The sequence below is a fragment of the Phytopseudomonas daroniae genome, assembly GCF_004327275.1.
GTDB classification, from domain to species: Bacteria; Pseudomonadota; Gammaproteobacteria; order Pseudomonadales; family Pseudomonadaceae; genus Aquipseudomonas; species Aquipseudomonas daroniae.
Genome location: NZ_QJUJ01000009.1, coordinates 1 through 56199, shown reverse-complemented (window position 1 = coordinate 56199; position 56199 = coordinate 1). Strand labels below are relative to the sequence as shown.

54 protein-coding genes and 2 tRNA genes (1 of these 56 only partly in view) are annotated in these 56199 nt (G+C 62.7%); 31 read left to right on the top strand and 25 right to left on the bottom strand.

Annotated features, from left to right (window positions below; translation table 11 throughout):
• The 5 genes from DNK10_RS19405 to DNK10_RS19385 all read left to right on the top strand — a co-directional run.
• A protein-coding gene (locus DNK10_RS19405; protein ID WP_131192692.1) for an FAD binding domain-containing protein crosses the window boundary here: on the top strand, window positions 1–55 show its end. 773 nt of this gene lie to the left of the window's left edge; only the last 55 of its 828 coding nucleotides appear in the window; its start codon lies off the left edge, out of view; it ends in the stop codon at window positions 53–55.
• Window positions 39–557: a (2Fe-2S)-binding protein gene (locus DNK10_RS19400; RefSeq protein WP_131192691.1), complete on the top strand. Its 519-nt coding sequence runs from the start codon at window positions 39–41 to the stop codon at window positions 555–557. The genes DNK10_RS19405 and DNK10_RS19400 overlap by 17 nt, the downstream gene beginning before the upstream one ends.
• Window positions 550–2079, top strand: coding sequence for an AMP-binding protein (locus tag DNK10_RS19395; RefSeq protein ID WP_131192690.1), 1530 nt, complete (start codon window positions 550–552; stop codon window positions 2077–2079). The genes DNK10_RS19400 and DNK10_RS19395 overlap by 8 nt, the downstream gene beginning before the upstream one ends.
• A 26-nt stretch (window positions 2080–2105) precedes the next feature.
• Complete coding sequence (locus DNK10_RS19390) at window positions 2106–2912, top strand: enoyl-CoA hydratase/isomerase family protein (RefSeq protein WP_131192689.1); 807 nt, start codon at window positions 2106–2108, stop codon at window positions 2910–2912.
• 82 nt (window positions 2913–2994) lie between these two features.
• Window positions 2995–4224, top strand: a complete 1230-nt coding sequence (locus DNK10_RS19385) for a benzoate/H(+) symporter BenE family transporter (RefSeq protein ID WP_131180453.1) — start codon at window positions 2995–2997, stop codon at window positions 4222–4224.
• Between the two features lie 23 nt (window positions 4225–4247).
• On the opposite strand, the gene DNK10_RS19380 is transcribed toward DNK10_RS19385, so the two are convergent.
• Window positions 4248–5027, bottom strand: a complete 780-nt coding sequence (locus tag DNK10_RS19380) for an alpha/beta fold hydrolase (RefSeq protein WP_131192688.1) — start codon at window positions 5025–5027, stop codon at window positions 4248–4250.
• Window positions 5028–5108: 81 nt separating this feature from the next.
• Between DNK10_RS19380 and DNK10_RS19375 the strand changes: the two genes are divergently transcribed.
• From DNK10_RS19375 to DNK10_RS19365, 3 genes are read left to right on the top strand one after another with little or no spacing between them, the layout of a single operon-like run.
• Complete coding sequence (locus DNK10_RS19375; RefSeq protein WP_131192687.1) at window positions 5109–6077, top strand: XdhC family protein; 969 nt, start codon at window positions 5109–5111, stop codon at window positions 6075–6077.
• Window positions 6067–6666 (top strand): nucleotidyltransferase family protein, encoded by a 600-nt coding sequence (locus DNK10_RS19370; RefSeq protein ID WP_131192804.1) that lies wholly within the window; start codon window positions 6067–6069, stop codon window positions 6664–6666. Before DNK10_RS19375 ends, DNK10_RS19370 begins: the two co-directional genes overlap by 11 nt.
• Window positions 6667–6722: 56 nt before the next feature.
• Window positions 6723–7586 carry an AraC family transcriptional regulator gene (locus DNK10_RS19365; RefSeq protein ID WP_131180457.1) on the top strand — a complete coding sequence of 288 codons (864 nt, stop codon included), beginning with the start codon at window positions 6723–6725 and terminating at the stop codon, window positions 7584–7586.
• A 109-nt stretch (window positions 7587–7695) separates the two neighbouring features.
• Here the strand turns inward: DNK10_RS19365 and DNK10_RS19360 are convergent, their stop codons facing one another.
• On the bottom strand, window positions 7696–8652 hold the full coding sequence (locus DNK10_RS19360; protein ID WP_131192686.1) for a N5-glutamine methyltransferase family protein: 957 nt from the start codon (window positions 8650–8652) through the stop codon (window positions 7696–7698).
• Window positions 8653–8668: 16 nt separating this feature from the next.
• A complete protein-coding gene (locus DNK10_RS19355; protein ID WP_131192685.1) occupies window positions 8669–10045 on the bottom strand; it encodes an iron-containing redox enzyme family protein in 1377 nt (458 codons plus the stop codon).
• Window positions 10046–10328: 283 nt separating this feature from the next.
• Between DNK10_RS19355 and DNK10_RS19350 the strand changes: the two genes are divergently transcribed.
• The 3 genes from DNK10_RS19350 (at window position 10329) to DNK10_RS19340 (ending at window position 13822) form a co-directional block, all read left to right on the top strand.
• Window positions 10329–11462, top strand: coding sequence for a carboxylate-amine ligase (locus DNK10_RS19350; RefSeq protein ID WP_131192684.1), 1134 nt, complete (start codon window positions 10329–10331; stop codon window positions 11460–11462).
• A gap of 260 nt (window positions 11463–11722) precedes the next feature.
• Complete coding sequence (locus DNK10_RS19345; RefSeq protein WP_131192683.1) at window positions 11723–12163, top strand: DNA methylase; 441 nt, start codon at window positions 11723–11725, stop codon at window positions 12161–12163.
• Between the two features lie 84 nt (window positions 12164–12247).
• A complete protein-coding gene (locus tag DNK10_RS19340) occupies window positions 12248–13822 on the top strand; it encodes an FAD-dependent oxidoreductase (protein ID WP_131192682.1) in 1575 nt (524 codons plus the stop codon).
• Between the two features lie 63 nt (window positions 13823–13885).
• Here the strand turns inward: DNK10_RS19340 and DNK10_RS19335 are convergent, their stop codons facing one another.
• Entirely contained in the window at window positions 13886–14761 is an 876-nt protein-coding gene (locus DNK10_RS19335; protein ID WP_131192681.1) for an SDR family oxidoreductase, read from the bottom strand.
• 101 nt (window positions 14762–14862) lie between these two features.
• Here DNK10_RS19335 and DNK10_RS19330 point away from each other — a divergent pair, with 101 nt between their 5' ends.
• Window positions 14863–15714 (top strand): helix-turn-helix transcriptional regulator, encoded by an 852-nt coding sequence (locus tag DNK10_RS19330; protein ID WP_131192680.1) that lies wholly within the window; start codon window positions 14863–14865, stop codon window positions 15712–15714.
• Between the two features lie 121 nt (window positions 15715–15835).
• On the opposite strand, the gene DNK10_RS19325 is transcribed toward DNK10_RS19330, so the two are convergent.
• The gene (locus tag DNK10_RS19325) at window positions 15836–16072 is read right to left on the bottom strand and encodes a hypothetical protein (RefSeq protein WP_131192679.1); all 237 of its coding nucleotides are present in this window, start codon (window positions 16070–16072) and stop codon (window positions 15836–15838) included.
• Between the two features lie 493 nt (window positions 16073–16565).
• Here DNK10_RS19325 and DNK10_RS19320 point away from each other — a divergent pair, with 493 nt between their 5' ends.
• The 9 genes from DNK10_RS19320 to DNK10_RS19280 all read left to right on the top strand — a co-directional run bounded on the left by DNK10_RS19320 (window position 16566) and on the right by DNK10_RS19280 (window position 22835).
• Window positions 16566–16841: a hypothetical protein gene (locus DNK10_RS19320; RefSeq protein ID WP_131192678.1), complete on the top strand. Its 276-nt coding sequence runs from the start codon at window positions 16566–16568 to the stop codon at window positions 16839–16841.
• On the top strand, window positions 16834–17112 hold the full coding sequence (locus DNK10_RS19315; protein ID WP_131192677.1) for a LasR-specific antiactivator QslA: 279 nt from the start codon (window positions 16834–16836) through the stop codon (window positions 17110–17112). Before DNK10_RS19320 ends, DNK10_RS19315 begins: the two co-directional genes overlap by 8 nt.
• A gap of 76 nt (window positions 17113–17188) precedes the next feature.
• On the top strand, window positions 17189–17557 hold the full coding sequence (gene hxsD, locus DNK10_RS19310) for a His-Xaa-Ser system protein HxsD (RefSeq protein ID WP_341869468.1): 369 nt from the start codon (window positions 17189–17191) through the stop codon (window positions 17555–17557).
• Between the two features lies 1 nt (window position 17558).
• A complete protein-coding gene (hxsB, locus tag DNK10_RS19305) occupies window positions 17559–19049 on the top strand; it encodes a His-Xaa-Ser system radical SAM maturase HxsB (RefSeq protein ID WP_131192675.1) in 1491 nt (496 codons plus the stop codon).
• A 2-nt stretch (window positions 19050–19051) separates the two neighbouring features.
• Window positions 19052–20281, top strand: a complete 1230-nt coding sequence (gene hxsC, locus DNK10_RS19300; protein ID WP_131192674.1) for a His-Xaa-Ser system radical SAM maturase HxsC — start codon at window positions 19052–19054, stop codon at window positions 20279–20281.
• Window positions 20278–20901 carry a His-Xaa-Ser repeat protein HxsA gene (hxsA, locus tag DNK10_RS19295; RefSeq protein WP_131192673.1) on the top strand — a complete coding sequence of 208 codons (624 nt, stop codon included), beginning with the start codon at window positions 20278–20280 and terminating at the stop codon, window positions 20899–20901. The genes hxsC and hxsA overlap by 4 nt, the downstream gene beginning before the upstream one ends.
• A 116-nt stretch (window positions 20902–21017) precedes the next feature.
• Window positions 21018–21320, top strand: a complete 303-nt coding sequence (locus tag DNK10_RS26415) for a DUF1654 domain-containing protein (protein ID WP_425273870.1) — start codon at window positions 21018–21020, stop codon at window positions 21318–21320.
• A gap of 174 nt (window positions 21321–21494) precedes the next feature.
• Window positions 21495–22250 (top strand): hypothetical protein, encoded by a 756-nt coding sequence (locus tag DNK10_RS19285; RefSeq protein ID WP_131192672.1) that lies wholly within the window; start codon window positions 21495–21497, stop codon window positions 22248–22250.
• Between the two features lie 93 nt (window positions 22251–22343).
• The gene (locus tag DNK10_RS19280) at window positions 22344–22835 is read left to right on the top strand and encodes a transposase domain-containing protein (RefSeq protein WP_131192671.1); all 492 of its coding nucleotides are present in this window, start codon (window positions 22344–22346) and stop codon (window positions 22833–22835) included.
• Window positions 22836–22942: 107 nt separating this feature from the next.
• Here DNK10_RS19280 and DNK10_RS19275 read toward each other — a convergent pair.
• The 13 genes from DNK10_RS19275 to DNK10_RS19215 form a co-directional block, all read right to left on the bottom strand.
• Window positions 22943–23019 (bottom strand) — tRNA-Pro (locus DNK10_RS19275).
• Between the two features lie 91 nt (window positions 23020–23110).
• Window positions 23111–23467 carry a MerR family transcriptional regulator gene (locus tag DNK10_RS19270; RefSeq protein ID WP_084303926.1) on the bottom strand — a complete coding sequence of 119 codons (357 nt, stop codon included), beginning with the start codon at window positions 23465–23467 and terminating at the stop codon, window positions 23111–23113.
• Window positions 23448–23750 (bottom strand): integration host factor subunit alpha, encoded by a 303-nt coding sequence (ihfA, locus tag DNK10_RS19265; protein WP_013791841.1) that lies wholly within the window; start codon window positions 23748–23750, stop codon window positions 23448–23450. Before ihfA ends, DNK10_RS19270 begins: the two co-directional genes overlap by 20 nt.
• A gap of 3 nt (window positions 23751–23753) precedes the next feature.
• Window positions 23754–26132 (bottom strand): phenylalanine--tRNA ligase subunit beta, encoded by a 2379-nt coding sequence (gene pheT, locus DNK10_RS19260; RefSeq protein ID WP_131192670.1) that lies wholly within the window; start codon window positions 26130–26132, stop codon window positions 23754–23756.
• A gap of 46 nt (window positions 26133–26178) precedes the next feature.
• Window positions 26179–27195, bottom strand: coding sequence for a phenylalanine--tRNA ligase subunit alpha (pheS, locus tag DNK10_RS19255; RefSeq protein ID WP_070883499.1), 1017 nt, complete (start codon window positions 27193–27195; stop codon window positions 26179–26181).
• A 97-nt stretch (window positions 27196–27292) separates the two neighbouring features.
• Window positions 27293–27649 carry a 50S ribosomal protein L20 gene (gene rplT / locus DNK10_RS19250; protein ID WP_003461224.1) on the bottom strand — a complete coding sequence of 119 codons (357 nt, stop codon included), beginning with the start codon at window positions 27647–27649 and terminating at the stop codon, window positions 27293–27295.
• Between the two features lie 27 nt (window positions 27650–27676).
• Window positions 27677–27871 (bottom strand): 50S ribosomal protein L35, encoded by a 195-nt coding sequence (gene rpmI / locus DNK10_RS19245; protein WP_042552869.1) that lies wholly within the window; start codon window positions 27869–27871, stop codon window positions 27677–27679.
• Window positions 27872–27931: 60 nt separating this feature from the next.
• Complete coding sequence (gene infC / locus DNK10_RS19240; protein WP_207390023.1) at window positions 27932–28483, bottom strand: translation initiation factor IF-3; 552 nt, start codon at window positions 28481–28483, stop codon at window positions 27932–27934.
• On the bottom strand, window positions 28483–30405 hold the full coding sequence (gene thrS, locus DNK10_RS19235) for a threonine--tRNA ligase (RefSeq protein WP_131180493.1): 1923 nt from the start codon (window positions 30403–30405) through the stop codon (window positions 28483–28485). The genes infC and thrS overlap by 1 nt, the downstream gene beginning before the upstream one ends.
• Window positions 30406–30700: 295 nt before the next feature.
• A tRNA-Val gene (locus DNK10_RS19230) sits at window positions 30701–30777 on the bottom strand.
• A 329-nt stretch (window positions 30778–31106) separates the two neighbouring features.
• The gene (locus tag DNK10_RS19225; RefSeq protein WP_131180494.1) at window positions 31107–32066 is read right to left on the bottom strand and encodes a PA2778 family cysteine peptidase; all 960 of its coding nucleotides are present in this window, start codon (window positions 32064–32066) and stop codon (window positions 31107–31109) included.
• The gene (locus DNK10_RS19220; protein WP_131180495.1) at window positions 32051–32452 is read right to left on the bottom strand and encodes a PA2779 family protein; all 402 of its coding nucleotides are present in this window, start codon (window positions 32450–32452) and stop codon (window positions 32051–32053) included. Before DNK10_RS19220 ends, DNK10_RS19225 begins: the two co-directional genes overlap by 16 nt.
• 194 nt (window positions 32453–32646) lie before the next feature.
• Complete coding sequence (locus DNK10_RS19215) at window positions 32647–33540, bottom strand: LysR family transcriptional regulator (protein WP_131180496.1); 894 nt, start codon at window positions 33538–33540, stop codon at window positions 32647–32649.
• A gap of 158 nt (window positions 33541–33698) precedes the next feature.
• On the opposite strand from DNK10_RS19215, the gene dkgB reads away from it, so the two are divergent.
• Window positions 33699–34502 carry a 2,5-didehydrogluconate reductase DkgB gene (gene dkgB / locus DNK10_RS19210; protein ID WP_131180497.1) on the top strand — a complete coding sequence of 268 codons (804 nt, stop codon included), beginning with the start codon at window positions 33699–33701 and terminating at the stop codon, window positions 34500–34502.
• On the opposite strand, the gene arfB is transcribed toward dkgB, so the two are convergent.
• The gene (gene arfB, locus DNK10_RS19205) at window positions 34499–34912 is read right to left on the bottom strand and encodes an alternative ribosome rescue aminoacyl-tRNA hydrolase ArfB (RefSeq protein ID WP_042552863.1); all 414 of its coding nucleotides are present in this window, start codon (window positions 34910–34912) and stop codon (window positions 34499–34501) included. The two genes, dkgB and arfB, sit on opposite strands and share 4 nt — an antisense overlap.
• 148 nt (window positions 34913–35060) lie before the next feature.
• On the opposite strand from arfB, the gene DNK10_RS19200 reads away from it, so the two are divergent.
• Window positions 35061–36194 (top strand): metal-dependent hydrolase, encoded by a 1134-nt coding sequence (locus tag DNK10_RS19200; protein ID WP_131180498.1) that lies wholly within the window; start codon window positions 35061–35063, stop codon window positions 36192–36194.
• A gap of 155 nt (window positions 36195–36349) precedes the next feature.
• Here DNK10_RS19200 and DNK10_RS19195 read toward each other — a convergent pair whose 3' ends face one another.
• The 6 genes from DNK10_RS19195 to hppD form a co-directional block, all read right to left on the bottom strand.
• Window positions 36350–38305, bottom strand: a complete 1956-nt coding sequence (locus DNK10_RS19195) for a methyl-accepting chemotaxis protein (protein WP_131180499.1) — start codon at window positions 38303–38305, stop codon at window positions 36350–36352.
• Between the two features lie 282 nt (window positions 38306–38587).
• Window positions 38588–39976, bottom strand: coding sequence for an amino acid permease (locus tag DNK10_RS19190; RefSeq protein WP_131192669.1), 1389 nt, complete (start codon window positions 39974–39976; stop codon window positions 38588–38590).
• Window positions 39977–40080: 104 nt separating this feature from the next.
• Window positions 40081–40731 (bottom strand): maleylacetoacetate isomerase, encoded by a 651-nt coding sequence (maiA, locus tag DNK10_RS19185; RefSeq protein WP_131192668.1) that lies wholly within the window; start codon window positions 40729–40731, stop codon window positions 40081–40083.
• Between the two features lie 123 nt (window positions 40732–40854).
• Window positions 40855–41835 (bottom strand): fumarylacetoacetate hydrolase family protein, encoded by a 981-nt coding sequence (locus DNK10_RS19180; RefSeq protein ID WP_131192667.1) that lies wholly within the window; start codon window positions 41833–41835, stop codon window positions 40855–40857.
• Window positions 41835–42974 carry a homogentisate 1,2-dioxygenase gene (locus tag DNK10_RS19175; protein ID WP_131180503.1) on the bottom strand — a complete coding sequence of 380 codons (1140 nt, stop codon included), beginning with the start codon at window positions 42972–42974 and terminating at the stop codon, window positions 41835–41837. Before DNK10_RS19175 ends, DNK10_RS19180 begins: the two co-directional genes overlap by 1 nt.
• A gap of 3 nt (window positions 42975–42977) precedes the next feature.
• The gene (hppD, locus tag DNK10_RS19170) at window positions 42978–44072 is read right to left on the bottom strand and encodes a 4-hydroxyphenylpyruvate dioxygenase (protein ID WP_131180504.1); all 1095 of its coding nucleotides are present in this window, start codon (window positions 44070–44072) and stop codon (window positions 42978–42980) included.
• 298 nt (window positions 44073–44370) lie between these two features.
• On the opposite strand from hppD, the gene DNK10_RS19165 reads away from it, so the two are divergent.
• The 8 genes from DNK10_RS19165 to DNK10_RS19130 all read left to right on the top strand — a co-directional run.
• Window positions 44371–44973: a hypothetical protein gene (locus DNK10_RS19165; RefSeq protein ID WP_131180505.1), complete on the top strand. Its 603-nt coding sequence runs from the start codon at window positions 44371–44373 to the stop codon at window positions 44971–44973.
• Window positions 44974–45092: 119 nt separating this feature from the next.
• Window positions 45093–45869 carry an efflux RND transporter periplasmic adaptor subunit gene (locus DNK10_RS19160; protein ID WP_131180506.1) on the top strand — a complete coding sequence of 259 codons (777 nt, stop codon included), beginning with the start codon at window positions 45093–45095 and terminating at the stop codon, window positions 45867–45869.
• Complete coding sequence (locus DNK10_RS19155; protein ID WP_131180507.1) at window positions 45866–47185, top strand: efflux RND transporter periplasmic adaptor subunit; 1320 nt, start codon at window positions 45866–45868, stop codon at window positions 47183–47185. The genes DNK10_RS19160 and DNK10_RS19155 overlap by 4 nt, the downstream gene beginning before the upstream one ends.
• 1 nt (window position 47186) lies before the next feature.
• On the top strand, window positions 47187–49283 hold the full coding sequence (locus DNK10_RS19150) for a site-2 protease family protein (RefSeq protein WP_131180508.1): 2097 nt from the start codon (window positions 47187–47189) through the stop codon (window positions 49281–49283).
• Window positions 49284–49600: 317 nt separating this feature from the next.
• Window positions 49601–50128: a GNAT family N-acetyltransferase gene (locus DNK10_RS19145; RefSeq protein WP_131180509.1), complete on the top strand. Its 528-nt coding sequence runs from the start codon at window positions 49601–49603 to the stop codon at window positions 50126–50128.
• 9 nt (window positions 50129–50137) lie between these two features.
• On the top strand, window positions 50138–50485 hold the full coding sequence (locus DNK10_RS19140; RefSeq protein WP_131174587.1) for a DUF6916 family protein: 348 nt from the start codon (window positions 50138–50140) through the stop codon (window positions 50483–50485).
• Window positions 50482–51099 carry a phage tail protein gene (locus tag DNK10_RS19135; RefSeq protein WP_131192666.1) on the top strand — a complete coding sequence of 206 codons (618 nt, stop codon included), beginning with the start codon at window positions 50482–50484 and terminating at the stop codon, window positions 51097–51099. The genes DNK10_RS19140 and DNK10_RS19135 overlap by 4 nt, the downstream gene beginning before the upstream one ends.
• Window positions 51100–51160: 61 nt before the next feature.
• Window positions 51161–56199 (top strand): DUF4347 domain-containing protein (locus DNK10_RS19130; RefSeq protein WP_131192665.1); only part of this gene is annotated, 5039 nt, incomplete at its 3' end.

Here is a 56199-nt window from a genome sequence, read left to right as displayed (position 1 = left end):
ACGCGAACTGGGTCGACAATTGATCGAAGGAGAACCACATGCTCGCGCGAGCTGACCAGACCGTTCCGATCCGCCTGACGCTCAACGGCCACCCACGTGAGGCTGTCGCTCGGACACGCACGCAACTCTGCGACTTCCTGCGCCACGACCTCGGGGCGACCGGCGTTCATGTCGGCTGCGAACACGGCGTTTGTGGCGCCTGCACCGTACTGGTGGACGGCGTAGCGAGCCGGTCGTGCCTGATGCTCGCGGTACAGGCGCAGGGCAAACGGATCGACACGGTCGAGTCCCTCGCCCGCGACGAGGTAATGAACGATCTGCAGCAGGCCTTCAGCCGCCATCACGCCTTGCAATGCGGCTTCTGCACGGCCGGCATCCTGATGTCCTGCGTCGAATTCCTCGAGCGCGTAGCGCTGCCGGACGAAGGCCAGGTTCGCGACATGCTCTCGGGCCACCTGTGCCGATGCACCGGCTACACCGGCATCGTGCAGGCGATCCTCGAGGTAGCCCACCAACGACAACAACAAATGGCCCCTTTGGAGAACGCTCATGTTTGATCTGGGACGCAGTTTTCTCGCCGCCGTCGAACGGCGCCCGCACGCCCTGGCGATCAGTGACGGCGACGTCAGGAAGACCTACGAAGATTGGTTCGCGGATATTCAGCGCGCCGCACATGGGCTGGAAAAGCGCGGTCTGCAGAAAGGCGATCACCTTCTGGTGTGCATGCAGAACCGCTGGCAGATGGCAACGCTGCACTGGGCCTGCCAGTTCAGCGGAATCATCATGACCCCACTGAACTGGCGGGCTACCGCGGATGATATGGCCTGGTGCCTGGCGGATTCGGAAGCACGCGCCATTGCCCACGATGACGTCTCTCGGGAGGCCATCGAAGCATGCCGGATCAGTGGGCTATCCTGCATCACCACCGGAGCCCCCGTCGGCGACCAGGCGATCGCTTTCGACGAGCTGTGTGCCGAGGCACCGGCCAGCACCATCCTGCGTGCCGGTGCAGAAGACTGGTCGCTGATGCTTTATACCTCCGGCACGACCAACCGGCCCAAGGGGGTTCCACGACGCCACCGCGCCGAACGTGCCGCGGCAGTCGCGCATGTCGCGCAAAACCTCTATGGCCACGATGAATGCACCCTGGGCGTCATGCCGCTCTACCACACCATGGGTGTGCGCTCGTTGCTGTCGATGGCGCTGCTGGACGGCCACTTCGTCTGCATACCCAAGTTCGACGTCGAAGCCACGCTGGATGCCATCGAGCGGGAAAAGGTCACCGACCTCTATCTGGTGCCCACCCTCTATCACATGCTCATCGAACACCCCGCCTTCAACCGCGAACGTGTCGCCAGTGTGCGCAAGATCGGCTTTGCCGGAGCACCGATGAGCGATGGCCTGCTGCAACGGGTGGAGGCCGCCTTCAAGCCGGAACTGTTCGTCAACCACTATGGCAGTTCGGAGATCTACACCTTCACCATCGACCAGCAGGCAACCCGCAAACCCGGTTCGTCCGGCCGCTGTGCCTTGAACCAGCGCATTCGCGTGGTACCCGTGGACGCGGACTCGCCCAGCCAACAACTGCGCCCCCACGAGGAAGGCCAGATCATCGCCGACCTCTCCAGCGACGAAGCCTTCGAGGGTTACTGGAAGCGCCCGGAAGCCACCGAAAAGTCGCTGCGCAACGGCTGGTATTTCACCGGCGATACCGGATTTTTCGACGAGGACGGCGACCTGTTCGTGACCGGGCGGGTCGACGATCTGATCATCACCGGCGGCGAGAACGTCAGCCCGGCGGAGATTGAAAACGTCCTCTCCCTACACCCGGACGTAGAGGAAGTCGTGGTGGTCGGCCTGCCTGATGAGCAATGGGGCAAGTTGATCAGCGCCTTCATCAAGGCCCGTCGGCCCATCGGCGAAGCTGACCTGGACGCCCACTGCATCGCCTCAGGCCTCGCCCGCTTCAAGCGTCCTCGTCGCTACGAGTTCATCGAGCAGATACCCAAATCCCCTGTCGGCAAGGTGCTGCGCCGGGTACTGGTGGCCGACTACGGCACGCTGAAGGCCGCCAGCTGAATTTCCTATCCCAGAAGGATCCGACCATGAACGATACACAATCCATCGAGCAGTATCTGAAAACGCCATTCGACGGCTTTAGCGTCGAGCTGGATCTCGGCCACGAACGGGCCGACATTGTCCTCGCGCGGCCACCGTTCAACGTCATCGCCATGGCTCAGCGCGACGTGCTGAAAACGGTTTTCGAAGCTCTGGACGCGCATCCAGGCGTCCGCGTGATCGTCCTGCGCGCCCAGGGCGAGCATTTTTCCAGCGGCGGCGACATCAAGGGCTTCCTCGAGGCCTCGCCTGAGCATGTATCGAAACTGGCCTGGAACGTCGCCGCGCCGGTACGTTGCAGCAAGCCGGTGATCGCCGCCAACCGCGGCTATACCTTCGGCGTCGGCTTCGAACTGTCCCTCGCCTGCGACTTCCGCATCGCGTCGGAAACCACGCGCTACGCCCTGCCGGAACAGAATCTCGGGCAGATTCCCGGCTCAGGGGGCTCGGCCCGCCTGCAGAAAATGATCGGCATCACCCGCACCAAACACATCGTCATGCGCGCCAAGCGAATCACCGGGCAGCAGGCCTACGACTGGGGTTTCGCCACCGAATGCGTCGCAGACAGCGAGCTGGAAGGTGCCGTGGCACAACTGGTGGATGAGCTGCGCCGTTTTTCGCCACTGGCTCAGCGCACCGCCAAGAAATTGATCAACGACAACGAAGACGCACCGCTGACAGTCGCCATCGAAATGGAAGGCCACTGCTACAGCCGGCTGCGCAGTTCCAACGATTTCCGCGAAGGCGTCGAGGCATTCCACGGCAAGCGCACCGCCGTGTTCAAGGGCGACTGATCAGCAAAGAAGCATTTCTGCGGGCGTTCGCGCCCGCCTGCACCGCAAAACAACGACAACAGCACAGCGGAGTAACTTCTAAATGAGCAGCGAAACCCACAGCCGTCCGTTGCCGCCCGCCGGCACAGCGACAGAACGTTATCCCATGAGCCAGGTGTTCAGCCTGAAAGCTGTCAGTGCCGGCACGGTCGCCGCGCTGTTCGGCTGCACCGGCCCCGCCCTGGTCGTCATCAATGCGGCGGAAGCCGGTCAACTGAGCAACGGTCAAACCGTCGCCTGGCTGTTCGCCATCTACGTACTCGGCGGGCTGATCAGCCTGTACATGGCCCTGCGCTACCGACAGCCGATCTGCGGCGCCTATTCCATTCCCGGTGCCGCCATCCTGATCTCCGCGCTGGGCGGAATGAACTTCGCCGACGCGACTGGCGCCTTCATCATGGCCGGTGCGCTGGTACTGCTGCTGGGTGTGACCGGCGTGATCGGCAAGCTGATGCGATGGCTGCCGATCCCCATCGTGATGGCGATGATCGCCGGCGCGATGATCCGCTTCGCCACCGGTGCCGTGGACTCCGTATCCGCCGCCCCACTGATGGCCGGCGCCGCGGCGCTCGCGTTCTTCCTGGCAATGCGCTTCACCCGCCGCATTCCACCGGTACTGGCGGCCGTGGTCGTCGGCCTGGTGATGGCCCTGGCGATGGGAATGGTAACGCCGAAGGATGTCGATATCGCCTTCGTGATGCCCGCCTTCACCATGCCGCACTTTACCTTCGATGCTTTCCTCGCCATTTCGATTCCGCTGGCCGCGCTCGTCATCGGTGCCGAGAACGCCCAAGCCACCGGCGTACTGATAGCGGAGAAGTACGATCCCCCGGTCAACGCCATGACCGTGATCAGCGGGCTCGGCGGAATGCTTGCCGGTCTGCTCGGCGGCCATAACGCGAACATCGCCGGGCCGATGACCGCCATCTGCTCCAGCGACCAGGCCGGAGACAACCCGCGCACCCGCTATGGCGCCACGCTGGTCAACGGCACCCTGTTTGCGCTGTTCGGCCTTTTCGCCGGCATCGCCGTTCCCTTCATCACCGCCCTGCCCAAGGAGCTGATCCTGGTGGTAGCCGGCCTGGCCATGCTGGGGGTTCTACTCACCTCGCTGCAGCAGGCGTTCCAGAAAGGATCGGCCTGCCAGATCGGCGCCTTCGTTGCCCTGGCCGTGGCGATGAGCAACCTTTCCCTGCTCGGGGTGAGCGCGCCATTCTGGGCATTGGTCATAGGCGTAGCCGTCTCCTGGCTGCTGGGCGAGATGGATCGTTGAACCACACCGGCCGGCGCAACGCCTCAGTCGACGGCCAGGCGCCGAAGGAACGCCTGGATCAGTCGCAGCGTTTCCTCACGGGCCTGGTTCTGCGGAAAATGGCGACAATGCTCCAGGAGCACGGTCGTCGCGCTGGGCGACTCTCTTGCGATAATCGCCAACTGCTCCGCCGTCGCGTATTCGTCCTCACGCCCCTGCACCGCCAGCAGGGGCACTTCGATGGCAGGCAACTCGGCGAACAGGTTCCAGTCGCGAAAGTCGTCCCGCAGCCAGGTTTCGCTCCAGCCGCGCAGGGCACCGTCGAGATTGTCGCCGTGATACTCGGCAAGACGGTCGCGCAGGTCACCGCGCCGGAACGCCTCGACGGCCCGGCGAATTCCCACCAGGCAAAGCGCCTCCACGCTGACATGCCCCGCCAGGGAAACGATGCCGCGAACACGCGGATCCCGGCGGGCGCCGTAAGCCATGGCGATCGACCCGCCGTCACTGTGGCCGATCAGGATCACGGAGCCGCTGGTCAGCCTGTCGAGCACCTGCTTCAGTTCCTCAGGCCCTTCGACGCTCAGGTAATCCCGTGGGCGCGGCAACGCCACCGGGCTGGATCGTCCGTAGCCGATCCGGCTATAGGCCAACACCGCACAGCCCGTAACGCTGGCCAGCGCAGCCGGGAAGTCCTTCCACATATCCACGCAGCCAAGCCCTTCATGCAGCAGAACCAGGGTGGGCTTATGGCGATCCAAACCTGGCAGCAGGTGGTACTCCAGACGCTTCGAATCGAGATCCAGATACTGACGATCCAGCATGCTTCGACGACTCCTGAACTCACGAGTCGCGCAGCCTAACTGAAATTGAAGGGGCCTGGCGCAAGGTTCCGAGGAAAACTCATGCGACACCTTGACCTGAAGGTGCTCGACCAGGCGCTGCAATGGGCGCGCGATGGTCACGAGCTCTGGTTGTGCACGGTTCTCTCGACCTACGGCTCTGCGCCGCGCGCGCCGGGCGCGATGCTCGTGGCACTGGGCGATGGCTCCTTCGTCGGCTCGCTGTCCGGCGGCTGTGTCGAAGAAGCGTTTCTCGACACCCTCAAAGAAGGCGGCCTGCGTGCCACTACCCAGGTCGTCCGCTACGGCGAAAGCAATGAGGATCGACACCGTCTCAAGCTGCCCTGCGGCGGTATCCTCCAGGTGCTGGTTGAGCGCAGGTCGGCAGAGCACGAATGGATCGAGCATCTCGAATTGCTGCAGGCAACACTCCTCGGCCAGCGACGGTTGTGCCGCGAGGTCGATTTCAGCAGCGGCGAAATACGCTTGCGGGAAGACGATCAGGGCGGCGAGCGAGTCGAGGTGCATGACGAGGTCGCCTACATCCGCATCGGCCCTGCACTCCGCTTGATTCTCGCGGGCCTGTCGCCGGTCGCCGAATATTGCGCCAGCTTCGCTCGCGCCGTCGGCTGCGAGGTGATCGCCTGCGATCCGCGAGAAGAGATGCAGGAGGTGGTATTGGAGGGCGTGGAAATGCAACGCGTGCTGCCGTCGCTGTACATCGCCGCAGGCGGCTGCCACGAAGCCACCGCGGTGGTTGCCCTCACCCACGACCCGAAGATCGACGACCTGGCGGTAATGGAAGCGGTGCGCACACCGGCCTTCTACATCGGCGCGATGGGCTCGCGGCAAACGTCGGCCAGGCGTGCCGAACGGCTGGCCCGCGTCGGAGGCCTCGGCGAGGCGCAGATCGCCCGCATCCACATGCCTATCGGCCTGAACCTGGGTAGCAAGTCTCCCGCGGAAATCGCACTAGCCGTCGTTGCGGACGTCCTGCGTGTCTATCATGGCAAGTCGCGCGATGAGCTCTGAGGCGAAAGCCAGTGATGTTCACGCCCTGATTCTTGCCGCCGGGCAGAGCCGGCGCTTCGGTGCGGACAAACGCCTCGCCCGGCTCGCCGATGGGCGAACGGTGCTGCAAGCCAGCCTCGCCAATGCCCTGGAGGCCTTCGACCGGGTAAGCGTGGTAATCCGCGAAGACGATGACATCGCCACGCTCGATCTACCGGCCGCCGTCGAGCCGATCCGCACCCCACGCGCTGCACGCGGGATGGGCGCAAGCCTCGCCGACGGCGTCATGGCGATCAGGCAATACCCTTGCAAGGCATTCGCCATCCTGCTCGGCGACATGCCCTGGATTCCGGTGGTGTTGATGAAACGACTCGCGGGCCAAGCAGAGGCGGATCGGATCCTGCTGCCCGTCCATGGTAACCGTACCGGCCATCCGGTGATCTTCGGTCATGCCTTTGCCGACGCCCTCACCCGCCTCGACGGCGACCAGGGCGCGCGAGCCGTGCTGGTCGAGCACGGCGGCCGCTGCCGACGATTGGAAGTGGGTGAACCCGGCGTCCTCCGCGATGTCGACCACCCAGAAGATGTACAAAATGTGCGACCGGATTAGAATCGGGTCTATAAAAACAAGTGGATTCCCATACCGAGGAATCCGTGGAGGTCGTGATGTCCAGCGCGCAACGCGTATTCCATGGCGCTTTCGGCAGGGTCGCCCTGCTGAACATGGATCGTTCGCTGGTGCTGCATACCCATTCCGAATGCCATGTGCTGATCAAGGCGGCCGGGGCGGACACCTTCTTCAACGTGAACGGCCGGCAAGTCCCCCTGACTGACCGCACGGCCGTACTGGTCAATGCCTGGGAACCGCATTATTACGACTTCCAGCCGGGTGCCGAACATACCCAGATCCTCGCGCTGTACATCGAACCCGCCTGGCTCGCCAGCGCTCAGCGCTCCCTTGCCCTGAGCGGCCACCCGAAATTCTTCGCCCAACCCTGCATCGACCTCAGTCGGGACAATCGACGGCTTGCCGACCAGTTGATAGCGGAAGCCTACGGCGTTGGCCTGGTTCCTCGGGAGCATCTGGAGTTCCTGCTGTTCGACTTCCTCATCGAGCTCATCGAGCGCTTTTCCCAGTGGCGCCACCTCTGGCGCATCGGCGCAGGGGACATCATTCCCGATGCCCGTATCCGCCGGGGCAAGGACTACCTGCAAACCCACCTGGACGATCCGGATTGCATCGGCAACGCGGCCCGCGCCAGCGGCCTGTCCCGCGCCCAGTTTTTCGCGCTGTTCCGCAAGACCACCGGCGGCACCCCGACACTGGTGCTCAACGCCGCGCGCATGCAGCGGGCCTTCGACTGGCTCGAAAACGAACGAAACGGCACCCTCTGCCTGCTTTCAGACGCGCTGGGCTTCTCGGAACAGGGCCATTTCACCCGTTTCTTCCGCCAACACATCGGTGCCTCGCCCAGCCAGTACGCACGATCAATCGACTCCTACGCCGATGCTCAGGCTGATTGTCCATGAGTGGATTCCCTCGCTGGTAAACGGGCGCTGCAGTTGCCTCAACGAGGTAGCCAGTACGACGCCGACTTATTCAGAGGACGTCAAAATCTATTGGAACCGGGCAAGATCATCATTGCCGGCGCGTGACAGTGAGAACCACCGCGGCGATGCGCTCGACTTGTTCGTAACCGGGTTTGAGCAATTCCTCACCGAACACGTCCGGGTCGACTTCCTCGTAGCGCCAGGCCAGTGAGTGGCCACTCAGCGCGCGCCGCACCTGAGCGAGAAACGGATCGCCCGCGGCGGTCATCGCCACGCCGGTATACAGCAGCAGGCTAGCGCCTGGCGCCAGCCTCGATAGCGCGGCCTCGACGATGGCTACGGACAGACCGGCGCCCAGTTCGCCGCCACCATCGCGGTAGACACGGGCCTCGCTGTCGAGCATGTACGGCGGATTGGCGACGATCAGATCCAATGTGCCGTCCACTTCGTTCAGCAGATCACTGTGCTGGGCCTGCAGGTTATCCGCACCGGCCAGCGCGGCGCTGACACGAGTGAAATCCAGCGCACGCGGGTTGATGTCCAGCGCCAGCACCTGCGCGGCTGGCCGAGCCAGGGCAATGCGCAGAGCACCCGGCCCGGCGCCGCAACCGATATCCACGGCACGCTGGATCGGCGGCGTGGAGGACGCACTGAGAAAGGCATCGATGGCGCGCACGAAACGGTAGGTATCCGGGCCGAAAAACACCGCATCGGCCTGCTGTGTGGGATAGCACGAATGCACGAACAGCTGCTCGCCAATGCTCGACCAGCGAACCGAACTACGCCATTGAGCGCCCTCTTCGATCAGCACATCGGCGGCACGCATCAGCTCGATCAGGTCGGCATCGAGCAAATCCGCTTTGAAGGGTCGGCTCCAGCCGAAGACGCCGACCAGATCATGCGCCTCGGCATTCTCTTTTCGCGCGTTAACCTGGCTGTGCGTGAGTGGGGTTCCCGTGGTGAAGCGATAACCGCGTTCGTGCAAGGCACGACCGAGGTCTAGCAGCGCCTGAAGCGGCGCTGCCATGGGCTGTTTCGTAGTCATTGCAGCTCCGCCGCGATCAGTCGAGGTAGGCATTGAACAGTCGTGTCGCCAGCAGGCCTGCCGGAGTGAAGTGCCTGGCTGGCGACATCAGCTCGATCAACCGTGCCGGTCGCTGCGTGGCCGGGAGCTCGCGCAACTGGGCATGCAGTGCGCGGGCGTCGGCGTCGATCCCGGAGGCCGCAGCGGCGGCTGTCGGCGCGGCTCGCCGGTGCCTGCTCGCACGCGGCAACGGCCTGGCCCAATCGCCAGCGATCCAGTCGTGCAACAGTTGCTGCTCGTAGGCGCTGAACACGCCGAACATGGCTGCCCCCTCGCCCTGTACCAGTTGCCAGAAACGGCTGCGCTGCGGATCCTCGTTACGGCGGATCCAGCCGCGTGCCTGCAGGGCATCGAGGAAGCCACGCATCTGCCCCGGCTCGCTCAGCCACTGGTTGACCGTACGCCCGTCGATTCGGCAGTAATCGGAGTGAACCATGCCGGCCACGCCACGTTTGCGCTCGAGCATGCCAAGCAGCTCAGCCTCGAGATCGAAACTGGCAATCACCGCCGTGGAGCCGATGCCCAGGTCGTTCAGCCGATAACCCGCCGCTACCCGACGATAGAACGCCTCGCCATCCCCGACCTGGGGAAGACTCTCCAGCACCGCCTGCACCGCCTTCTGGGCATGGCCGCTGCTGGCGTTGTCGATGGTCACGTGCAGTTGGAAGTAGTAGGGGTCGATACCCAGTTCGGTAAGTTCGTAGCTGGTGATCAGCAGGTGCAGCGGCAACTGTTCGTAGCCGAGGTTGTAGCCCAGCACTTCCGGCAGATAGTCATCGGCCAGATGACCGAGCGCCAACTGCTGTACGCCCTGCAGAAAGTGCGCGTCATCCAGTTCGGCCAGTTCGTCGCAACCATGCTTGCTGAGCAACTGCCTGTAGAGCAGCACATGGTTCTGTGCTGGCACACCATCGCCCAGTTCTTCCAGGTAAGTGCGCAGCAACGGACGCAGGCGCACCTCCTGCCAATGCGGCAGCAGGCCGTATAGCCATGCGCCGTCGACCAGTTTGGTTGGTGCCACGTGGCGCAGGAAATACAACGCATGAGCCCGGTTGCTGAAATAGCGCCGTGGCTGGCCCTGACGCCGCTCTTCCAGATACTCGGCGTAAGCCTGGGTGGTGCGTTGTGCACTCGCGCGCATCCATTCCATCAAAGCCTGGGGTTGTAGCGGCATCTCGCAAGGCAGCTGGCCCGCCTCTTCCAGTTGCGCGTCGATAAAGCGCCTGGCCTCGGCGCGAGCCTCGGTACTGGGTGGAGTCTGCAGCAGTGCCTCGTACATCAGCCGAATCGGGCCGGAGCTGCCGAAATTGGCCCCCTGGCAAGGATCGGTAAAAATCGGGGTCAATGTAGTCATGGTCGAAGCCTTTGCGTGGGCAGTTCAAAGGCAGCGCGAGGATCGGCGGTCTGTTCGCAACGGGAATGTACAAGGTAGCGAGTCCCGGGCATTAGCCGCTGTAACCTTTTGTACGCGGGCCGGCCAGATGGCTGCGCCCCCGTCGGCTGCATGAAATAGTGAGCAGCTCATGCCGCGAAAGATTCCACCTAAAAGATCAACGGCGGCGCCACCCAATCTTTGCCCTGAACTCCCCCACGGCGCCGGCATCCCTTGCATAGGAGCCTGTCCAAGCGAGCGCACCATGCATGACCCCGCTGGTAAAACACCCGGCCCGAGCTTCGGCATCGAAGAGGAATATTTCCTGGTCGACCCGTTGACCCGTGACATTCCCCCTTGCCCACCGCCCGGCTTCATCGCCGCCTGCCAGGCGGAGTTCGGTGAGCGGCTGTGTGCAGAAATGTTCCAGAGCCAGATCGAACTGGCTACGCCGATCCTCCATCATTTGAGTGACGCGCGGGATCAACTGCTGGAAGGACGACAATGCCTGGTCGCGATAGCCGAACGCTTCGATCTGCAGGTGGTGTCCGTCGGTGCGCATCCCTTCGCCGACTGGCGAGAGCAACTGGCGACGAGAGAAGGCAGCTATCCACAGCTGTTCGCCTATCACCAGATGGTGGCGCAGCGCAGCCTGCTTTCCGGCCTGCACGTGCATGTCGGCATCCCGGAAGATCATGACAGGATTCAGGTGATGAACCGTGTGCTGCCCTGGGTGCCGCTGCTGTTGGCCCTGAGCAGTTCATCGCCATTCTGGGGCGGGCGCAGCACCGGACTGAAGAGTTACCGCCAGGCCATGTGTGGAGAGTGGCCGCGCATGGGTATGCCCGAGCATTTCGACGACGAGGCTGCGTTCAATGCCTATGTGCAGATGCTGGCAGGCGCGCAGGCCATTCGCAAAGCCAACGACATCTGGTGGAGCGTCCGCCCTTCGGCGCGCTATCCGACACTGGAGCTACGCATTGCCGATGCCTGCCCGCTGGTCGAGGATGCCTTGTGCATCGTTGGCCTGTTCCGCGCCCTGGTCGCCCACGCCCTGACCCTGAGCGGTGGCGTCGCCGATGGCCATGGGCAGCGCCTGGTGACGGGGGAAAACTACTGGCGCGCCCGGCGCTTCGGCGTACAGGCGCAGTTTCTCGACAGCGCCGCTACGACGCTGGAAAGCCTCCCCACCTGGCTGGATCGTGCTGAAACGCTACTCGGCGAGCACTGCACCGATCACCAAGTCTTCGCGCGTGCACGCCACATCGCGAGTAGCGGCAGCAGCGCGGATCGACAACTGGCGCTATTCGACCAGGCGCTGGCAACCCCTGTGTCGACCAGCGAGGCGCTGGTGCGGGTAGTCGCCAGCCTGGTCGAGGAAACCCGGCGCACCGAGTGAACCAACGCGGTTGCTCGGCTCGGCTGCACAGCCCGTGTAGCCATTCGTGGCGCTGAAACGACTGTGCAGCCACGTGCCTACCGTCGGTCATACGGGACGAACCTAACGTAGCGCCTACGGGACGAAAACTGCAGAAGGCCAGCATGGCGTCGGTCGCAGCGATCCCGCAATGCTGGCGTGATCCCTCGCCATCACCGATAGCCTCATTTCGCGACTATCCGCGATGCCGTAACCACCTGTCGGCCAACGGGAGATGCACCATGGCAGCGAAACGCGTTACCGCCGAACAGCTCGGCCTGGACAGAGGAATCGCCCGGGCGCATGACGCTGCGCTGTTCAAATGGCTGATCGCCAGCTTTCTCTTCGGTAAACCGATCCAGCAGGGCATCGCCACAGAGGCGTATCGGGTCATCGTCGAGCAGCACCAGCGCGATACGCCGCGCAAGCTGGGTAACTGCAGCAAGGCCGAACTGGTGCACATGCTCGGCCAGGCGCATTACGTGCGCTACGACAACTCCACCGCGGAGCGCCTGGTGAAGCTGTGCAGGAAACTCCTCGACGAGTACGGCGGCAAGCTCAGCAACCTGCGCGAGCAAAGCGCCGATCGCGATGAATTCGAGCAACGCCTGCGAACATTCGACGGCATCGGCCCCAAGACCGTTGAGATCTTCATGCGCGAAGCCGCGCCCGCGCTTTACTGAGCCATCGGCCACCGCTGTGCCTCAGCAAACAGCAATGACGGTTCGTGCCAACAAAACCTGTTACCCCTCATGGGAAACTGCCCCATGCCCCTGCATCGAGTCACCAGCCTGACGGCGCTGCATGATGACCGCCCGACACCAGCACAGATCGGCGAAGAGACCTTCGTTCTGCTGCGCAGCGCCGAGCGGATATATGCCTATCAGGGCCAGTGCCCGCATGCCGGCGCGCCACTGGCCGAAGGCGCGTTGTGCAACGGGCGGCTGGTCTGCCCCTGGCACAAAGCAGCCTTCACCATTACCGATGGCGAACTCTGCGAGCCACCCGCCCTGGAGTCGCTACGCCGCTATCCGGTGGAAGTCCGGGATGGCCAGGTCTATCTCGACGACCAGCCACTGCCACCGGCAGACAGGCAGGCATCGCCCCAGGACAACCGCCTGTTCGTCATCATCGGCGCCGGTGCCGCGGGCACGGCAGCCGCATCGGCCCTGCGCGAACAGGGCTTCGCCGGGCGCCTGCTGCTGATCGACCCGCAGACATCGCCCGGCTATGACCGGACGTCTCTGAGCAAATTCGTGATTGCCGGAGAGATGGCGCCAGCAGAGGTGCCGATGCTGAAGGCCGAAGACTTCTACACCGAGCAGCGCATCGAGCAGGTGCATGCCGAAGTAACGCGCCTGAACCCGGCCCGGCAGGAAATCCAACTGAGTGACGGCAGCCGCCATCACTACGATGCCGCACTGCTTGCAACCGGCGCTCAGCCGAAAATGCTGGACGTGCCGGGAGCACACCTGAACAACGTGCACCTGCTGCGTTCGCGCGCAGATGCCGCCGACACGCTGCAGAGTGCGATACCAGGCGGCCACGCCGTGATCATCGGCGACAGTTTCATCGCTCTGGAAGCCGCCAGCGCACTGCGCAACCGAGGCTTGAAAGTAACGCTGATCGCCCGACACGAAGTGCCCTTCGCCAAACAGTTCGGCACCGAGATCGGGATGGCCATCCGCCTGCTGCACGAGAGCAACGGCGTGGTCTTGCGGGTTGGCGATGAGGTCATCCGCCTTGAGAGCGAACCCGGAGGGGACGAAGAGCGGGTTCGAACGGTGCGTCTCGCCAGCGGCGAACAGCTGGCGGCGGATCTGGTGCTGGTCGGCATCGGCGTGAGCCCCGCGACCGACATGCTCGAAGAGCTGGGCCTGGCAAAAGATGGTGCGGTCAATGTGGATCGTCATCAGCTGGCGGCCCCCGGCTTGTGGGCAGCCGGAGACATCGCGCGCTTTCCCCTGGCAGACGAGCCGACACGTATCGAACACTGGCGCGTCGCCCAGCAGCAGGCCCGAGTGGCCGCGCAGAACATGCTGGGCGCCCAGGTTTCCTACGAAGGCGTGCCGTTCTTCTGGACGCAGCACTTCGGCAAACGTTTCGACTACCTCGGCCACGCCAGCGACTGGCAACAGACACTGATCGAGGGCGATATTCGTCAGCTGCGGTTCATTGCCCTGCTATGCAACGACGGCCGCGTAGCCGCCATCGTCGCCTGCCAGCAGGAAGCCCTCATGGCCATGCTGGCAGAGCGAATGCGTACTGCTCTGCCCGTCGAAGAGGCGCTGACGCTGGTCAGGGAGCATATGGAGAGCGATCGAGATAGCGGGAAGGCGTGATGCCCGTACTTGCGCCGCCCCCCCTTGAGAGCGATAGCCTCAAGGGGTATTCACCATCTCGGATCAATCCGGGAAGTACGCTGAACTATCGATATCCGCTAACAACCCCACCTGGCTCGGCGACCACAACAAGGATTCCTGGGTCTGCGCACCAGATGCAGGAAAATCACCGCTAGCAAATCGAGCCAACCAACCAAAGTGCTCTGGAGGCCTAGACTCTACGGGTAGTGACAACCTACGGCCAATGACCTCAGCGATGTCGCGGAAGGTAATCCCCTCTTCAGCGACACCGTGGTAGGCGAACTGGGGTTGCTTGGCCTCCAGGATCTTTCTGTAAAGCCTGCCAGCATCCAAACGATGTACCGCCGGCCACCGGTTGGAACCATCGCCAGAATAGGCAGAAACGCCCGTGCGCCGCGCCAGATCAATCAAAGTAGAAATGAACCCATGGTCGCCCTCTCCGTGCACCGATGGAGCCAGACGAACGACAGAAACACGCAGATCGAACTGCTCTGCAATACGCGCCTCCGCCTCGGATTGGCGAGGGTGAGAGAGATCCTCCTGAGGCATATCTTCCGTGACAAGCCGTCCAGGACTCACCACAGCGACTCCCGACGTTACGACCAGTTGACGCCCACCGCCCCCCAGGCCTGTTGCAAGCGTATTGATGGCGCGGCGGTCTTGCTCGGCATTCTCGATGAAACGGGAAAAGTCATGATTGAACGCTGTGTGGATCACCGCATCCGACCGTGCTGCGGTACGGGCGAGCAGATCCAGGTCATCGAGTGTCCCCAATACCGCCCTGGCCCCTGTAGCCGTCAACGCATCCGCCTTTTCCGGCGAACGAACCAGGCCATAGACCGCATGGCCTGCCTGAAGAAGCTCTTGGACGACAATTGAGCCAACCCATCCGGTTGCACCGGTGACAAATACGTACATTGCAATACTCTCCGAATTACGGGAGAGCAACTCTCTCGCTAGCCATGATGGTGGTAAAGTCGTGTCGTTATACTGGTATAACAATTACCCGGATCGAGATCATGGCCACATCCCCCACCGTCGCCGATATCACTTCACTGGGCACCTACCTACGGAACTGCCGTAGCCGCGTTGACCCTGCTGCACTCGGTTTGCCCAACAGTCGCAGGCGCACACCAGGGCTTCGCAGGGAGGAAGTCGCGCAGCGAGCCAACATCAGTGCAACCTGGTACACCTGGCTTGAGCAAGGACGCGGAGGTGCACCGTCCGCCAAGGTGCTGCATCGCATCACCGAAGCACTGATGATGACAGAGGTGGAGCGCGAGCATGCTTTCATACTCGCCTTGGGGCGTGCGCCAGAAATCCGCTATAGACCCACGGAGGGTGTCACGCCGAGGCTCCAACGTGTTCTGGATGCCTTCGGTGCGACGCCAGCCATGATCCGAAATGCAATGTGGGATGTGATTGCCTGGAACCGTGCAGCCTCTGTAGTACTGACTGACTACGAAGCGCTAGAGCCTGCTGAGCGCAATGTTCTACGCCGCATGTTCCTCGACCCTCGTTTCAAAGCCGCTCAATTAGATTGGGAATCGGTCGCCAGTTTCATCGTCGCAGTATTTCGCGCCGATGCCGCACGCGCGGGCGCTAGCGAAAACATGAAAGCCCTTGCTGACGAACTATGCGCAGCCAGCACGGACTTCGCCCGGATGTGGCGTGACAATGCGGTACAACAGCTTGGCGAGGGGGTAAAACATATCCGCCACCCCATCGCAGGCCTACTTGCGCTGGAGTATTCAACCTTCATAGTCGACGGCCGGCCGGATCTGGCGATGCTGGTCTACAGCCCAGCCAATGAAGATGCCTCGGCCGCTATCGGTAAGCTGATGGTGAGCCGATTTGAAGCAACTCCGTAAGGTACGGCTGATCATTTCCACAGGGATACAGGGATACAGGGATAAGGGGACAGATTTATTTACCAGGCAGTTGGGCGAACCAATAAATAAATCTGCCCCCTTTCCCGTTAACTCTCCGCGATCAATCAGTCTTCGCGCTGCCAATGTCGCGATCCTGCTGCGCGTCCTGATCAGAGCCTGGGTTGCCTGCAGGTGGGTTCCAATCGACGCGATTCTTTTTCGCCTCAGCCTCATCCGCGCCTTGCCTGGGCTCTGACTTGGCCTTCTCCAGGCCGGAACTGTGCCCCTCACCGGTGTCGGGAGTCTTGTTGCTCGACTCCTGGAAAGCGCCTTCTGATCCGTTATTTTCAACTGCCATGACAACTCTCCCGTATCAGCGCAGGACATCTGCGCCTACAGGTCTGGAAAAGCATTCGGGGTTGTAGTGCCATGGCTTCGACGGACGGCGCGAAAAAGCCTGGTTCAATGGCCGGGCTCCCTTTCCCACGACCTCCAAGGTTGCCATCTGAAAACCTGCGAGCTAGAGTGCGCCGGTCGCGGTCTATCCCGTGGCCGGGTGTAGCAACCTGAAAAACCAAGACGCGGTGCGTCGTAATTGCCTAGCCGGTATCCAATACCGTGCTACCGCATTTCTATGGCGGTCCGTACGGGGCAGGCTTCGGCCTGGCCGGTTCCCTTGGTTTCCGGTTTGCTACCCCCGTGCGGTCCGTCACCATAACCGCGTAGCAACGGCGGTGGCGGCTCCTTAATCAAACCAGGGAGCATAAGGAAAATGCGCCATCCAGCTTTTACGCCAGGGCACCACCCTGCTCGCCCATTCGGCCTACTGACCTCCATCCTGGAGGTGCCCCATGGCTAATCTACTCGGCCGTGTACTCAACTTCCCCAAACGTCCAAGCCCCATTTCGGGCACCAACTTCCAGCCTCGCAACGCCCAAGCCGACGCAGAACTGCGTGTTGCGCTTTTAGGTGAGTTATTCGAAGAACTCGCCCGAAAGGAACGAGAACGACCGGACTCGTTAAGGGTGAGAATGGCCTGCTTTACAGCAAAAGAACTGCTCGACGAGCTGACAGTACTCTACCGCCGAGCACTGTCGGAAACGCGGGGAGAAAACGGCCATGGCTAGAGGCACGACCACTACCCTGCCCTCCAACGATGGCTATCCAGGCCTGAAAATCACCTGGGCAAAGGATTGCCGACCCGCCTTTCAACAAGGCGTGCGCGCCGCTGAAACATGGTTGGATGGCACACGCACGCATTGGCTTTGGGTTGCGCTGATATCCAACCGAGAAGAACTGACGTGCTCCACGGAACGGAGCGCATTCGAGGTGGGCTTTCTGAGCCGCCTTCATCAGCGAATGGAGGGATCAAGGCAAAGCGTAGGAAATAGCTCTTGAGGAAAAGGCATGCCGGAGCATGACGCGATTGCGTTGTGCTCCAGGCTATGAGCCCTAATAGATTTGCGAAGTAAAGATGGCAAAAAGCCTTCACTCAAGGCAATATCCAGACATAATTTCATGCCTAAGGAAGGCAAGCCGCATGACGTGGGCACTGACAATCATAATTGATAACAAGATCTACCCACTCCGCGTTGCCCAGAAGGCCGTATATGCCTTGTCGCCGACCCTTTCAATTCTCATTGACCAGCAGGATGACAACCTTCACCTGAGCGTAACCCCTGCCGACTTCCGAATCGACGCGCCCCAATTATCCGAAGCATATGCGCGGACGCTCATTACTCGATCCCTGAACGATTTCGCTCTCCGAGAACAAATTCAACAAGAAACCTCAGGCCTTAGAGAAATCCTAGCCAGCGTCGCCCTTAGGGAGGCAGGGGTCTAAATTGGGGACGGTATTGGTAGCGAGAGAGGTCGGCTATAAGCTCCTGCCTTTCCGATTCCTGCGCATGGAAGACACCGGCGCGAATAATGTACTCATCACCGCTGAAACCGGAGAGTACCTGTTCATCTCCGAGCAGCAGCTACGCCAACTCGTAGGCAAGCAGCTCGAACGTGGAACGTCGCTCTACAAAGACCTATTGGCCCGGCACTTCATCTTCGAGCCGCAACGGCACAACCCGATCCCAGAAATCGCCGCGCAATACCGCAGCCGGAAAGAGTTTCTGTTCGGCGGGCCGGCCCTGCATCTGTTCGTCGTCACGTTGCGATGCAATCACACCTGTCAGTACTGCCAAGTATCTCGGGCGCCACTCGGTGGCTCAGGCCATGACATGTCGCCTGAGCATGCACGCCATGCAGTTGATCGGCTGTTTGAGTCGCCCTCACCCGTGCTCACGGTGGAGTTCCAGGGCGGCGAGCCACTGCTCGCATTTGATCGCATCCGGCAGATCGTTGAAGCCGTGGTGGAGCGAAACGAATACGAGAAACGCAGCATTCAGTTCGTCATCAGCACCACCCTGCATCACCTGACAGATGAAATACTGGATTTCGCGAAGACCCACGGCATTCAGTTTTCCACCTCTCTGGATGGCCCAGCATTCCTGCATAACGCCAACCGCCCTACTCCTGGGAAAGACGCCTACGAGCGCACGCTGAAAGGTATCGAGTGGATCAGGGAGCGCTTGGGAAGCGATGCCGTATCGGCGTTGACTACCCTGACCGCGAAAAGCCTCCAGCATCCGCAGGCCATCATCGATGAGTACGTGCTGCAGGGCTTCAACAGCATTGCGCTGCGTCCACTGAGTCCATACGGGTTCGCGAAGAAATCCAGTCAGCGCTTGGATTACTCAATGGGCGAATACCTCGATTTCTACAAGTCATCGCTGGCCTACCTGATTGCGGTCAACCAACAGGGCGCTTACCTATCCGAGGGCTACACCTCCCTATTGCTCAGTAACGTACTGACGCCATTTTCGTCAGGCTACGTGGATTTACGCTCACCACTCGGAGCGGGACTGGGCACCCTTCTCTACAACTATGACGGTGACGTCTACCCATCCGACGAAGCACGCATGCTGCTCGAGATGGGAGAAAACGGCCTGAAGTTGGGCCACGTGGCACAGCCATTACAGGAGCTTCTGGGCTCACCAGTCATAGAACTGCTGCTCTCTGCCGGCGTGGCCGAAGCCCTGCCGGGCTGTTCAGACTGTGCGTTCGTGCCTTACTGCGGTGCTGACCCCATCGAGCATTTTGCGCGTCAGGGTGACCCAGTCGGCCATCGGGCGTTCAGTACCTTCTGCCAAAAGAACTTCGAACTGCTCACTCACCTATTTCGCCTACTTCGCGATGGTGATGAGGCCACGCAGCGGGTACTTCTTTCCTGGCTAGCTCGACGCTCCCTAGGGGATCTTCCAGTCGCCGGCTACAGGGGGTAGAAATGCTTCGTCTGGATACTCAATTCGACATACACAACCTGACCTGTACCCGTCTGTTCAAGGTCATCACCCCAGCAGAGCTGATCGAGAAAGGCACAGCCGTGTGTGCAGGAGAAGCCAGTTTGAGCGACTTCGCTCTTTGGCTGGACGAGTCCGAGTCAGCCTATTCCCAGCAACTGCTTTCCTTGCCAGTCGGCGGTCTGATTTTCCCTGGGAAAGAAGCGGCGATTGACGATTTCCATGGCCCGCAGATTTCCAACCCCAATGACTTGAGCGTCGTTCAGCCTGGGGATGTGATCGTCGTGTCGCCGGATTCCCGAGTGGTAAGGGTGCTCTATAGACGCGGCTCCAATAGCAATCTGCTGTTCATGACCGATCGCTGCAATAGCCTGTGTCTGATGTGCTCTCAGCCCCCCAAAGACATTGATGACCTCTGGCACGTCGAAGAAAACCTCCGCCTCATCGACTTGATGGATCCTGGCGAGGAACAGATCGGAATCAGCGGTGGCGAGCCCACCCTATATAAAGACGGGCTTCTCGCGATCATCGCCAAGGCCAAGGAAGTCATCGCAGAAAAATCACTGCACCTTTTAAGCAATGGCCGCCTACAGAGCGACCCCAGCTGGATTTCCGACCTCAAGAGAATCGATCACCCGCAGCTGACTTGGGGCATTCCGCTATACGCCGATAACGCAGATGACCACGACCACGTCGTGCAAGCTCCCGGCGCATTTAGCGAAACGCTTCGGGGCATCTACAACCTCGCTCGTGCGAACCAGCGCATCGAGGTTCGCGTCGTCTTGAGCAAGCTGACAGCACCGAGGCTGCCAGAACTGGTGCATTTCATTTTCAGAAACATGCCCTTCATTCAGCACGTCGCGCTGATGGGCATCGAGAACATGGGCCTCGCGAAGAAACACTATGACGAGCTGTGGATCGACCCGCTGGACTACCAGAAGGAGCTGAGCCTAGCTGCACACTTCCTGGATGTTCGTGGTGTGCCGGTTTCGGTCTACAACCTCCCCCTCTGCGTGCTTGAGCCCTCGCTCTTCACCTTCTACCGGCAGAGCATTTCGGATTGGAAGAATCTTTTCATCGATGCCTGCCACGACTGTGCGGCAGTCACGCAGTGCGCTGGCTTCTTCAAATCGCACTCTTCTCGGTGGCAGAGCCGAGGCATTCACCCCCTCACAGCCGTTGAGCTGGGCACATACGCAAGGAGAGCAATATGAAACTTATCAGTCGATGGAAACTGCTGATTGGCCAAACCATCGCCATGTTCCCAGTAGTGGCAACCTCCATGGCTCAGGCCAACCAGACAACCCTGGCGGGCATCGATTGGGCACCCCAAGCGAGTGATGAGCCCCCTATGTTCAAGAACACGTTGAACTCGGTGGACGCCGTAAACATCTACGCAGCGCATCGCTCACATAGCTCCCACCGTTCGCACAGTTCCCACCGCTCCCACTACAGCGGTTCCGGTGGAGGCTACAGCGCCCCTAGGCAATACACTCCACCACCAGCCCCTGCTTCGAGCACGTCATATAGCAGCCCCAGCCCAAGTCCCGCGTATGGCTCCAGCTCTAACTTCAACGACACCCCAAGTAGCTCGTCATCAAATACACAGGCGAGCCCTCAGCGAGCAAGACCAGCAGGAGAGGACTTGTCTCTCGTCATCATGCGGGTACAGATGGCCCTGGTGGTGAAGAAGTACTACACAGGAACCATTGACGGGATCATGGGCAACGGCACGCGTGGTGCCTTGATGGCATTCCAGATGGACTCGGGCCTTGCCGTTAACGGGAAGATGGATACAGCAACTTTGAACGCGCTCGGGGTCGCGATTCCTTAGTGAGCAGGAATCAGGTTCATTCAGTTTGTTCGTTTCCTAGGGCACCGGAATGAGGTTCATCTACAGCAGATGAACCTAGATCCACTTTCGGCTAGTTCTTTTGAAAAGTAACTGTCATGCCCTACCTGCTGCAAAATGCCGCTATCAGTAGGTTCGGGGCAGGCGGCATGACTTTTTCAAGAACTATCAACGCCCCGGCCGCGAAGAAATCCCGATCAGCGGTACTGCTCCGCACCGAAGGCGACAGCCCCGACGACTGGGCGTGCATCCTCGACGAGATCGCCGAGACGACAACGTCACCATCGTCTGGCGCTACAACGGCGTGTAGCTGTTCTGGACGGTACCGAAGGATTGTCGCACGCAAGACCCCCTTTAAAACTCCTGCTCAGGATCAGCGGTTACACCGCGCTCATCTATAAGGACTTCCATGATCCCGCTATACATTGTCTTCCTGATCTACTTTGCACTCCCATTTGCGCTAGCAGCGGCCGACAATGCTGTAATCAAACACGGACTGATCACTACCGCCCCCCCGACGAAGGCTGACAAGTAAAATCAAATCGCTTGGGATTGAGGTCTATTGTGCCGCGGTGGTGGCTCTCACCATCGCAGTCCTGCTCTTGCTTGCTTGTTATAAGTTCGCGGGAGGTACTGTCTCGGGCTGGCTTGGCTGGATCGTTCTGTTCTCGGTAACGGCATCGACTTTGACACTCAGTGTCATCACGTTTAGAGCCACTCAGATCTATCAGCTCAGCCCTACCACCTTCAACGTCGTCGGCAGTTTGGTGACCGTCCTGTTGGTATTCATCGCAAGTATTTACTCAGATGCGCACCTTGCTCAGAGCATCGGCATTACAGGCGCAGAGCTACCAGCTGCGCAACGAGCAGTGACGATCATGCTTTCACTGGTGGTATGGGCCGTTGTGTTTACCGTGGTCGCTCTGATCCTATACCTCATCACCGCTCTGGTATGGATGGTGCATTCAGCCAGCTCAGCTGATGCGAGGCAAAAGCGGCTGAGTTTTCTGATGTTCGGTGGTGGCCAGAGACATGAAACCAAAAATAAAGAAGGCATATACCTGACGTTGTTTATCGGACTCGCCTTCACGGCCTTGATTCCCCTGAACGCCGTTCAGCAGGTGGCGAAAGAGAAGCGATTGGAGCGCTGGGCGAATAACCTGACCGTATTCGCCTCGTTTCACCTGGGAGAGCATCCATGCTTTCCCGAAGTTCAAGCTGGGACACGGCTTGGCCTGATCGACTCTGAGCGAGTCATTGCCGCAACACCCGATACGCAACTGGGCTACACGTATGAACTAAGGCGTTGCCAGACAACCGCAGTGCAGTAGCACGAACGAAAAACCCCGGCACGTGGCCTAATGCCAGTCAGTTAAGGCATTGACTCCGAGGCTGCGGTAATAGAAACAGGCTCCTGGATTTCCATGAGCCTGTTTTTTATGTCCATCCAGCAAGCACTCCGGCAGACCGCCGAGCTCAATCCTGCCTCCTTCGAGCGGTTCTCGCAGCTGATTGATCCGTCATGGATCGAGGAGGCCTTGAGGCTGACCGGAACGGTTTCGCTTCGCCGTCGTCGCCTGCCGGCTGAGCGCATTGTGTGGCTGGTCGTGGGGATGGCCTTGCTCAAGAACGAACCCATCTGGCTGATCGTGCAGCAACTGGGCCTATCCGATGGACAGGGGTTGACTCCTGCGCTCAGTGCAGCGGTGCAGGCGCGGCAGCGCTTGGGCGAGGCCCCGCTGGAGGCCTTGTTCGAGCAATTGGCGCAGGCCTGGCTGGCGACCGAGCCTCCCGCCTGCGCCCGTTTTCATGGGCTACGCAGTTTCGCCGTGGATGGCGTGGTCTGGTCGATGCCGGATACACCGGAGAATCGCGAGGCCTTCTCCAGAGATCGAAAAGGGGACGGATTTATTTAGTTGGCGTTCTGGATACGCTTTAGCCGTATCGCACTTGCATGGGGTGCAAGTGCGCACAAACAAAAAAGCCCGATCATTTCTGATCGAGCTTTGATGTTGGGATTATTTGGTCGGGACGGAGTGATTCGAACACTCGACCCCTTGCACCCCATGCAAGTGCGCTACCGGGCTGCGCTACGCCCCGACGGGTGTTGCTGGTGCCTTTGGCGTTAGCCGAAAGCGGGAGGAACTATAAACTAAGCATCTGAATTACGGAAGGTTTTTCTTCACGAAAATCATTTGCGCAGTACGTGGAGGACATCTTCCAGCTCGGCGATCATCTGTTTGATGAGCTGCTTGTACTGGGTGGTGTCGTCCTTGGCTTCGTCGCCGGTCAGGCGCAGTCGCGCGCCGCCGATGGTGAAGCCCTGGTCGTACAGCAAGGCGCGGATCTGGCGGATCATCAGCACATCCTGGCGCTGATAATACCGACGGTTGCCGCGGCGCTTGACCGGGTTTAGCTGCGGAAACTCCTGCTCCCAATAACGAAGCACGTGCGGTTTGACCGCACAGAGTTCACTGACCTCGCCGATCGTGAAATACCGTTTGCCGGGTATGACAGGTAGTTCGTCGTTATGACTTGGTTCCAGCATATGCTTCGACCCTGGCTTTGAGCTTCTGGCCGGGGCGGAAAGTCACTACACGGCGGGCCGTGATAGGGATTTCCTCCCCTGTTTTTGGATTACGACCGGGGCGCTGACGCTTATCGCGCAGATCGAAGTTACCGAAGCCTGAGAGTTTCACCTGCTCATTGAGTTCCAGGGCCTGGCGGATTTCTTCGAAGAAGAGTTCCACCAGTTCCTTGGCTTCTCGCTTGTTCAGGCCCAGCTCATCGTACAGACGTTCGGCCATTTCAGCTTTCGTCAGAGCCCCCATACGCTAGTTCCTTAACGTGGCGTTGAACCTTTGTTCCAGGGAGGTGAGGATGTTCTGGGTTGCGGTGCTCACCTCATCGTCATTTAGAGTGCGCGATGGATGCTGCCAGGTCAAGCCAACGGCGAGGCTTTTTCTAAGCGGATCAATGCCTTTACCGTGATAAACATCAAACAACCTGAGGTCGGTGAGCCATTCGCCGGCCTGCTCGCGGATATCGGCCAGCAAATGCTGGGCCGGCACGTCGCGGTCGACCAGCAACGCAAGGTCGCGGCGTACTTCAGGGAAGCGCGACAGTTCCTTGAATGCCGGCATGCGGCCCTGGGTGATTTCACTCAGCACCAGCTCGAACAGGAACAGCGGCTGATCCAGGCCCAGGGTCTTGGCCAACTCCGGGTGGATGGCACCCACGTAGCCAACCAGGCGCCCTTCCCGCTCGATGCGTGCGGTCTGGCCCGGATGCAGGGCACTGTGCTCACCCGGCACGAAACTGAAGCTGCCGATGTCGCCAGCTGCAGCCAGCAGGGCTTCCACGTCTGCCTTGGCGTCGTAGAAGTCCACGCCGTCACGGCCATGGGCCCAGCTCTCCGGCAGGCGGCTGCCGGTGATCACGCCAGCCAGCATCGGCTCTTGCTTGAGTTCGTCCAGCTGGCCAACGAAGCGCAGGCCGCTTTCGAACAGGCGCACGCGCGACTGCTGACGGTTGAGGTTGTGCTCCACGGCCTTGACCAGGCCCGGCCACAGCGAGGCGCGCATGGCGGCCATGTCGGCGGAGATCGGGTTGGCCAGGGTCAGTGGCTGCACGCCCGGGCTGAACAGTTCGAACAGCTTGGGATCGATGAAGCTGTAGGTGATCGCTTCCTGGTAACCACGGGCTACCAGCAGACGGCGCAGCGCCGGCAGATCGGCCACGGCCTCGGCCTTGCTCTGCGGCGCCAGACGCGCCTGCGGGTAACGCACCGGCAGGCGGTTGTAGCCGTACAGGCGGGCCAGCTCTTCGATCAGGTCGACTTCCAGGCTGATGTCGAAGCGGTGGCTCGGTACCTTGATCTGCCACTGCCCTGCCCCTTGGGCTTCGATACCCAGGCCCAGGGCGCCGAGCAGTTTGACGATCAGCTCGTCATCGAGCTTGAGGCCGAGCATCTGCTCGACGCGCTCGGCACGCAGGCTGATCGGTGCGATGTTCGGCAGTTGAGCGGCATCGACCGCTTCGATGATCGGGCCGGCTTCGCCGCCGACGATTTCCAGCAGCAGCGCGGTGGCGCGCTCCATGGCTTCGCGGGCCAGTTGCCAGTCCACACCACGCTCGAAGCGGTGCGAGGAGTCGGTGTGCAGGCCGTAGGAACGGGCCTTGCCAGCGACGGCGATGGTGTCGAAGAAGGCGCTTTCGAGGAACAGGTCGCGGGTGCTGTCGCTGACGCCGCTGCGCTCGCCACCCATCACGCCGGCGATGGCCAGGGCGCGCTGGTGGTCGGCGATGACCAGGGTGTCGGCACGCAGGGTGACTTCCTGGCCGTCGAGCAGTACCAGCTTCTCGCCCTCTTCGGCCATGCGTACACGAATGCCGCCCTGGATCACGTCGAGGTCGAAGGCGTGCATTGGCTGGCCGAGTTCGAGCATCACATAGTTGGTGACGTCTACCGCGGCGTCGATGCTGCGTACGTCGGCGCGGCGCAGGCGTTCGACCATCCAGCGCGGGGTCGGCTTGGACAGATCGACATTGCGCACCACGCGGCCGAGATAACGCGGGCAGGCCTGGGTGGCGAGCACGTCGACCGGGCGCACTTCGTCGTGGGCCGGGGCGACTGCGGCGACTTGCGGGCGGGTTACCGGCACGTCGTACAAGGCGCCGACTTCACGGGCCAGACCAGCCAGCGACAGGCAGTCGCCACGGTTGGGGGTGAGGTCGACTTCGATGCTGACGTCGTTCAGCTCGAAGTATTCACGGATGTCCTGGCCTACCGGCGCATCGGCCGGCAGTTCCAGCAGGCCGTCGTTGTCTTCGCTGATCTGCAGCTCGGAGGCCGAGCAGAGCATGCCGTTGGATTCGACGCCGCGCAGCTTGGCCTTCTTGATCTTGAAGTCGCCAGGCAGTTCGGCGCCGATCATGGCGAACGGGATCTTCAGGCCGGGGCGCACGTTGGGCGCGCCGCACACTACCTGGAAGGTTTCGCTGCCGTTGCTGACCTGGCACACGCGCAGTTTGTCGGCATCCGGGTGCTGCTCGGTGCTCAGCACCTCGCCCACGACCACGCCGCTGAAGGCGCCGGCCACCGGGCTGACGCTGTCGACTTCGAGGCCGGCCATGGAAAGGCGCGCAACCAGTTCGTCACGGGAAACCTGCGGGCTGACCCAGCTGCGCAGCCACTGTTCACTGAATTTCATACTGTCTGTTCTCCTGATCCGATTCGATTACAAAATGCGAGAGTTGCTAGCGAAATTGCGCCAGGAACCGCAGATCGTTATCGAAGAACAGCCGTAGATCGTTTACGCCGTAGCGCAGCATGGCCAGGCGCTCGACGCCCATGCCGAAGGCGAAGCCGGAGTATTTTTCCGGGTCGATGCCGGACATGCGCAGCACGTTCGGGTGCACCATGCCGCAGCCCATCACTTCCAGCCAACCGGTCTGCTTGCACACGCGGCAGCCTTTGCCGCTGCACATCACGCACTGCATGTCGACTTCGGCCGATGGCTCGGTGAACGGGAAGAACGAAGGACGGAAGCGCACGCCCAGGGGCTTCTCGAAGAACACGCGGAGGAATTCCTCGATGGTGCCCTTGAGGTCGGCGAAGCTCACGCCCTCATCAACCAGCAGGCCTTCGACCTGGTGGAACATCGGCGAGTGGGTGATATCGGAATCGCAACGGTACACGCGGCCCGGGCAGACGATACGAATCGGCGGCTGCTGGGACTCCATGGTGCGCACCTGTACCGGCGAGGTATGGGTGCGCAGCAGCATGTTGGCGTTGAAATAGAAGGTGTCGTGCATGGCACGCGCCGGGTGGTGGCCCGGAATGTTGAGCGCCTCGAAGTTGTGGTAGTCGTTCTCCACTTCGGGGCCTTCGGCGATGCCGTAACCAATGCGCGTAAAGAATTGCTCGACGCGCTCCAGGGTACGGGTAACCGGGTGCAGGCCACCCGATGCCTGGCCACGGCCCGGCAGGGTGACATCGATACGTTCGGCGGCGAGCTTGGCGCTCAGCGCGGCCGATTCGAGAATCTCTTTACGGCTGTTGAGGGCGTCCTGGACGCGCTCTTTGGCCGAGTTGATCAGAGCGCCCGCCTTGGGACGTTCTTCGGCAGACAGGTTGCCCAGAGTCTTCATCACCTGGGTCAGTTCGCCTTTCTTGCCCAGATAGTGAACCCGCAGTTGCTCCAGGGCGTTCACATCGTCGGTGTGGCTGACGGCCTCAAGCGCTTGCGAGACCAGCACATCCAGATTTTCCATTTACAGACTCCAGATACGAAACAGGGGAAGAGCTTGAAGGCTCTTCCCCTATTGGTGACGTTTAGCACCGGGCCGAAACCCGGTGATTGTCGGGGACTTAAGCCAGTACGGCTTTCGCTTTCTCGACAATCGCAGCAAACGCCGCTTTTTCGTTCACTGCCAGATCAGCCAGAACCTTACGGTCGATTTCGATCGACGCTTTTTTCAGGCCAGCGATCAAGCGACTGTAGGACAGACCGTTGACGCGAGCACCAGCGTTGATACGAGCGATCCACAGAGCGCGGAACTGACGTTTTTTCTGACGACGGTCACGGTAGGCATATTGACCAGCCTTGATGACAGCCTGCTTGGCAACACGGAATACGCGCGAACGTGCACCGTAGTAGCCTTTAGCGAGTTTCAGAATTTTTTTGTGACGAGCACGAGCGATAACGCCACGCTTAACACGAGCCATGAGTAATTTCCTCTATCTTGACCGAGATTAACGAACGCGCAGCATGCGCGCGACCTTTGCAACGTCAGACGGATGCACCATGGTGCTGCCGCGCAGGTGACGCTTACGTTTGGTCGACATCTTGGTCAGGATGTGGCTCTTGAAAGCGTGTTTGTGCTTGAAGCCGGTGGCGGTTTTCAGGAAACGCTTAGCCGCACCGCTTTTGGTTTTCATCTTTGGCATGTTCGGATACTCCGCATTCAGTTGATATAGATAACCATAAGGCCTGCCGTGCCCTGGAGGTTACTTCTTGCGTTTGGGAGCGATGACCATCATCAGTTGGCGTCCTTCCATCTTAGGATGCTGTTCGACGGTACCGTATTCGATCAGGTCAGCTTCGACCCGCTTCAACAGTTCCATACCCAGCTCCTGGTGGGCCATCTCACGACCACGGAATCTCAGAGAGATCTTGGCCTTGTCCCCTTCCATCAGGAAACGTACCAGGTTGCGAAGTTTTACCTGGTAATCCCCATCTTCCGTCCCTGGACGAAACTTGATTTCTTTAATTTGCTGCTGGTGCTGGTTTTTCTTGGCAATCGCTGCCTGCTTCTTCTTTTCGAAGAGGTGCTTGCCGTAATCCATGATCCGGCAAACCGGCGGCAATGCGTCCGCAGAAATTTCCACCAGATCCAGCTTGGCGTCTTCGGCTATTCTAAGCGCTTCATCAATCGAGACGATGCCAATCTGCTCGCCCTCAGCGCCAATTAACCGAACCTCGCGTGCCGAGATATTCTCGTTGATCGGGGCCTTCGGTGCAGCTCGTTTATCTTGTCTCATTTCACGCTTAATAATAATTACTCCAAATCTTGGCGACCGCGCCGGGAAACCGCTTGTGCGAGCAACTCATTGAATTGGGCGACGGGCATGGAGCCCAGGTCGGCACCTTCACGGGTACGCACAGCGACAGTTTGCGTCTCGACTTCACGATCCCCGATGACCAGCAGATAGGGAACCTTGAGCAGAGTATGCTCGCGGATTTTAAAGCCTATCTTCTCGTTCCTCAAGTCGGACTTGGCACGATAGCCGCTTTGAGTGAGCGTTTTTTCCACTTCGAGGGCGAAATCGGCCTGTTTGTCGGTGATATTCATCACCACCGCCTGGGTTGGCGCCAGCCAAGCCGGAAATGCGCCTTCGTAGTGCTCGATCAGAATTCCGATGAAACGCTCGAAGGAACCGAGGATCGCGCGGTGCAGCATGACCGGAACCTTGCGGCTGTTGTCTTCGGAAACGTAGCTCGCTTCCAGACGCTGCGGCATGTTCGGATCGTATTGCAGGGTGCCGCACTGCCAGGCGCGGCCCAGGCAGTCGAGCAGCGTGAATTCGATCTTCGGGCCGTAGAACGCGCCCTCGCCCGGCAGGTATTCCCACGGCAGGCCAGCATCGTTCAAAGCGTCGGCCAGGGCTTTCTCGGCGCGATCCCAGAAGGCGTCATCGCCGACGCGCTTGGCCGGACGGGTGGAGAGCTTCATCTTGATGTCGCTGAAACCGAAGTCCGAGTATACCTGCAGGGTCAGCTTGATGAAGTCGGCCGCTTCTTTCTTCACCTGTTCTTCGGTGCAGAAGATGTGCGCGTCGTCCTGAGTGAAGCCGCGCACGCGCATGATGCCGTGCAGCGCGCCGGACGCCTCGTTACGGTGGCAGGAGCCGAACTCGGCCAGACGCAGCGGCAGCTCGCGGTAGCTCTTCAGGCCCTGATTGAAGATCTGCACGTGGCACGGGCAGTTCATCGGCTTGATGGCGTAGTCGCGGCTTTCCGACTCAGTGGTGAACATGTTGTCAGCGTAGTTGCCCCAGTGCCCGGACTTTTCCCACAGCACACGGTCGACGACCTGTGGGGTACGGACTTCCTGGTAGCCATTTTCGCGCTGCACGCCACGCATGTACTGCTCGAGCACCTGGTAGATGGTCCAGCCATTGGGGTGCCAGAACACCATGCCCGGCGCTTCTTCCTGGGTATGGAACAGATCCAGGCGTTTGCCGATCTTGCGGTGATCGCGCTTCTCGGCTTCTTCGATGCGCTGGATGTAGGCCGCCAGTTGCTTCTTGTCAGCCCAGGCAGTGCCGTAGATGCGCTGCAGCTGCTCGTTCTTGGCATCGCCACGCCAGTAGGCGCCGGACAGCTTGGTCAGCTTGAATGCCTTGAGGAAGCGGGTATTGGGCACGTGCGGACCACGGCACATGTCCACGTACTCTTCGTGGTAGTACAGGCCCATGGCCTGCTCGTTCGGCATGTCTTCGACGAGGCGCAGTTTGTAGTCTTCGCCGCGGGACTGGAACACGTCGATGACGCCGGCGCGCGGTGTCACTTTCTTGATGACGTCGTAGTCCTTGTCGATCAGCTCCTTCATGCGCGCTTCGATGGCGGTGACGTCATCCGGCGTGAAGGGGCGTTCGTAGGCGATGTCGTAATAGAAGCCATCGTCGATCACCGGGCCGATGACCATGCGCGCAGTCGGGTACAGCTGCTTGACCGCGTGGCCGATCAGGTGGGCGCAGGAGTGACGGATGATTTCCACACCCTCGTCGTCCTTGGGCGTGATGATCTGCAGGGTCGCATCGGTTTCGATGAGGTCGCAGGCGTCGACGAGACGGCCATTGACCTTGCCGGCAACGGTGGCTTTCGCCAGACCGGCACCAATGGATTGCGCCACCTCGAGTACGGATACCGGGTGATCGAACGAACGCTGACTGCCGTCGGGAAGAGTAATGATGGGCATGGCGCCTCCTCTCCTAGTGGTGACCTCTACCAAAGGCCACGTGGGTTGGGATGAGCCAGTAAGCGATCCGGTGGCGTATCTGCCATACAGAGGCAGGAGCCGTGAGGCTGGCCACAGAACCGCAGTCACTGGAAGGTGTGAAACGGTGGATGCTTTCAGAATCATGACCGCCTGACAAGACGGCCAAAAAATTTCCGGGAGAAATTTTTGACGTCGCGAAGCGACGGCCCGGAGGGTGACCACCAAGGATGGTGGTCACAAAAAAAATGGCCGCCGAAGCGACCATTTTTAAATTTGGTAGGCACAATTGGATTCGAACCAACGACCCCCACCATGTCAAGGTGGTGCTCTAACCAACTGAGCTATGTGCCTGCTGTGGGTGCGCATTCTACGGAGGCGCGCTGAAGAGTCAATACCCTTTTTCGCTAACTGACTAAAAAAACTGAGTTTTTTGGGTTTGCTGCGATGAAAGCATGGTCATAGTGTGTTGCGCCCAGCGTACCCGTAGGGTGGAAAACGCTTCATCTTTCCACCATTGCGATCGCACGCGGAACGCCTATGCCGGCAACGATACGAAACCATGTGTGGATGAAAAGAGCATCAGCTACGCACCCTTCCCCATCCTACCGCAGCCCTAACGCGGATAAGCCCGCCTGCAAAAACGGCGCTCATCGAGCGCCGTTCTGTTTTGCGTGAATCCGTTATTGGGCCGGGCAGGCAATGGGGGCCGTGCATTGGCCGGATACGTTGCCTTGCTTGCCAATGACGCTGAAGCGTTCGTCGTCCGGCGCCAGTCGCTGGGCACACTGACGGGCGCTGGTGGCTTCGGCCTTGCAGCCGCGCTCATCCATTACCTGGGACAGGTTGAACCAGCCCGCGGCGAAATCCGGTTGGCGGCTGACGCTCTCGCGTAACGCGGTTTCGGCGCCGCGCAGGTCACCGCCGGCATAACGGCTATTGGCCAGGGCAAACCAGCCTACGGCCTGCTCCGGCCAACGCTGGGTCGCGGTGCGATAAGCGTGCTGGGCGGCATCCTTGCGGCCGACCTCTTCCAGGTCTGCGGCGGCCTTGAGCCATACGGTCGGTTCGGCGGTAGCTGGCAACGTGTCCGGGGACATTGTCACGACTGCCCAGCGACTGCCTCGCGCCCAGGTTTTATCGAATGCGGCGAAGTCGGTCACCCAGCGTCGCGTGGTACCGGAGCGCAGAATGAGCGTCTGCTCGCGGCGGTCGTAGCCCACCAGCACCGCGAAATGCCACTGCGGGTACCAGTCGAACGCCAGGTTCTGCAGCACCAGCACGGGGTTGCCGGCGGCCACTTCGGCAAGCAGCGCATCGAGCTTCGGCTTGAGCGGGTAGACGAGCAGATCGTGGGAGCGCGCCGCAGCGACCATTTCCACCTGCAGGCTGCCTTCGCGACCCGGGATGTAGACCTGGTTCTGCAGGAAACCTGGCGTTGTCAGCACACCGCGCTGGTTGAGCATGGTCGCCAAGGCAGCCGGCCCACACTGGTAGGCAGTCTGCGGATAAAAGGGAACGCTGCTGAGTTCGACTCGCTCAGGCAGGCGCTCGGCCTCCGGTGAAAGAACCGGAGACCTGGCGCATGCACTGAGCAGGACGATCAGAAGTGAAGCGAGTAGTGGTCTTAGCGATTTATGCATTTCACGAAACTGAAGAGGTTTGTGGCGCAGAGCATATCGGTGATGATGAAGATCACCAAGAACAACACGATCACGCCAACTACACCGGCACCGGCCGGCGCTTCAGACAGTTGCGCATTGAATTGCGACAGTTCGGCGCTGGTCAGGTTGTTGATGCGGTTTTCCACCTGATCACGCTCGACACCCATGGCGAGCAGCTTTTCCTTGACCTGCTGATCGTCGAGCATCGACAGCAGTTGCTGACGGTCGACCTGCTGTTGCTGCTCGGTGAGCACTTCACCCGTACCGATCATCGCGGCATTGGCGAGTGGAACCTGAACGATCATCAGGACATGGAACACTGCCAGCATGGCAGCCAGACGACGAAAGAATGGGGATGTGGTCATTTTGGTATCTCCTTATCAACCATAATCCTAGACCCCTGTGGCAGACAGCCAGTTCCACCTATATCCGCGGCCCCTTCGATATGCGCTGTAGCCCAGTAAAATCGGGCGCTCGGGCGCGCATCGACAACGCCCCGAAACGGCGAAAACCGGCCCGAAAAGCCACCCGCTCCTTGCACGCCCGAAACCGCAAAAACTCAAGCCGTCGCACCCAGCTGACTGCTCAGGTAATCGAGAAAACAGGTGATGCGCGAAGTGAGCGCGGTATTACGGTAGTAGACGGCGTGGATCGGCTGACGGACTTCCACGGTGTGCGCCGTCAGGATCTGCACCAGATCACCAGCGGCGCGGTCGCGATGGGTCATGAAATCCGCCAGGCAGACGATACCGGCGTCAGCCAGAGCCAATTGCCGCAACGTTTCACCACTGGATGCCTGCAGGCTGGGTTCGATGGTCAATCTATCGCCCAAAGGATGACGCAACGGCCATTGGTTAAGGCTTTCCGGCTGGGTGAAGCCGAGCAGGCTGTGCGCTTTCAGCGCCTCGACGCTGGCCGGCACACCATGGGTTTCAAGATAAGCCGGGCTGGCCAGCACGCGCAGGCGATTGCTACCCAGTGGCCGGGCATGCAGTGTCGAGTCGCGCAGCGGGCCGATGCGGATCGCCACGTCGGTGCGCTGCTCGATCAGGTCGATTATTTCATCGCTGCTGTGCAGCTCCAGTTCGATATTCGGATAACGCTCACGAAAGCCCTTCACCAGCGGCACCACCGCATGCAGCATGAACGGCGCGGCAGCGTTGATGCGCAACCGCCCGGCCGGCGTCTGCCGACGCACGCGCATCTGCTCCTCGGCCTCCTCGACGCTATCGAGAATGCGCCGTGCCTGGACGAGAAAAGCCTGACCTTCTTCGGTCAGTTCCAGACGTCGGGTAGTACGTTGCAAGAGCGTGACATCGAGCTTTTCTTCCAGCCGACTGAGAGCCCGGCTAATGCCCGAAGCGGTCTGCCCCAGTTGCTGCGCGGCGGCACTGATGGAACCGCTGGCCACCACGGTGCTGAAGGCAAGGAGTTCGTCGAGGGTGGTCTTCATGGGCGCCATTCGTGAGTGCAGGTCAAATATGTTCTGCATGAGACGCGGTTTTTCCGCATAAGTCCACGCTACATACTGGTTCACGAATCCAGCGCAACAACCTCTGGACAGCGCTGTCAGCTACAGACAATCGTCCATTCCATATAAGGAGCCTCTCAATGCAGCAGATTCCCGCCCTCGGCCTCGGCACCTTCCGCCTCAAGGATCAGCAGGTCATCGACTCGGTACGCAACGGCCTGGAGCTTGGCTACCGGCATATCGACACCGCGCAGATCTACGGCAACGAGGCAGAAGTGGGTCAGGCCATCGCCGAAAGCGCCGTGCCGCGCAGCGAACTGTTCGTCACCACCAAGATCTGGGTCGACAACCTGGGCGCAGACAAACTGATCCCCAGCCTGGAAGAAAGCCTGCGCAAGCTGCGCCTCGATCAGGTCGATCTGACGCTGATCCACTGGCCTTCGCCCAAGGATGAAATCCAGGTGGCCGAATACATGGCCGCGCTGCTGGAGGCCAAGGCCGCTGGCCTGACCGCACTGATCGGGGTCTCCAACTTCACCAACGCGCACCTGCAACAGGCCATGGAAGTGGTCGGCGCCGATCAGATCGCTACCCACCAGGTGGAAGTCCACCCGTTCCTGCAGAACCGCAAGGTAGTCGAATTCGCCAAGGAGCATGGCATTCACCTGACCGCCTATATGCCGCTGGCCTACGGCAAGGTCATGACCGATCCGGTGATCCAGGACATCGCCGCCAGGCACGCCGCCAATCCGGCTCAGGTCGCGCTGGCGTGGGCTCTGCAGCAGGGCTTCGCGGTGATTCCGTCGTCGACCAAACGCGCCAACCTGGAAAGCAACCTGGGGGCGCTGCAGTTGACGCTCAGCGAACAGGACATGGCCGCCATCGCCAAGCTGGAGCGCGGCGAGCGCCTGGCCAATCCGGATTTCGCCCCGCACTGGGATTAGAAGTCGACCTTGCCCCTGCCCGCCTTGATCGCCCCGCGCTTGGTCTTGCCTTCCAGCCGACGCTTTTTCGAGCCGAGGGTCGGCTTGGTCGGGCGCCGGGCCTTTTCGGTTTTACCCGCCGAACGAATCAGCTCCGCCAGCCGCTCCAGGGCGTCGGCGCGGTTCTGCTCCTGAGTGCGATATTGCTGGGCCTTGATGATCACCACGCCATCGGCAGTGATGCGGCTGTCACGCAGGGCCAGCAGGCGCTCTTTGTAGAACGGCGGCAATGACGACGCCTGGCTGTCGAAGCGCAGGTGCATGGCGCTGGACACCTTGTTGACGTTCTGCCCGCCCGCGCCCTGGGCGCGGATCGCGGTGAGTTCGACTTCGTCGTCAGGCAGATGAATGCTGTTGGAAATGACCAGCATGGTGCGCCTTGTCTGGGGTGGGCATGCAGGATAGCCCATGGCAGACGCAGCATGGTTGAAACCTTTGCTTGAAATTTCCTTCTACGAATAACCAAGCGCTCAAGTAAGTTAAGCGGCCGCACCTCATTACAGAGCACGAGAGAGCCCCATGGACTCGATTACCCAAGCCGTACTCGGCGCCAGCATTCAGGGCGCCTTGCTGGGTCGCTGGCAGGGACGCAAGGCTCTGCTCTACGGTGCGGTGCTGGGCACCCTGCCGGATCTGGATGTGGTCATCGATTATGGCGACTCGGTAGCCGCCATGACCTACCACCGTGGTTTCAGCCATTCGCTGTTCGTGCTCAGCGGCTTCGCCCTGCTGCTGACCTGGCTGCTACGACAGTGGCGACCAAACCCAGGTTATTCGGCGCGACGGCTGTTTCTGGCGATCTGGCTGGTGTTGATCACCCATCCGCTGCTCGATGCCTTTACCAGTTACGGCACGCAACTACTCTGGCCTTTCGCCCCCACGCCAGCGGCCTGGTCGAGCATCTTCATCATCGATCCGATCTACAGCCTGCCGCTGCTTGGCGCGGTGATCTATGGCCTGATCAGTGGATTGCGTGACAAGGCCAACCCAGCCATCAACTGGGCCCTGGCCTTCTCTACCGTCTACCTGGCCTCGACCCTGGGCGGCAAATACATGGCCGAGCATCGGGTGGAAAAGGAACTCGCGCGCCAGGGTATCGAGGCGGAGGCCATTTTCAGCTCGCCAACGCCTTTCAATACGCTGCTGTGGCGGGTCATCGTGATCGAAGGCGAGGATTATCACGAAGCGCTGGTCGGCTGGTTCGACGGCACGCCGCCAGTGCTGGAACGAATACCGCGCGGCGCGGCGCTGGGCGAGGCGCTGAGCGACTCGCTTCCCCATCAGCGACTGAAGTGGTTCACCAATGACGTGCTGCGCTACGACCGGATCGGCGACCATCTGGTGGTGACCGACATTCGCCTGGGCATGACGGGTTTCCACCCGTTCCGCTTCGACTTCGCCCATTGGCAGGGTGATCTCTGGCAGGTGCAGCCCTATATCGAGCGCTGGCCAACGGAGCGTGGTGACATGCAACGCCTGGCTTTGCTCTGGCAGCGCATCTGGCAACCTTCCACACCAGTACCGCTGGCGCTCTGGGCCAGCGAGCTGAGTCACTACCCGCAAGGCGACAGCTCACCACCCGATACCGACCTCGCACCCGGCCGCAAAGCCGCCAGCTCAGCGAAGAAGGACGCCGCCGACCCGGCGCTGTAAAGCGATAGCCGGGCTATGTGGGGCTGGTGTTCATCCACCAGAGCGGTGGGTCTGTGACATCGATGGTGGAACGGTGAAGCGGGTTCCACCCTACGAAAAGCAGACCGTGGTTGAGCGGAGCGAAACCCGGGAAACGCTCCCGGGTATCGTTGGCTTCAGGTTCGGAACTGGCGCACCAGACCTTGCAGCTCGACGCCAAGGCGCGCCAGTTCGGCGCTCGAGGCCGCGGTCTGCTGGCTGGCACTGGCGCTCTGCTCGCCGATATCGCGTACCCGGGTAATGCTCTCGCTGATGGTTTCCGCAACGGCGCTCTGCTCTTCCGCTGCCGCAGCGATCTGCTGGTTCATCTGCTCGATGGTGCTCACCGCCTGAGTGATGCGGCCAAGGGCATCGCCTGCCTCGCCCGCCAGGCTCACGGTACGCTGAGTCAACGTGCGGCTACCTTCCATCTGGGTGGCAGCACCATTGGCCAGGCGCTGCAGATTGGCGATCAGATTTTCGATTTCCTGGGTCGAATCATGGGTGCGACGCGCCAGTGCTCGCACTTCGTCTGCCACGACAGCGAACCCACGGCCCTGATCGCCCGCACGGGCGGCTTCGATGGCGGCATTGAGCGCCAACAGGTTGGTCTGCTCGGCGACCGCACGGATCACTTCCAGCACGCTGCCGATACGCCCACTTTCCTGGTTCAGCTCCTGCATGACTTCGGACGACTGCTCGACTTCCTGGGCCAGCTTGCCGATCTGACTGATGGCCTGCTGCACCACCTGATTGCCCTGCTGGGCTTCACGGTCGGCATCGGCGGCGGCCAGCGAGGCCTGCTCGGCGTTCTGCGCCACTTCCTGCACGGTGGCCGCCATCTGGTGCATGGCGGTGGCGGTCTGTTCGGTTTCCAGCTTCTGGGTCTGCACGCCGGCACTGGTCTGGGCGGTGATCGCCGAGAGCTGCTCAGCCGCCGCGGCGATTTGCCCGACACCGCCGCCAATGCGGCCGACCAGATCGCGCAGGCTGCGGGTCATGCCCTGCATGGCTTCGAGCAGTTGGCCGAGTTCGTCGTGACGATCCTGAGGCAGATCCTGGCTCAAGTCGCCCTCGGCGATGCGGCGGGCGAAGGCCACGGTCTGACGTAGCGGCGCGACGATGGAGCGACTGATGCTCAGCGCTGCGAACAAGCCGATCAGCACCGCCGCGACACCCATGCTGGCAAACACCAATATGGCGTTACGGCTGCCATCGGTCATGCTCTGCTCTTCGATATTCTTGGCCTGCTCGGCCAGCACCAGCACCTGATCGGCCTGCTGCAACATGGCCGCATCGCCGGCCTTGCTCTGCTCATATACCTGCTGATAGTTGGTAAAGGCCTGCTGATAATTACCGAGCGCCTCCAACGCGGCTTCGATGGCACGCTTCTGGTCATCGTTGAGCCATACCATCAGCCCGTTGGCCGATGATTGCAGGTCATAGCTGACGAAGTTCCAGTCTTCCAGCGCAGCCGGCGAGCCGTCGATGATGAACTGACTTTCGTGGCCACGCAGTTCGAGCATGCGCTTGCTGAGGTTGGAGGCGGTTTCCGCCAGGGTCAGCGGGTCGCTGCCGCGTAACTGGTCGCCGGCCAGGCGCAATTCACGCACGGCGTCGTACATGCCCAGCTCGATCATCTCGAACTGGCTGCGCGCCTCCTCGGCCGCCTCGGCCATCTGGGTGCGAGCTTCGGCGGCGCGTACCTGCAGTTGCACACTGGCATCGAACTGCTGCAGATAATCGGCAGTGGCAGTGTCCATGCCTTGCAGGCGCTCGCGCTCGGCGGGTGTGGCACTGGCGATCAGCTCGGCCAGCCCGGCCCGTACCTTGGCGAGTTGCTCACGCATGCGCTGCGCGTCGGCCTCGCTGTGGCTCAAGGCGTAATCACGTTCCATGCGCCGCGCACCGAGTATCTGCGCATCTATGGTCGACAGCCCCAGGGACTGGGCGTGCCCCTGCATCACCGCCTGCACGGCGACGAAGCCGCTACCGGTCACGGCAACGGTCAACAAGAGCACCAGGCCAAACCCCATCAGAAGTTTCTTGCCCACGGAAAGGTCGACGAACAGTCGAGTGGCAGAATGCAACATCCTAAGCGGCTCCATTTGTTTTTATAGACTGCAGTGCACGAGCGCCTCTACAGCGGCGCTATTCATGGCTCTCGAAAGGTCATCGGCCACGTGGCGCAAAGCCTTAGCGAAAAAGGCCCGGTGAGCGGCGATATTGAGTGGCCACTATACCTTCACGCGTCCGGCGAGGATTGTCGCAAGGCAACAAAAGGTCGCAGCGTGGCGACCAATGGTCAGCAGATTGGCGCAAATGGCACCCGCAGTGCCTGGCACTGCGGGTGCTCGAAACGGCGGCTCCGGCGGTTACCGCCCCAGTCTGCGCTGGCGCAGTTGATAGCAGCCCCAGATGAACAGCAGCCAGAACGGGATGGCGAAGACCGACATGCGAATGCCTGGAATGAACAGCATCACGCCGAGGATGAACAGCACGAAGGCCAGGCACAGGTAGTTGGCGAAGGGGAACCAGAACGCCTTGAACGAAGGCTCCACGCCCTTGGCCTGCATGGCCTTGCGGAACTTGATGTGGGCCAGGCTGATCATCGCCCAGTTGATCACCAGGGCAGCGACCACCAGGGACATCAGCAACTCCAGCGCGCTCTTCGGCACCAGGTAATTGACCACCACGCAGAGCAGCGTGAACGTCGCCGAGAAGAAGATCGCCAGCACCGGCACGCCACGCTTGTCGACCTTGAGCAGCGACCTGGGCGCATTACCCTGCTCCGCCAAGCCGTAAAGCATGCGGCTGTTGCAGTATACGCCGCTGTTGTAGACCGACAGCGCCGCGGTGAGCACCACGAAGTTGAGGATGTGCGCGGCGGTGTCGCTGCCGATCAACGAGAAGATCTGTACGAAGGGGCTGCTGCCGTAGGAGTCGCCACCCGCGGTCAGGGTTGCCACCAGGTCGTCCCAGGGGTGCAGCGACAGCAGCACGGTCAGCGCGCCGATGTAGAAGATCAGGATGCGGTAGACCACCTGGTTGATCGCCTTGGGGATCACCGTCTTCGGCTGATCGGCCTCGGCCGCTGTAATGCCCACCAGCTCCAGGCCGCCGAAGGAGAACATGATGATGGCCATCATCATCACCAGCCCCGATACGCCGTTGGGGAAGAACCCACCGTGGCTCCACAGGTTGCTCACCGAAGCCTGTTCACCGCCTGCACCGCTGAACAACAGGTAGCAGCCGAGCAGGATCATGCCCATGATCGCCACCACCTTGATGATCGAGAACCAGAACTCGGCCTCGCCGAACACCCGCACGTTGGTCAGGTTGATCGCGTTGATGACCACGAAGAACACCGCCGCGGTAGTCCAGGAGGGAACCTCCGGCCACCAGTACTGCACGTACTTGCCCACCGCCGTGAGTTCGGCCATGCCGACCAGTACGTAGAGCACCCAGTAGTTCCAGCCCGAGAGAAAGCCCGCGAACGGCCCCCAGTAAGCATGCGCGAAGTGGCTGAAGGAGCCGGCTACCGGCTCTTCGACGATCATTTCGCCGAGCTGGCGCATGATCAAGAAGGCGATGAAGCCGCCAATCGCGTAACCGAGGATCATCGACGGCCCGGCGGACGCCATGACCCCAGCGGAACCGAGGAACAGACCGGTTCCGATGGCACCGCCCAGGGCGATCAATTGAATATGACGGTTCTTCAGGCCGCGCTTGAGCGGGCCTGTCTGGAGCATTTCGCTTGGCATCTCTCACCTGTGGGTGATCGACCGTGACGGGATCGAACCCGCTCGGCTCGTGGCCTGGCGGAATGGCTTGGGTTGTTTCTCGCTCGCAGTTACCGACCGGCGGCTCACTGCGCGTCGGGCTGGGCATCCGGCGCGGCTTGCCGAAACGCCTCGAGGGCTTCACAGCGTGCGGTCAGAGCGAGGATGCGAGGGTACGCATCGAGGTCACAGTCGAAACGGCGCGCATTGTACACCTGTGGAATCAAACAGGCTTCCAGATAGCCGGGCCGCTTACCGAGGGAAAATGTTTCACCGTACGCCATCAGCCCCTGCTCCACGGCCGCCAGGCCTTCGGCCAGCCAATGCCGGTACCAGGCGCTTTTCTCCTGTTCGGACGCGCCCAGCTCGCGCCCGAGATACTGCAGCACCCTCAGGTTGTTGAGCGGATGCACCTCGCAGGCGATATGCAGCGCCATGGCACGCACCGCCGCGCGCTCGAGCGGATCGCCCGGCAGTAGCGCCGGCACCGGAAAGATCTCGTCGAGGTATTCGAGAATCGCCAGGGACTGGGCGATCCGCACGCCACCGCTCTCTTCATCCACCAACAATGGCACCAGCCCCTGAGGGTTCAGCGCCTTGTAAGCCTCCCCATGCTGTTCACCGCCGTCCCTGACCAGGTGCACGGGCACCTGGCGATAGCTCAGTCCCTTGAGGTTGAGCGCAATACGCACCCGGTAGGCGGCGCTGGAGCGCCAGTAGGAATACAGAGTAAGCATGGCAGTCTCCACATTCGTAGGAGCCCCGCCCCGGGGCGAATCGTGCGGCCAGCACAAATTGCGCGATAAGGCAGCTATTGCTTCGCGCCGAGGGCGACGCTCCTACACAAGCCAGATTCGCGGCTAGAGATAGCGTTCGACCTGCTGATCGATGGCGCCGAAGATGCTTGCGCCAGAGGCATCGAACATCTCGATGCGGACCCGGTCGCCGAACTTGAGAAACGGCGTTTTCGCCTCGCCGTGTTCGAGCACTTCCAGCATGCGTTTTTCGGCCAGGCAGCTGGAACCGGCACTGCGGTCGTAGTTCGAGACGGTGCCCGAGCCGATGATCGTGCCGCTGCCCAGAGGCCGGGTGCGGGCGGCGTGGGCGATCAGCGTGGGGAAATCGAAGGTCATGTCGGTGCCGGCATCGGGCTGGCCGAACAGCCGGTCGTTGATATGCGACACCAGTGGCCGGTGCACCCGCCCCTCACGCCAGCTATCGCCCAGTTCGTCCGGCGTGACCGCCACCGGCGAGAAACTCGACGACGGCTTGCTCTGGTAGAAGCCGAAACCCTTGGCCAACTCGCCGGGAATCAGGTTGCGCAGCGACACATCGTTGACCAGCAGCAACAACTGGATGTGCCCGAGTGCCTGGGCAGGCGTGGCTCCCATGGGCACGTCGTCGGTGATCACTGCCAGCTCGGCTTCCAGATCGATGCCCCATGCTTCGTCGCCCAGGCGGATCGGCGCGTGGGGCGGGATGAAGGTGTCCGCGCCGCCCTGATACATCAGCGGCTCGTGCCAGAACGACTCGGGCATCTCGGCGCCGCGGGCCTTGCGCACCAGCTCGACATGATTGACGTAAGCACTGCCATCGGCCCAGTGATAGGCGCGCGGCAACGGGCTATGGCAATCGCCCTGGTGGAAATCGAATGCGCCGGACTCCAGACCGTCATTGAGGCGCTGATAAACCGATTCCAACTGCGGCCGCTTGCTCGCCCATTCATCCAGCGCAGCCTGCAGCGTATGAGCGATCTGCGGCACGGCAACGGCGCGGGACAGATCGCGGGAAACGACCACGAGCACGCCGTCGCGGCCCTGGTTCAGTGATGCGAGTTTCATCAGGATTCCTTACCCGGCGCGCGCCAGGAATTCACGTACTCGGCGACATCCACCGCAGCGGCGGCGTCAGCCACTTCCAGGGCACGGCGCGTGTCGATCATCACCGCCACTTCTTCGGCGAAGGTGGCCGGATCGGTCTGCGCCTTCTTCAGCGCCTTGGGATGTGGCCCATGAGGGAACCCGCAAGGGTGCAGGGTGACCATGCCGGCTTCGATATTGTCGCGGCTGAAGAAATTGCCACGGTGGTAGAACAGCACTTCGTCGTAGTCGTCGTTGTTGTGGAAGAACGGCACCTTGAGCGCACCGGGGTCGGATTCCACCGGTCGAGGCGTGAAGGTGCAGACCACGAAACCATTGGCGACGAAGGTGGTGTGCGCCGAAGGCGGCAGGTGATAGCGATGGCTCATCAGCGGGCGGATATCGCGCCAGTTCAGACGCACCACAGTGTTGTCACCGTGCCAGCCCACTGCATCCAGCGGGTTGTAGGGATAGGTCACGGTACTGATCTGGTTACGCCGCTTGATGCGGATCTGCCAGGTTCGCTCGTCCTGCTGGGCCTTGAAGGCGTCATCGATATGTGGGTGATCGAGCACCGCCGGGTCGAAGATCGCCTGGGGGCCGAGCAGGCCCTTGTCGGGCAGTTGATAGGCACCGTCGGTGTTCTCGATCAGCAGGAAGTGGCTGGGCGCCGTCGGCTCGATACGCCAGGCGGTGCCACGGGGAATCAGCAGGTAATCGCCGTCGCGGTATTCCAGGTGACCGAAATCGCAGTAGAAGTGCCCTGCTCCGTCATGCACGAACAGCAGTTCGTCGCCATCGCTGTTGCGTACCAGGTGATTCATGGCGCCGGCGGTCTTCCAGACGCGCAGGCGGATGTCGGCGTTGTGCAGGGTCAGCGGCGCTTGCAACGGGCAATCGTGCTCGCTGGGGATCTGGTTGAAGTTGAAGGCGTGGGGCCGCAACGGCCCCTGCCAATCGACCCAGCCGGTGGGTGGGTGCTTGTGATGCAAGTGGGTCACGGGGCCGAAGAAACCCTCACGGCCCATTTCCCGCTCGTAGGTCTCGGCCGGAAAATCGCAGTGAGCCTGGCGCGAGTGCTCGCCTTCACGCAGGGGAAAACTGATCCATTTGCGGCTCATGGGTTACTCCTCGGTGATCACGCCGCGACGCAACTGATCCTCTTCGATGGATTCGAACAAGGCCTTGAAGTTGCCCTCGCCGAACCCCTGGTTGCCCTTGCGCTGGATGATCTCGAAGAAGATCGGGCCGATCACCGTGTTGGTGAAGATCTGCAGCAGAATGCCGTCATCACCGGGCGCGCCATCGATCAGCAGGCTCAGCTCGCGCAACTCGTCCAGTGACTCGCCGTGCCCGGCCACGCGCTGGTCGACCTTCTCGTAGTAAGTGTCCGGCGTGCTCATGAAGGCTACGCCGTTGGCTTGCAGCTTGCGCACGGTGGCATAGATGTCATCGGTGGACAGCGCGATGTGCTGGATGCCCTCGCCGTGGTACTCGCGGATGAATTCCTCGATCTGCGACTTGTCGTCCGCCGACTCGTTGATTGGGATGCGGATCTTGCCGCAGGGCGCGGTCATGGCTCGGGAAACCAGGCCGGTGAGCTTGCCTTCGATACCGAAATAGCGAATCTCGCGAAAGCCGGCGATGCGCTCGTAGAAACCGGACCAGACATCCATTTGCCCACGCTTCACGTTGTGGGTGAGGTGGTCGATCATCTGCAGACCGACGGCGTTGTCGTCCGGGCCGCGGCCTTCGATGAATTCGAAGTCCACGTCATAGATGCTGTGTTCGCCGCTTTCGTTGGCATAACGGTCGACCAGATACAGCAGCGAGCCGCCGATGCCCTCGACGCAGGGAATGTTCAGCTCACCGAAGTTGGCGTGGCTGCCCACCAGGGTAGCGCCCTGCTGCTCGACATAGGCCGCCGCCTGGGCGGCGTTCCTGACCCGGAAGGCCATGGCGCAGGCGCTTGGCCCGTGCTTCTCGGCGAAGGCGTGCACGTGGCCGGTCGGGCTGCCATTGAGGACGAAGTTGATGCCGTGCTGCTGGAACAGCCAGACCTGCTTGCTGCGATGCTTGGCCGTTTCGGTGAAGCCCATGGAAGTGAACAGCTGGCGCAGCTGCTCGATGCCTTCGGGCGTGGGAGCGGTGAATTCGACGAATTCGAAACCGTCGGTTCCGATGGGGTTGTGCTGTTCGATCTTGGCCACGGCGTTCATGGGTTGTCCTCGTTGTCGTTATGGCTCCATAACAATCGAGGGAGTGATCAGGGGCAAGGCCATCGACCTGATCGTAAAGACCTACCGGGAGACACAGTGGCAAGGCTTCAATACATGCCGGGTGTACTGCCCAGTGATTCGGTGACTCCCAAGCCTCCAACCGCGCCAGCTTCGTAAACTTTTCTTTACGGAATGGTCGATTTCGCTGCCGATGGGATGAGGACTGAATAGCAGGGCAGACAATCGCAAATGATGCCAGAATGACATCAATCCAAGATGAGCCGACAACGAGGCCGCCATGAGCAGTGAAACGCCTTCCGAAGCCAAGAGCGCCGCCGCGTTCGATCTCGCGCCCGATAGCGATGAGGAGCGTCTGGACAGGCTGGAAAAAGCCAACCGTCTCAACCGCATACTGATCTTCGTGTTGGCGCTGCTGCTGTTCATCGTGCTGTCCAGCCTGGCCACGGCCGCCGTGGTGAAGATGCTGGCCGACGAACCACCGCCCTTCGACCCGCAAGCCTTCGCCACCCTGCAACACCGCGCCGAAGCACTGGAGAAGGAGCTGACCGGCCTGAAACAGGATCAGACGCGCCAGGATGCCTTGCTGAAACTGGCCACGGCTCCGCTTCCTTCCCCCTCGGCAGCCGCCGCTCCTGCAGCATCGCCCTCCCAGGACATTGCTGCCTTGCAACTCATGAGTCGCACTCTGCTTGGCCAGGAACAGAGTTTCCAGCAGAGCTTGCAGGCATTGAAAAGCGGCATGCGCGATCTGGCCGATATGATTCCCGGCTCACGCAGCTGGCTGGACGACTACAACGAGGAGTTGGACAAAGCCGTCAACGCCAGCGTGCAGCGGGCCAAGGCCGTGCAGCAATGGGCCGCCAGGCTGCCACAGCAATAGCGAATCTGGCCCCGGCAAAGATCCCGTTCTCGCCCCATTCATGACCTCGGAATCGGGTAATGTGCGCCGGACGGCTTATCTCGTACACTGCCTACACTCAACGTGCACGGACGCTTCCCATGCAACACACTCTCAAATGGATCTGCGCGGCGCTCGGCCTGATCAGCGCTATGGTCAGTGCCGATGAATTGCAGTTCGAGCTCATTCCGGATACCCCCGCCACGACCGTTGCGCAACGCAGCGCCCGCGGGGTTCTGCGCGCCCGCGACCAGGCCGTGCTGTCCAGTGAGCTGGCCGGACGCATCGTCGAAATGCCCTATGCCGATGGCCAGGATTTCAAGAAGGGCGAGGTCTTGGTTCGCTTCGACTGCAGCGCCTATCAGGCCCAGCTCAATGCCGCCCAGGCCGCCGTGCGCGCCGCGCGTGAGGAACTCAATCACAACCAGCAACTGGCCGCCCTCAACTCGGTCGGCCGCTTCGAAGTGACGCTGGCCGAGGCCAGACAGGCTCAGGCCCAGGCCGAAGCCCAGGTGTATCAGGTACAGGTCAAGCGTTGTGCCGTCAGCGCCCCGTTCGACGGTCGCCTGGTGCAGCGCAAGGTGCAGCCCCACGAAAGCGTGGCCAGTGGCACGCCCCTGCTGGAGATAGTCGACAACCGCACCCTGGAAGTGCACCTGCTGGTGCCCTCGGCCTGGCTGAACCGGCTCGAGCCCGGTGAGCGCTTCGAGTTCACCCCGGATGAGACCGGCCAGCCGCTGCAGGTCGAGGTCAGGCGCCTCGGCGCGCGTATCGACGAAGGCAGCCAGACCCTCCTGCTGATCGGCGCTCTGCCCGAGGCGGCGCCGGGCCTGCTGGCCGGTATGAGCGGCAGCGCGCGTTTCCCGGTGACGCCATGACCGCCCAGGTGGCCGGGCCAGTGGAGCGGGCCTTCGCCCAGTTCATCGCCCTCGAACAGCAGGCGCGGGCCGCGGCGGACACCGATGCCCTGGCCTATGTGCTGGTCAACGATGGCCAGGCGCTGTTCGGCTACCGCCACGCCGCCCTGCTGATCGCCGGCCGGGTCAGGGCCGTGACCGGCATCAGCGTGGTCGAGCCGAATGCCCCGTTCGTCGCCTTCGTCGAAAACGCCGCGCGCCAGTTGCTCGCCCAGGGCCAGTCGGACAAGGCCCATACCGTCGACCCGGCGACCCTGGACGAACAGACCCTGGCCGACTGGCGCGGCCTGTCGGCGGGCTCGGCGTTCTGGCTGCCGCTGCTCGACCGCCGCCAGCAAGCCTTCGGCGGCCTGTGGATCGCCCGTGACCAGGCCTGGAGCCAGGCCGAACAAGCCCTGCTCGCCCCGCTCGGCAACGCCTACGGCCATGCCTGGCTGGCCTTGCAGCCACGCAAGCCATGGCGCCTGCGCTGGCCGAAAAAGAAGATCGCCGCCGTGCTGGCCGCCGCCCTGCTGTTGCTGCTGGTGCCGGTACGCCAGTCGGTACTGGCGCCAGCCGAGGTGGTGCCGCTCGACGGCCAGGTGGTGGCGGCGCCCCTGGACGGGGTGATCGTCGAATTCCTGATCGAGCCCAACCAGCCGGTGCGCAAGGGCGATACCCTGCTGCGTTTCGACGCCACCGGCATCCGCGCCCAGGCGGACGTCGCCAGTCGCAGCCTGAGCGTCGCCGAGGCCGAGCTCAAGGCCAATGCCCAGCGCGCCTTCGCCGATGCCGAGGCCAACGCCCGCATCGACCTGTTCGCCGCCCGCGTCGAACAGAAGCGTGCCGAGCTCGTCTATGCCCGCGAACTGCTGGCACGCAGCGAGGTGAAGGCCGAGCGCGACGGTATCGCGGTGTTCGCCGACGCCCAGCGCTGGATCGGCAGGCCGGTGCAGACCGGCGAACGACTGATGGAAATCGCCGAACCGAGCCAGGCCGAACTGCGCATCGAACTGGCCGTGGCCGACGTCCTGGACTTCGCCGCGGACGCGCCGGTCGCGCTGTTCCTCGACAGCGACCCGTTGCATCGCCACGACGCCCGCCTGCGGCGCGTCGCCTACGAGGCACAGACGACCGCCAGCGGCCAGTTGGCCTATCGCCTCGACGCCGCCTTCGACGAGGCGCCGCCGCGCATCGGCCTGCGCGGAACCGCCAAGGTCTACGCCAGCTCGGTGCCGCTCGGCCTCTACCTGCTGCGCCGGCCCCTGGCGGCGCTGCGCCAGACCGTGGGTTTCTGAGGTGCGCCTGCCCGCCCTGCGCCCCGACCTGCAGCTGTCGGACGCCGCGCCGGCGAACGACGGCGCCCCCCGCTGGATCCTCGCCGACCCGCTGCGCGGCCGTTACTTCCAGCTGGGTGAGGCGGCCATGCGCCTGTTGCGCCACTGGCCCCTGGGTGAGGTGCGAGGGGTGCTCGCCGCCGCCAACCGCACCCCCGGCGTACCGCTGGGTGACGACGACCTGGAGCAGATGCTGCGCTTTCTGCGCGAGCACGACCTGATCGCCGCCAGCGACGCCGAACAGCGCGCCGGCTACGCGACCAGGGCCGCCCTGCTGCGCCAGTCGCCGTGGAAAAAGGCACTGCACCAGTATCTGTTCTTCCGCATCCCGCTGTGGCGCCCGGACGCCTTCCTCGAACGCAGTTGGCCCTGGCTGGCGCGCTTCGGCCCCGGCCTGCTACGCCACGGCCTGCCGCTCACCCTGCTGCTGGGCATCCTCCTGGCGGCGCGCGACTGGGAACGTTTCATCGCCTCCTTCCCGCACCTGTTCAGCCTCGGCGGCATGCTCGCCTTCGGCGTGGCCCTGGTGTTCGCCAAGCTCTGTCACGAGTTCGGCCACGCCTACATGGCCAAGCGCGCCGGCTGCCGGGTACAGAGCATGGGCCTGGCGTTCATGGTGCTGTTCCCCCTGTTCTACACCGACGTCAGCGACGCCTGGCGGGTCAGGGAGCGCCGCTCGCGGCTGCTGATCGGCGCCGGCGGCATGCTCGCCGAACTGCTGCTGGCCTGCATCGCCCTGCTCGCCTGGTCGCTGCTCGAGGACGGCCCGCTGCGCACCGCCGCCTTCCTGCTCGCCACCGCGACCTGGATCACCACCCTGCTGGTCAACCTCAACCCCTTCCTGCGCTTCGACGGCTATTTCCTGCTCAGCGACCTGTGGGGCGTGGAAAACCTGCAGGGGCGGGCCTTCGCCCTGTGTCGCTGGCGCCTGCGCGAAATCCTGTTCGGCTACGGCGAGGCGATGCCGGAACCGCTGCCGCCGGACCTGCGTCGGCGCCTGCTGTGCTGGGGCTACGCCTCCTGGCTGTGGCGGGCGCTGCTGTTCCTGGGCATCGCCCTGGCGGTCTACCACCTGTTCTTCAAGCTGCTCGGCATCGTCCTGATGCTGGTCGAACTGGTCTGGTTCATCGGCCTGCCGATCTGGCGCGAGATGCGCGAATGGTGGCGCCGGCGCAACCACGCCCACCCACCCAGGCTGCTGCTGAGCGCGACCCTGGCGTTGGCCCTGATGGCCGTGCTGGTGCTGCCCTGGAGCGCCGGCGTCGAAGTGCCGGCGTTGCTCGAGGCGCAGCGGGTGAGCGCCGTGCACGCGCCGGTGCCGGCGCGGGTACGGGCGCTGCAGGTGATCGACGGCCAGACCGTGCAGGCCGGCGAGGTGCTGCTGGAACTGGAATCGCCGGATCTCGACTCGCGGCTGGTCATCGTCCGCCGCGAGATCGACGTCCTCCAGTTGCAACTGCGTCGCCAGGCCGGACGCAGCGAAACGGTGGCCGAAGCCGCTATCCTCGAGCAGAACCTCGCCGAGGCCCTGGCCGAATACCGCGGCCTGCAGGCCCGACGCGAACGCCTGCAACTGCGCGCCCCCCATGCCGGCACGGTACGCGACCTGCAGGCCGACCTGCGCAGCGGCCGCTGGTTGCCAGCGCAGTTGCCTTTGCTGCAAGTGGTGGAAACCGGCACGCGCCTGCGCGGCTATCTGGCCGAGAAGGAGCTCTGGCGCCTCGAGGCAGGCGCCGAAGGCCGCTTCATCAGCGATGACCCGTCCCGCGCCACGATCCGCGTACGCCTGGAACAGGTGGACGCCACCGGCACGCCGCACCTGCAACTGGAGGCCCTGGCCTCGGATCGCCAGGGGCCGATCGCCGTGCGCCGCGACGACCGGGGCCGCGCCGAACCGCTGCAGGCCCAGTACGGCGTGCGCTTGCGGGCACTGGAGGAACGACCCGCGCCACCCCAGCCGCTACGCGGAGTGGTGCACCTGCACGGCCAGGGCGAATCGCTGCTGGGCGCCGCCTGGCGGCGGGTCGCCGCCCTGGGGATCAGGGAAAGCGGGTTCTGAAGCGCCAGGGTCTGTTGCCGTTTCAGCACGCGCCGGCAACAGACCCCAACCAGTCCAAATGGACTATATCCAGTCTTGCTTGATTCGCTCTACAATCGACAGGGCTAACATCCTTTTGCCATCACTGCCGGGCATGCGCGGCGACACGCTCGAGCTGCCTGCGGACGTGCATGACAGCCATTCTCGACTATTCTTCGAGCTGGCTTCGCACTGCTCCGCAGAGACGGCATCGAGCCGTACCGCCGGGCTCGTATGCAGACCCGGCATCACCGAACAAAGGACGCGGCTGCCCATTCTCTCGGCAGACAGGAGCAAGGATGTCGAACCCAGCACCCGTAGCAGTTCGCCCCATCTCGGCAACCGATATGGACTTCCTGCGCCACCTGTACGCCACCACCCGTGCCGATGAAATGGCCCATACCCAGTGGGACGAAACGACCATCGCCCACTTCCTCGCCCAGCAATTCGATACCCAGCATCGTTACTATCAGGCCCATTACCCGGACGCGCAGTTCCTGCTGATCGAAAACGGCGATCGGCCCATCGGTCGCCTGTACCTGTCCTGGGGGCCGAGCAACCTGCAGATCATCGATATCGCCCTGCTGCCCGAACACCGCGGCCTGGGTATCGGCAGCCATCTCCTGCACGAGCTGATCGAGCGCGCCGATGCGCTCGGCCTGAGCATCGGCCTGTACGTCGAGACCTACAACCCGGCACTGCGCCTCTACCGGCATCTCGGTTTCCATCGGGTCGGTGAAAACGGCGTCTACCTGGCCTTGCGTCGGCCGCCCCGCGGCGAAGCAGCCGCACCAGGTGCCGACGCGCACCTGCAAGCCCTGCCCTGAGGAGCGGCCATGTACCCGATGCCCACCCTGGAACGCCTCGCGCAATCGCGCAATACCTGCTTCCAGCTATGGATAGCCCCCGAACGGGCCCTCGACGTCGAACTCCTCCAGGTCGCCGAGGGCCAGCCCATGACGCCGGAGCACCAGACGTTCAGCGCCTTCTTCGCACTCCCCGAAGGCAGCCTCCTGCCGCAGGCGGTGTACCGGTTGTCGGCACACGGTGAGGAAGGCTGGCCCGTGCTGATGACCCCGGCAGCGCCGGAAGCGGATGGACGTCCGGTGCTGCAAGCCGTTTTCCATTGGAAAAAACCGCTGGACCAACCCGCAACCACGAAAAGCGCAGGAGAAGCGAGATGAGCGATCCATTCCTCGGCGAGATCAAGATGTTCGGCGGCAACTATGCACCGTACGGCTATGCCTTCTGTGACGGCAGCTCGGTGCCGCTCAACCAGAACCAGGCACTGTTCTCCCTTCTGGGAATCACCTACGGCGGCGACGGTGTCAGTACTTTCGCCCTGCCGGATCTGCGCGGCCGCAGCCCGGTGGGCTTCGGCCAGGGCCAGGGGCTGTCGCCGATTGCCCTGGGCCAGTCGGCCGGCAACGAGAGCGTGAGCCTGAGCCTGGCCCAGTTGCCGCCGCACTCCATCCAGATCCCCGCGCACAGCGCGAGCGTCACCGTCTCGGGCAGCGTGGGCATCCCCGTATCCAGCGCCACCGCAACCGTCGCCTCGCCGGTCGGCGCGGTACCAGCGGCGCCCGCCAGCAGTGGCCGTCCATTCCCGGTGTACGGCAGCGCCCAGAGCGGCAGCGACACCCTGGCCCCGTTCGACCTGAGCCTGAAGAGTTCCGTCGACATACCCGCGGTGCAATCCCAACCCGTCGGCGAAGGGCTGCCGCTGCCCGTGCGCACGCCCTACCTGGGCGTCAACTTCATCATCGCGCTGCAGGGCATCTACCCCTCGCGCGGCTGATCGCAACACCGTCCCCGCGAACGCGGGGACGAAACGACAATGCAAGGTGAGGAAGCGTGTCATGTGGTGGAACAGGATAGCCCGCAAGCAGTCGCCTGGCATGCCGGCCAGGGCCGCCCTGGTTCAGGCGCTCGAACCGCGGATGATGTTCGATGGCGCGGTCGCCGCCACCCTGGCGGAGACCGCGGATGCCCAGCCGACGGACGCCGCCGCCACAACGGACATTGCCAGTTACGAGATGGCCGCCACGGCCAGCGGCGGGACAGCGCCGGGACGCCAGGAGGTGGTGTTCGTCGATGCCCAGGTGCAGGACTACCAGCAACTGCTCGGCAGCCTGCAGCCCGGCACGGAAGTGGTGGTGCTGGACAGCGGGGCCGACGGGCTGCAGCAGATCGCCGACTATCTGCAGGGCCGTTCCGGCATAGACGCCATCCACCTGCTCAGCCACGGCGACGTCGGCAAGCTGCAACTGGCAGGCCAATGGCTGGACAGCGGCAGCCTCGAAGCCCGCTCCGACCTGCTGGCGTCCATCGGCCAGGCCCTGACCGACGATGGCGACATCCTCCTCTACGGCTGCCAGGTCGGTGCCGATGGCGCGGGAAGTGCTTTCCTCCAGGCACTGGCTGCAGCGACGGGAGCGGACGTCGCCGCCTCCGACGACCCGACCGGCGCCAGCGACAAAGGCGGCGACTGGACACTGGAAGTCAGCCTGGGGTCGATCGAGACCGCCAGCCTGACCGGCTTCGACGCCTATGCGAGCCTGCTCGCCGCCCCCTCCAGCGAGAACTTCGACGGGGTGGCGGTGGATGCCAGCGGCTACAGCTTCGGCGACAGCCCGCGGGTGATCAATGGCTGGACGATCCGGCTGCTGGATGCCGCGGGCAACGATGCCCCGGACTACATCGACGTGACGCAGAACGCCAACGATACGGCCCTGGCAGGGAGCGGCGATGGCGCACTCGCTCTCACCGGCTACTACGGCGAGGCCCAGGCCGCCCAGTTCCAGTCCACCTCCGGCGATGCCTTCTGGTTGCGTTCCTTCAGCCTGGAGAACAACACGGCCAGTTCGGCCCTGCGCGTGGTGGGCTACCGGGACGGCGTCATCGTCGCCAGCCAGGACATCACGGAAACCAACCTGGATGCCCTGGGCAGCACCATCACCCTCGATCACAGGCTGGACCAAGACTGGCAGAATATCGATGAATTCCGCATCGTCCAGCAGGACGGCTCGGCCGACATCCTGTTCTACGTCGACGACATCAGCGTCGACGCGGCCAACCTGCCGCCGGTGATCGGCAACCTCGACGGCGACAGCAGCAATTTCATCGAAGGCAGCGCCCCCGTGCTGCTCGACGTCGGCAGCAATGCCACCGTGATCGATGGCGACTCCAGCAATTTCAGCGGCGGCAACGTCACCGTCACCCTCGTCGCCGGCGGTGTGGCGGGCGTGGATGTCCTGGGCATACGCAACCAGGGCACCGGTGCCGGACAGATCGGCGTATCCGGCACCAACGTCACCTACGGCGGCACAACGATCGGCACCTTCACCGGCGGCAGCAGCGGCAATGCCCTGGTCGTCACCTTCAACGCCAATGCCAGCGCCGACGCGGTACAGGCCCTGGTACGCAACCTCACCTACGCCAACCAGAGCGACAATCCGGGCGCCTCCCAACGAACCGTGCAGGTCACCGTCACCGACAGCAACGAAGGCACCAGCAATCCGGCCAACGTGGTGCTCAGCATCACCCCGGTCAACGACGCGCCGACCCTCAGCGCAACCGGCAACAGCGTCACCTTCACCGAGAACGGCTCGGCGGTGGATCTGTTCAGCAACGTGAGCGTCGGCACCGTCGAAGCGGGTCAGACCATCACCGGCCTGACCCTGGCCGTGTCCAACGTCGCCAACGGCGCCAGCGAGATCCTGCGCATCGACGGCACCGACATCGCGCTGTTCGACGGCAATACCGGCACCACCATCAACGGGGTTACCTACAGCGTCAGCGTCACCACTGGCACCGCCACGCTCACGCTCACCTCCAGCGGCCTGGCCACGGCCACCGCGCAGAGCCTGGTGGACGGCATCACCTACCGCAACGCCAGCGAGGCGCCCACCACCACCGCACGCACGGTGACGCTGACGTCCATCACCGACAGCGGCGGCATCGACAACGGCGGCAGTGATACCCGCTACCTGGCGATCGCCGCCAACGTGGCCGTCGTCGCGGTCAACGACGCCCCCACCCTTTCCGGAGGCCCCTACGCCCTGCCCGCCACCAACGAGAACACCATCTCCACCGGCACCCTGGTTTCCACCCTGCTCGCCGGCCTGAGCCATGCCGACGCGGATGGCCCCGCCGCCGGCATCGCCGTGACCGTCACCGCCGGCAGTGGAACCTGGCAGTATTCGCTGGACGGCAGCAGCTGGAACAACATCGGCACCGTCTCCGGCGCGGCCGCGCTGCTGCTCTCCGACACGACCTGGGTGCGCTACGCGCCGGACGGCATGAACGGCGAAACCGCCACCCTCACCTTCCGCGCCTGGGACCAGACCAGCGGCGCCGCGTCCACCAACATGACCCGCAGCACCGCCGACACCAGCAACAACGGCGGCAGCACGGCATTCTCCAGCGGCATGGCGCAGGCCAATATCGTCGTGCAGGCCGTCAACGACGCCCCCATCAACGTCAGCCTGAGCAACACCACGGTCGCCGAGAACAGCTCGACCGCCACCGAGCTGACCATCGGTACCCTCACCTCCACCGACGTGGACATCGGCGACAGCCACAGCTACAGCATCGTCGGTGGCACGGACGCGGGGGTCTTCGTCATCGTCGGCACCCAGCTGCGTTTCCAGGCCGGCACCGTGCTCGACTACGAGACCCAGAGCAGCTACACGGTCATCGTGCGCAGCACGGACTCCGGCGGCGCCTGGCTCGACAAAGCCTTCACCATTACCCTCACCGACGTCAACGAAGCCCCGATAGTCGCCACGCCGCTGGCCGACCAGACCGGCGCCGTCGGTGCCGCCTTCTCCTACACCGTGCCGGCCGGCGCCTTCGCCGATCCGGATGCCGGTACCACGCTCAGCTACAGCGCCACCCTGACGGACGGTAGCGCGCTGCCCGCGTGGCTGCAGTTCGACGCCGCCAGCCGCACCTTCAGCGGCACACCCGGCGCCGATGGCGCGATCAGCGTGCGCGTGACCGCCAGCGATGGCAGCCTGAGCGTGTACGACGATTTCACCCTGACGATCACGCAAGCGCCTCCCGAGGTGACGGGCATCGTGCGCGCGGGCGGTGCCGCCCAGTGGACCAATGCCGACACCCTGGTCTTCACGGTCACCTTCAGCGAAGCGGTGACCGGCGTGGACGCGAGCGACTTCTCACTGAGCACGACCGGCACGGCGGTGGGCAGCCTCACCGCCATCCAGACCTCGGACAACATCACCTACAGCGTGACGCTCACCGGCATCAGCGGCGACGGCACCCTGCGCCTGAACCTCAACGCCAGCGGCACTGGCATCGCCAACGGCAATGCCAGCCCCATCGCGGGCGGCTACAGCAGCGGGGAAATCTACATCCTCGACAACACCGCGCCCAGCACGCCCAGCCTCACCATCGCGCCCGCGTCCGACAGCGGGACGCTCGGCGACCGTATCACCAACGTCACCACGCCCACGCTCACCGGCACGGCGGAGGCGAACAGCAGCGTCCGCCTCTACGACAGCGACGGCACCACCCTGCTGGGCATGACCACGGCCGACGGCAGCGGCAACTGGAGCATCACCAGCAGCGCCCTGGCCGAGGGCAGCCACAACCTCACCGTCACCGCCACCGACGCGGTGGGCAACATCTCGGGCGCCAGCGCGACGTTGGTTCTGGTCATCGACACCACCGCGCCCGCCACGCCCGCCGTGACCTCGCCGGCCCTGAGCAACAGCGCGGCACCGCTGCTGAGCGGCACCGCCGAAACCGGCAGCACCGTGACCATCAGCATCGGCGGCGCGACCTATACCACCGTCGCCAGCAGCGGCGCCTGGAGTCTCGATCTGGCCAGCGCCACCCCGGTCGCCGGCGTCCTGGCGCTGAACGCCAACGGTGCCAACCCCGTTTCGGTCACCGCCACCGACGCCGCCGGCAATGTCTCGGCCACCGCCTCGCAGACCCTGCTTATCGATACCACCGCGCCCACCGCGCCCGCGGTGACCTCGCCGGCCCTGACCAACAGCACGACACCGCTGCTGAGCGGCACCGCCGAAACCGGCAGCACCGTGACCATCAGCATCGGCGGCGCGACCTATACCACCGTCGCCAGCGGCGGCGCCTGGAGCCTCGACCTGGCCAGCGCCACACCGGTCGCCGGCGTCCTGGCGCTGAACAGCAACGGCGCCAACCCGCTCAGCGTCACCAGCACCGATGCGGCGGGCAACACCTCGAGCGCCGCCACCCAGACCCTGATCATCGACACCGCCGCGCCCACCGCGCCAGCCGTGACCTCGCCGGCCCTGACCAACAGCACGACACCGCTGCTGAGCGGCACCGCTGAAACTGGCAGCACCGTGACCATCAGCATCGGCGGCGCGACCTATACCACCGTCGCCAGCAGCGGCGCCTGGAGTCTCGATCTGGCCAGCGCCACACCGGTCGCCGGCGTCCTGGCGCTGAACGCCAACGGTGCCAACCCCGTTTCGGTCACCGCCACCGACGCCGCCGGCAATGTCTCGGCCACCGCCTCGCAGACCCTGCTTATCGATACCACCGCGCCCACCGCGCCCGCGGTGACCTCGCCGGCCCTGACCAACAGCACGACACCGCTGCTGAGCGGCACCGCTGAAACCGGCAGCACCGTCACTGTCAGCATCGGCGCTGCGACCTATACCACCGTCGCCAGCGGCGGCGCCTGGAGCCTCGACCTGGCCAGCGCCACACCGGTCGCCGGCGTCCTGGCGCTGAACAGCAACGGCGCCAACCCGCTCAGCGTCACCAGCACCGATGCGGCGGGCAACACCTCGAGCGCCGCCACCCAGACCCTGATCATCGACACCGCCGCGCCCACCGCGCCAGCCGTGACCTCGCCGGCCCTGACCAACAGCACGACACC

What these genes read in the sequence shown, in the direction of transcription:
- DNK10_RS19400 (WP_131192691.1), top strand. Translation starts at nt 39, where the DNA reads ATGCTCGCGCGAGCTGACCAGACCGTTCCGATCCGCCTGACGCTCAAC.
- DNK10_RS19395 (WP_131192690.1), top strand. Translation starts at nt 550, where the DNA reads ATGTTTGATCTGGGACGCAGTTTTCTCGCCGCCGTCGAACGGCGCCCG.
- DNK10_RS19390 (WP_131192689.1), top strand. Translation starts at nt 2,106, where the DNA reads ATGAACGATACACAATCCATCGAGCAGTATCTGAAAACGCCATTCGAC.
- DNK10_RS19385 (WP_131180453.1), top strand. Translation starts at nt 2,995, where the DNA reads ATGAGCAGCGAAACCCACAGCCGTCCGTTGCCGCCCGCCGGCACAGCG.
- DNK10_RS19380 (WP_131192688.1), bottom strand. Translation starts at nt 5,027, where the DNA reads ATGCTGGATCGTCAGTATCTGGATCTCGATTCGAAGCGTCTGGAGTAC.
- DNK10_RS19375 (WP_131192687.1), top strand. Translation starts at nt 5,109, where the DNA reads ATGCGACACCTTGACCTGAAGGTGCTCGACCAGGCGCTGCAATGGGCG.
- DNK10_RS19370 (WP_131192804.1), top strand. Translation starts at nt 6,067, where the DNA reads ATGAGCTCTGAGGCGAAAGCCAGTGATGTTCACGCCCTGATTCTTGCC.
- DNK10_RS19365 (WP_131180457.1), top strand. Translation starts at nt 6,723, where the DNA reads ATGTCCAGCGCGCAACGCGTATTCCATGGCGCTTTCGGCAGGGTCGCC.
- DNK10_RS19360 (WP_131192686.1), bottom strand. Translation starts at nt 8,652, where the DNA reads ATGACTACGAAACAGCCCATGGCAGCGCCGCTTCAGGCGCTGCTAGAC.
- DNK10_RS19355 (WP_131192685.1), bottom strand. Translation starts at nt 10,045, where the DNA reads ATGACTACATTGACCCCGATTTTTACCGATCCTTGCCAGGGGGCCAAT.
- DNK10_RS19350 (WP_131192684.1), top strand. Translation starts at nt 10,329, where the DNA reads ATGCATGACCCCGCTGGTAAAACACCCGGCCCGAGCTTCGGCATCGAA.
- DNK10_RS19345 (WP_131192683.1), top strand. Translation starts at nt 11,723, where the DNA reads ATGGCAGCGAAACGCGTTACCGCCGAACAGCTCGGCCTGGACAGAGGA.
- DNK10_RS19340 (WP_131192682.1), top strand. Translation starts at nt 12,248, where the DNA reads ATGCCCCTGCATCGAGTCACCAGCCTGACGGCGCTGCATGATGACCGC.
- DNK10_RS19335 (WP_131192681.1), bottom strand. Translation starts at nt 14,761, where the DNA reads ATGTACGTATTTGTCACCGGTGCAACCGGATGGGTTGGCTCAATTGTC.
- DNK10_RS19330 (WP_131192680.1), top strand. Translation starts at nt 14,863, where the DNA reads ATGGCCACATCCCCCACCGTCGCCGATATCACTTCACTGGGCACCTAC.
- DNK10_RS19325 (WP_131192679.1), bottom strand. Translation starts at nt 16,072, where the DNA reads ATGGCAGTTGAAAATAACGGATCAGAAGGCGCTTTCCAGGAGTCGAGC.
- DNK10_RS19320 (WP_131192678.1), top strand. Translation starts at nt 16,566, where the DNA reads ATGGCTAATCTACTCGGCCGTGTACTCAACTTCCCCAAACGTCCAAGC.
- DNK10_RS19315 (WP_131192677.1), top strand. Translation starts at nt 16,834, where the DNA reads ATGGCTAGAGGCACGACCACTACCCTGCCCTCCAACGATGGCTATCCA.
- hxsD (WP_341869468.1), top strand. Translation starts at nt 17,189, where the DNA reads ATGGCAAAAAGCCTTCACTCAAGGCAATATCCAGACATAATTTCATGC.
- hxsC (WP_131192674.1), top strand. Translation starts at nt 19,052, where the DNA reads ATGCTTCGTCTGGATACTCAATTCGACATACACAACCTGACCTGTACC.
- hxsA (WP_131192673.1), top strand. Translation starts at nt 20,278, where the DNA reads ATGAAACTTATCAGTCGATGGAAACTGCTGATTGGCCAAACCATCGCC.
- DNK10_RS26415 (WP_425273870.1), top strand. Translation starts at nt 21,018, where the DNA reads ATGCCCTACCTGCTGCAAAATGCCGCTATCAGTAGGTTCGGGGCAGGC.
- DNK10_RS19280 (WP_131192671.1), top strand. Translation starts at nt 22,344, where the DNA reads ATGAGCCTGTTTTTTATGTCCATCCAGCAAGCACTCCGGCAGACCGCC.
- DNK10_RS19270 (WP_084303926.1), bottom strand. Translation starts at nt 23,467, where the DNA reads ATGCTGGAACCAAGTCATAACGACGAACTACCTGTCATACCCGGCAAA.
- ihfA (WP_013791841.1), bottom strand. Translation starts at nt 23,750, where the DNA reads ATGGGGGCTCTGACGAAAGCTGAAATGGCCGAACGTCTGTACGATGAG.
- pheT (WP_131192670.1), bottom strand. Translation starts at nt 26,132, where the DNA reads ATGAAATTCAGTGAACAGTGGCTGCGCAGCTGGGTCAGCCCGCAGGTT.
- pheS (WP_070883499.1), bottom strand. Translation starts at nt 27,195, where the DNA reads ATGGAAAATCTGGATGTGCTGGTCTCGCAAGCGCTTGAGGCCGTCAGC.
- rplT (WP_003461224.1), bottom strand. Translation starts at nt 27,649, where the DNA reads ATGGCTCGTGTTAAGCGTGGCGTTATCGCTCGTGCTCGTCACAAAAAA.
- rpmI (WP_042552869.1), bottom strand. Translation starts at nt 27,871, where the DNA reads ATGCCAAAGATGAAAACCAAAAGCGGTGCGGCTAAGCGTTTCCTGAAA.
- thrS (WP_131180493.1), bottom strand. Translation starts at nt 30,405, where the DNA reads ATGCCCATCATTACTCTTCCCGACGGCAGTCAGCGTTCGTTCGATCAC.
- DNK10_RS19225 (WP_131180494.1), bottom strand. Translation starts at nt 32,066, where the DNA reads ATGCATAAATCGCTAAGACCACTACTCGCTTCACTTCTGATCGTCCTG.
- DNK10_RS19220 (WP_131180495.1), bottom strand. Translation starts at nt 32,452, where the DNA reads ATGACCACATCCCCATTCTTTCGTCGTCTGGCTGCCATGCTGGCAGTG.
- DNK10_RS19215 (WP_131180496.1), bottom strand. Translation starts at nt 33,540, where the DNA reads ATGAAGACCACCCTCGACGAACTCCTTGCCTTCAGCACCGTGGTGGCC.
- dkgB (WP_131180497.1), top strand. Translation starts at nt 33,699, where the DNA reads ATGCAGCAGATTCCCGCCCTCGGCCTCGGCACCTTCCGCCTCAAGGAT.
- arfB (WP_042552863.1), bottom strand. Translation starts at nt 34,912, where the DNA reads ATGCTGGTCATTTCCAACAGCATTCATCTGCCTGACGACGAAGTCGAA.
- DNK10_RS19200 (WP_131180498.1), top strand. Translation starts at nt 35,061, where the DNA reads ATGGACTCGATTACCCAAGCCGTACTCGGCGCCAGCATTCAGGGCGCC.
- DNK10_RS19195 (WP_131180499.1), bottom strand. Translation starts at nt 38,305, where the DNA reads ATGTTGCATTCTGCCACTCGACTGTTCGTCGACCTTTCCGTGGGCAAG.
- DNK10_RS19190 (WP_131192669.1), bottom strand. Translation starts at nt 39,976, where the DNA reads ATGCCAAGCGAAATGCTCCAGACAGGCCCGCTCAAGCGCGGCCTGAAG.
- maiA (WP_131192668.1), bottom strand. Translation starts at nt 40,731, where the DNA reads ATGCTTACTCTGTATTCCTACTGGCGCTCCAGCGCCGCCTACCGGGTG.
- DNK10_RS19180 (WP_131192667.1), bottom strand. Translation starts at nt 41,835, where the DNA reads ATGAAACTCGCATCACTGAACCAGGGCCGCGACGGCGTGCTCGTGGTC.
- DNK10_RS19175 (WP_131180503.1), bottom strand. Translation starts at nt 42,974, where the DNA reads ATGAGCCGCAAATGGATCAGTTTTCCCCTGCGTGAAGGCGAGCACTCG.
- hppD (WP_131180504.1), bottom strand. Translation starts at nt 44,072, where the DNA reads ATGAACGCCGTGGCCAAGATCGAACAGCACAACCCCATCGGAACCGAC.
- DNK10_RS19165 (WP_131180505.1), top strand. Translation starts at nt 44,371, where the DNA reads ATGAGCAGTGAAACGCCTTCCGAAGCCAAGAGCGCCGCCGCGTTCGAT.
- DNK10_RS19160 (WP_131180506.1), top strand. Translation starts at nt 45,093, where the DNA reads ATGCAACACACTCTCAAATGGATCTGCGCGGCGCTCGGCCTGATCAGC.
- DNK10_RS19155 (WP_131180507.1), top strand. Translation starts at nt 45,866, where the DNA reads ATGACCGCCCAGGTGGCCGGGCCAGTGGAGCGGGCCTTCGCCCAGTTC.
- DNK10_RS19145 (WP_131180509.1), top strand. Translation starts at nt 49,601, where the DNA reads ATGTCGAACCCAGCACCCGTAGCAGTTCGCCCCATCTCGGCAACCGAT.
- DNK10_RS19140 (WP_131174587.1), top strand. Translation starts at nt 50,138, where the DNA reads ATGTACCCGATGCCCACCCTGGAACGCCTCGCGCAATCGCGCAATACC.
- DNK10_RS19135 (WP_131192666.1), top strand. Translation starts at nt 50,482, where the DNA reads ATGAGCGATCCATTCCTCGGCGAGATCAAGATGTTCGGCGGCAACTAT.